Origin of the sequence: Streptomyces cinereoruber, assembly GCF_009299385.1 — a bacterium.
GTDB classification, from domain to species: Bacteria; Actinomycetota; Actinomycetes; order Streptomycetales; family Streptomycetaceae; genus Streptomyces; species Streptomyces bikiniensis.
Window position 1 is genome coordinate 1 of sequence record NZ_CP023693.1, and the last position, 56,580, is coordinate 56,580.

Genomic DNA, 56,580 nt, shown 5'->3' on the forward strand with positions numbered 1-56,580 from the left:
CCCCGCGGAGCGGGATATGCCCCGGCAAGCCGGGGCATAGAGCACGAATTGCGCAAGCGCAATTCTGATTCCCGCGCAAGCGCGGTAATGGAATTCCGCAAGCGGAATTCTGAAAGCGGGTCAATTCGCGCAAGCGCGAATTGTGGACACCCGCGCAAGCGCGGTTGCCTGGGCTGGCGACAAGAGTGGGTGCATCGCGCGCGGACCTGTGTAGCGACTCGGATCCCGGGTCACCATCGGGGCTGGGAGGGTGACGTCCTGTCGGCCCGGGTGGGTGCCGGCCTCGCTGTAGTGACGGGTTCCGCTGCGCTCCACCCGAGCCCCTCCCCTGCCTCTGGAACTGCCCAAACTGGCCCGTACGTCTATCCGTCGTCTCGTCATCCTAGCAGGAAAACGAGCCGCCATGAGACCCGATCCGGTCATGCATCGCTCGGGGGTGGGAACCTGCAGTAAGGGTGATGCATCATGGGTGATAGCTGTGTAGAGTCTCTGTTTTGACACCACAACCCCCGGCCCGTACGACTACGTCGGACTTCCATTTCTTATTGCGCGCCTCATTCCGCGAAAAGGAGAGCACGGAACATGGCCGTGAAGCTGCGTGACCATCAGATTGAGGCCGTGGCCGCCATTGTACGCGGCTTCGATATCCCGTCCGGTGGTATTCCTGTTGATGGTCTGCGTGGGCAGGTGCATGCCGCGTGCGGGACGGGAAAGACCATCATTGCGGCGGTGGCGGCGAAAAGGCTTGTGCCGAGGGGTCGCGTTCTCGTGTTGGTGCCGACGCTGGATCTGTTGGCGCAGACGGTGAAGGCGTGGCACGACGCGGGGCACAAGGGGCCGGCGGTGGCGGTCTGTTCGCTCCAGGACGACCCGCAGCTGTGGAGTCTGAAGGTGCGGGCGACGACGAATCCGGTGGAGCTCGCGTTGCGGCACGGGGCGGGGCCGGTGACGATCTACGCCACCTACGCGTCTCTGGGTGTGCTCGCGGAGGCGTTCAAGGGCGTCTACGGGCAGCAGCTTGCCCCTGTTGACCTGGCGGTGGTGGATGAGGCTCACCGGACTTCGGGGTCGATGGGCAAGGCGTGGGCGGACATTCACCGTCAGGAGGTGATCCCGGCCGCGCGGCGGCTGTACCTGACGGCGACGCCGCGGATCTGGCAGGAGCGGCCGGCGAACTGGGAGCTGGCCGAGGGTGCCTGGGATCCGCTGCCGGAGCAGATGGCGGCCTCGATGGACGATGAGGCGGTGTTCGGGCCTGTTCTGTTCAAGTTGTCGCTGGCGTCGGCGGTCTCGCGAGGTTTGCTCGCGCGCTATCAGATCATCGTGCTGGAGCTCCAGGACCCGGTTGTCACCCCTGAGCGGCTGATGGGTGAGGAGCGGCGCAGTGAGCAAGTGCGTGGTGAGCGTATCGGGGCGTTGCAGGCTGCTTTGCTGCACACGATGGCCGAGCACAACCTGTCGACGTGCATCACCTTCCACCACCGGACCATAGAGGCTCAGGCGTATGCGGAGGGCCTGGAGCGCGTGGCGGCGAAGTTGCACGCGGATCAGCCGGAACGGTTTTCGGCGCGGATCTGGTCGAACTGGCTGTGCGGTGAGCACGTCCCCGAGCGCCGGCGGGGCGTGTTGGAGGAGTTCGGGTCCACTGCACGGCGGGCCGTGCTCGCCAACTGCCGCGTCCTGGGCGAGGGCATGGACATCCGGGCCGTGGACAGCGTCGCCCTTCTCGACCCCAAGGGGGCGCCGCACGACATTGTGCAGGCCATCGGCCGGGCGCTGCGGCAAAAGCCCGGAGAGGGGAAACTGGCGTCGCTGATCGTGCCGGTATTCCTCAAGCCCGGCGAGGTAGCAGAGGACATGTTCACTTCGGGATCGTACCGGCCTTTGGTGAAGGTTCTTGAGGGTCTTCGGGCGCATGATGAAGAGGCGGTGGAATTGCTCGCGATTCCGCAGGAGCCTCAGAAGAATGTTGTGGAGCCGTCCCGGAATATCGGTACGGCGCCTGGTGACGGTGAGGAAGAAGCGCGGTTGCTGCTTCGTTTTGCCGCTCCTCGGGATCCGGTGATGGTCGCGGACTGGATCAGCTTCAACGTGATCGACACGGAGCGGCAGGACTGGGCGCGGGGGTGGGCGAAGCTGAAGCAGTTCGTCGAGCGCGAGGGGCACGCCCGCGTTCCCTTCGGTCACCGGGAGGGCGCGACACCGCTGGGGAGGTGGATCGCAGAACAGCGGCGCGCGTACGGGGCGGGGCAGATGTCCGGGCTGCGGGCGAAGCGGCTGGAACAGTTGGGCATGGTCTGGAGCGCGGTCGACGAGCGGTTCCAGGAGAACCTTCAGGCGGCAAAGGCGTACTTCGAGGAGCACTGGACGCTGTGCGCGCCCCGCTCCGCCACCGCGCTCGACAGGTCCGTGGGGCAGTGGTTGTCCAACCTGCGGCGCCCGGGAGCCTTGGACGGCAAGGAGGAGTGGAGGGCGGCGCTGGAGGCGGTGGATGCGGACTGGAACCCGGACTGGCCGCTGGAGTGGCAGCGGTACTACGCCGCGCTGCGGGAGATGTTCGTGGAGGAAAGCGCGCTCGTCTACGTCGAGCCCGGGGTGACCGTGCACGGCATGGACATCGGCCGGTGGCTCGCGAAGCAGCGTCAGCCGGCGGTATGGGCCGCACTGAGCGGCGGGCAGCGCGAGCGCCTGGAACAGCTCGGCGTCACCCCCCTCGCCCCCGAGCCGGAGCCGGGGGAGTCCGTGAAGCCGTCCATGGCGCCCGTGAGCGCCTTCGAGAGGGGCGTCGCGGCCCTGGCGCAGTACAAGGCCCGGACCGGCTCTGTGACCGTGCCCAGGGGTCACGTGGAGCAGTTGGAGGGCGGGGTGGAAGTTCGGCTCGGGGTGTGGGTCATGAACCAGAAGAGCAGGCGGACGAAACTGACCACCGACAAACTCACCACACTCGCCGACCTCGGCCTGGAATGGGCAGCCGCGGAAGGCGTGGCGTGATGACGACGGACGGCGAGGAGCGGTGCGTGCGGGAAGCCGTGCGCCAGCACGCCCGCAACAGCGCCTTCACGGAGGCGGAGAAGACCATCTCGGCCGTGCTGTCCGACCCCGGCGTGCAGGAGGCGAGGGCGCGGGTGGAGGCGGCAGAGAGGGAGCTCGGCACGGAGTTACTCGCTCGTCTCCAGCCGCTCCAGGACCGCTACGACCAGGCCGTGGCCGAGAGCGACGCGGGCCTGCTGGCCGGGGTGTGTCCGGGCAAGCACGGGCGCTGGGGACGGATCTGCGTCCTGGGCCACGGCCCCGAGGCCGCGTTGGAGGAACCGCACTGGGGCCGCAACGGCGAAGGCCGGCCGATCGTGTGGGTGGGCAGCGCGCCCGACGACTGGTGAGCCGGGCCGCTTCCGCCTCGGGAGCGGGAAGGGCCCCGGGCGTACGACGCGCCTGGGGTTCTTCGCCGTCTGGGGCCGGCGGCGTGACATCCCAGGGTCTACACGCACCTCCGTGCGATGCCGGGGTCCTTGAGCAGCGGCATCGCACTGATGTGCGTGTAGAGCCTGGGATCGCGGGCCGCTGCCCTCGCGTGCCTACGTAGTGGTCGGGAGGGGAGCGGTGAGGCGGTCCAGGCGGGTGTAGAGGGCGCGGATGAGGCGGGCGCGGTTCTGGACGCATCGGGCAGTGCCGGTGGCCGGGACGGACAGGCGTCGGGCGGCTTCACGGAGGATGACGTCGGCCAGAGCGCCGAGGCCGTTGTCCTTCGGTAGTGCGGTGGCGTGGCGGGCGACATCGGCGGCCGGGGTCGGGTCGGCCCACGTCGGGAGCGGGGCGGGTGGGCGGTCGGCGGCAGGCGCGAGGTGGGCGGGGCGGGGGCCGGGTATAGGGGGCAGCCACGCACCCGCTGGCGAGGAGCACGGCTAGGGCGACGAGGAGCGTACGGCGGGGGTGCATGGGGTCCACGCTGACGCAGCGGGAGCACGGGCGGGTGGTGGCGCGGCCCGGATCCACCGCGACGAGCAACCGCCCGGGCCGGCATCTCAGAGCCGCTGCGCCCCTCCTCAACCCCTCCCCCTCTATCGATGTCTCAGTCACCTTGAAGGCACGACTCAAACTCTGACGTCTCCCAGGTCACGACCACACAGCAGCTTGCAACCCAAGGGGGATCACCTTCTCAATCGGTGAAGCACCACAGGTCAGCAGCCTGAAACCCAAAACAGGTAGTTCAATCAGAGTGAGACGGCATAGTCCAGGGCGCTGACAGAGGCGAGGCGCGAACGGCAGGAAGACGCGGAACGCCGGTACGTCGTCAGGGTTGCAGCGCTCGATCAGCTCGGCCTGTCAGTCCCTGACCAGCTGTTGCAGAGACCTGTAAACGGTCGCAGCGTTGTGCCGACGCTCTCGGGCTGGCCCGCGTCGGAGTGTTCGCTGAGCGGAGCGGTCTCGGGTGCGACAGTGGTGGGGTGGAGGAGCTGTGTTCCGAAGATGGCCTTCAAGTGGGAGAGGTCGGTGTCTTTGCCCACCGGGAGCCATCCTTCGGGCAGGGAGGCCGTCGCACCGGACGGCATCTCCGTCCCGACGGGGGCAGTGAACATCTGAGCAGGCTCTTCCCACACCGTCGACTTCAGGGCGACCTGCGCCTCGAAGACCTCCGGCTGGAGGTACAGAACTCCGTCCTTACACAGGGCTTCGATGTAGTTGAGGAGCTCGATCGTCGCGACCATGGTCCAGGCGACCAGCGGCACGGCAGCCCGGAACCGGTCTCGCAATCCGAAGGGGTCACCTTCCTTCCGCCGATCAGTATCGTGATGCACCACGTCGCCGTAGATCCAGGACATGGCCAGACGGTGCGCGTCGAGGTCGTGTTCTTCGCCTGTCGTCGTATTGGCGACCAGGACCCGGTAGGCGGCGTCCAGGGGCGTGGCGGGGTCCACTCGCGTCTTCCACTCGGCACGCATTGCTCGGATCCGCTCCGCATCACGCGGCAGCTCCAGGCATGCGTAGCCCAGTGCCTTGAGGACCTTCATGTGGAAGCAGTCCTCGGTCGTCAAGAGAATCGGCCGGATCCGCGCCGCGGCGGACTCGACTACCTCCTCGGCCGGCAGCTCCTGCCGGATCCACACCTCGCCGTTCTCGAAACGGACCTCGATCTTCGGATCGATGAGCGCCACGAGCTTCTCCCAGTCATCAGCAAGGGAGTGCTCTGCCACACGGCGTGCTCGCACCACGAACGCCTCAAGGCACTGTCGGTTCCTCTGCTCGATCTCCGCCTGATCGCGTGCCACACGCCCCCCTCACCTTGAGAACAGCATGATGGGCGCTCGCCGCACAGACCACCTAGTTCACCGAGAACGGCCCCTGCCGCTGTACGGGTGACTTGTCTCGCGGGGCTTCTCACCCGCCTTTTCCCTCCACCTCGCGAACCGGTGGTCTTTAGCCTAAGAAGCATGCCGCAGCCCGGGTTCAGTGCCGATGACTACGTCAACCCCGAGGCCCCCGAGGAGGAACTTCGTCTCAAGCCGGACCACCCGCGTGTCCGTGACCGCTCCTACGACTGCTCGCGCCGCGCTCAAGAGCTGGACCTGTGGAAAAAGTCGCTCGTCGCCATCGTGATGGAACCCTGGGACGCCTACCCCGACCTGGCGGCGATCCCCGAGAACGCTAAGCCGGGCCCCTCGCTCATGCTGTTCGTCAAGGAGCGACGGCGTGGGCCCGGCTACGTCGCCGACTTCGTCTACAAGGCGGCCGATCTACCAGTGACCGTGCACGGCATCCTGGTGAACCAGGGAGCCGGCCTAGGCGTGATCGAACTCGAGCTCTGGCGCCCGGACTGGGGGTACTGGGACAGCTTCGGGGACTTCGTGTGGCCCTCCGAGAATGACGTGCCCTCGACCGTTTCCGTGCCGATCACGAGTGATGTCCTGCGCCGCATCCCACTGGGCCAGATCGTCGCCCGTGCTCAAGCCGAACTGGCCGACCAGTCCTGGAAAGACGAGGGCGTAACCACCCTGACGCTCGGACAGCCTCAAGACAGCTCCGGACCGGAACTCGCCCCGGAATCCGTACAGGCTCTGGAGAACGCCAACGCACTCTCGCAGCCCACGCAGCGAGGGCGACCACCACTCGAGGAAGAACTCCTTCGCCGTGTAGCCCACGCCTACCTCCGCGAAGCCATCAACGGTCCTGGCCTCCACCGGCGCCTAGCCCAACTCTTCGACCGCCCTGAACCAACCATTAAGGACTGGATCAAAGCAGCCCGTCAACGCGGCTACCTCTCCCCCGCTGTCCCCGGCCGCCGAGCAGCCGGACCCGGGCCGCTCCTCAGCCATGCCGAAGACGGACCCCGCACTCCATCGGCTTGAGCTTCTCCGCCGGCTCCGAAGCTGGTCGCGAAGGACCTCCTGGCAGCCGCGGAACGCTTGCCGTGAACCCTGCCACCACACCAGGAACACTGCACCGGCCGCAGGGGGAGTTCCTGGACGTCGCTTTGAGCGCGATGCCCCCTGAGGAACGCACGAAGTACATCGAGCGCCTGGAGGCGTTCGTGGAGCAGCACAGCCCGCTGCGATGTGCCGCCTACATGACAGCGGGCCGCTTGGGGATGTACCACGTCATGTCAGTCACCAGACCACTGAACACCACTTCGTGTCAGTGGCCAACCGTCACCGTAGGGTAAAGACCTGCGAGAACACGCCTCTCTTGACCACCCGCCACTGCCATGGCCTCACCGTCATGAAGACGGCACATCGCAACTGCGCCCCGCCTCCGAAGGGTACGCGGAGGCGGGGCGCAGGGGTGGAACGAGGCGATCGTACCGGCGCGGCACCCACCCGCGTGTAGATGGGCCGGCAGGCAGGCGTACAGGCCACGAGACGGCTGGCCCCGTACCGAGCAACCCCCGCCCGCCTCATCCAGCCCTCCCGCCTGAGAAAACGGCCTGAGAGCCACACAGGCGTCATCCGCCTTACCCGGGAAACGACACCACCCTTCACTGACCGCACAACACCGACCCCGAGGAACACCCAGCTCAGACGGCACTACACCAATGAAGACAGATGACGCCCGGCAGTGAGGAACGGGCGACGCCTATCAGCCGTTGCCACACCGCTCAGCCTGTCACCAGCCATCGATGAAGCAGCTGCGAGCCGATAGATGCACCGGCTTCCATCGGGCGCCTTCCAGTGCCCGCTGCGGTCCAGTCCACCGGATCACGTCGCCTTGACATCGCGATCTTCTCATCGAAAGGATCACCGGCATACAGTCCAGCACCGCTGTGAAGACACTGGGCTCTTCAATGCCTCGGGGGGATCTTGAGCAGGATACGTCGTATCGCCATCGGTCTGGCACTGACCAGCTGCGCTCTGCTGACAGCGTGCAGCGGCGATGCCGAGGTGGACAAGTCCATCAGTGACATAAGGACCTCTGTAGACCGCATCCGTGATGAGATGAAGCTGGAGTCTGCAGCCGTAGAAGCGGGCGACGCTCGGACCGAGGTCGAAAGCGTGCAGCTTGCCTCGCAGCTCGAACTGGAGAACCTCCGCAAGGCCGCCAACCGTGCCCCTGCCGAGACCCAGGAGTTCGCGGACGCTGCCGAGGCTTGGGCGGAAGCAGTAGTAACTTCACGGACAGCGATCCTCGAAGGAAGCCCGGAAAGCACCTCCACCCTGGCTCTTACAAATGTGCGTCTCAGCGAGAAGACGATGGATCAAGAGGCCGAAGAGCTCAAGATCAAACCCTGGCTGAAGCTGGACGAGTATTAACAGTCGACACCAGCCGGGCTGGGCCTGCTCGGTAGTCGACATCCCGGTCTGAGAACCGCGCTGTTCGGACCAGCAGGCGGCCGTCGGCGCCGACGTGCCCGCCGTGATAGCCCGAGATACCGCCAGGGCGCGGCCCAGGACACGCCGAAGACGCTCATGGCCTGCCTGACGGAAGAGTTCCTGGCCGGCCCCGCCCGACTGGGCCAGAGTCCTGGGGAACTTCATCAAGGAGCTGTGGGAGTAGCCGGCGGGGCCGGGCAGGATGTTCTCCTGCCCGGCCCCGTAGTCGTCGGGTCAGCCGAAGTCGAGCGTCTCCTGCGCGAAGCCGTCCGGCGCCGGAGTCGGTCGGGGCGGAGGCGGGGCATCGTCCTGGCGGGCAGCCTTCCAGCGCTCGGCGAGCTCGTCCTTCCAGCCCTTGGGCGGGGGCCAGGGGACGCCCCAGGCGGCGAGCTGGTTGCGCTTCCAGCCGCCGGCGGGCGTGCGGACGGCCTCGATCTCCTCCGGTGAAGGCAGGACCGTCATCTGCTCGCTCCTCCTCGTCGTCGTCGACACGGTGGCCCCCAGTGTTCCAGGACGAGCGTCGGCGGCAGGCCCAGCTTCGAGGAGGGCGCGGTTCAGGGGGCGGTGCGGTCGAGGATGTCCGTCAGGTCGTCGGCGGCCGCGGACAGCAGCTCCGACTGGCGCGGGTCGGTGTCCGCCTCGCGTCCGGCGGCGAAGGCGAGCAGAGGGACGGCCCACTGGAGCGCGGCGCGCAGGCCGGCAATCTGCTGGTCGCGGATATCAGCGGCAGGCGCGGGGGCGGGCGGGGTGTCCATGGACAGTTCTCCCTTGGTGGTCGGACAGGTGATGCGGGCGATCAGGGCGGTGGCGTTGCCGGCGTACGGGTCCCGCTGCGCGCGGGCGAGCCGGACGACATCGTCGACCAGGAGCTCGGCGGCCTCGCGCGGATCGCCGGACAGGTAGTCGCCCATGTCGTGGTCGACGCCCTCGTGGGGCTCGTAGGCGCCATCGCAACGGGTAGTGCCACAGTGCGCCCGGCCTGACCACCACGTTGAACAGCGGATTCGTTGGTGTACCCGCAGGATTCGGTACGCCAAGGACGCTGAGCTGGAGCGGAAGGAGGCGCTCTTTAACGGCATGGGTCGGAGGCGAGCGCAGTCCGTCTTCGTGGACCCGGACCGGTGAGCGGGGGCACGGTCACTGGCTGGTCATTTGTGCTGTGGGATCGCTTGTGTGGCGGCCCAGGTGGCGAGCAGGCGTAGGCCTTCGTCGGAGGAGGAGGCGGGTTCGGCGGTGTAGATGGTGAGGGTGAGGCCGGGTGCGGCGGCCATCTCGAGTCCTTCGTAGGCGAGGGTGAGGTCGCCGACGGCCAAGTGGTGGAAGCGTTTGGTGCCGGTGCCGTGGTGGCGGACGTTGTGGGCGCCCCAGCGGGTGCGGAAGGCGTCGCTGCGGGTGGACAGCTCACCGACGAGGTCGTGGAGGTCCTTGTCGTGGGGATCGCGTCCGGCTTCGGTGCGCAGGATGGCGACGGCGATGTCGGCGGCGAGGTCCCAGTCGGGGTAGAAGCGGCGGGAGGCGGGGTCGAGGAACTGGAAGCGGGCGAGGTTTTCCTGGTTGTGCGGGTCGGCGTAGACGTCGGTGTAGAAGGCGCGGGCGAGGTGGTTGGTGGCGAGCAGGTCCATGCGGCCGTTGCGGACGAAGGCGGGGCCGGTGGTGACGGCGTCGAGGACCCATTGCAGGCTGCGGTGCGGTGTCCAGGCCCGGGTGGCGCGGCGTCGGGGCCGGGTGAGGGTGTCGGTGCCGTCGGCGGCCTGGGCCAGGTGGAGCAGGTGGGCGCGTTCGGCGTCGTCGAGCCGGAGGGCGCGGGCGACGGCTTCGAGAACAGCCGGGGAGACGCCGGCGAGGTTGCCGCGCTCCAGTTTGGCGTAGTACTCGACGCTGACGTCAGCGAGAGCTGCGACCTCGCTGCGGCGCAGGCCCGGCACCCGGCGGCGGGGGCCGGCGGGCAGTCCCGCCTGTTCGGGGGCGATCTTGGCGCGCCGCGAGGTGAGGAACTCGCGGACCTCCTCACGGTTGTCCATGCCTTCGACGGTACGGCCTGGTCGGCGGCGGAGGGGTGTACTGCTGGTACACCCCTTGCTAGTGACTCGCTGCGCATGCGAAGGACGGGTTACCTGGAAGGCGTGGTGTTTTCTCTGCCGTCCCTGCGGCGGGAGGGAACGCCACGGTCCCACGGTGTTCCCGCCCCGGGAACACCGGTACGCGGGCTGCCCCGGGCGGCCCGGCCCCCTCGCAAGGCAAGGAAACTTCTGATGCGCGGAGCAATGATCCACGCCCCCGGTGACGTGCGTTTCGAGACCGTGGACGACGCGAAGATCCTCCACCCCACCGACGCGGTCATCCGGACGGCCGTCACCTGTGTGTGCGGCTCGGACCTGTGGCCCTACCGCGGTGCGGAGCCGATCGGGGAGCCGCACCCGATGGGCCACGAGTACGTCGGCTTCGTCGAGGAGGTCGGCTCCGAGGTCACCTCGCTGCGGCCCGGCCAGTTCGTCGTCGGCTCGTTCGCGACCTCGGACAACACCTGCGCGAACTGCCGTAATGGGTTCCAGTCGAACTGCCTGCGCCGCGAGTTCATGTCGACCTGCCAGGCCGAGTACGTACGCATCCCGAACGCCGCCGGCACCCTGGTCGCCACCGCCGAGGTGCCGGACGAGGAGTTCTGGCCCGGTCTGCTGGCCGTCTCCGACGTCATGGGCACCGGCTGGTGGGCCGCCGACGCCGCCGAGGTCAAGCCCGGCTCGACCGCCGTGGTCGTCGGCGACGGCGCAGTCGGCCTGTGCGGGGTGATCGCCGCGAAGGAGCTGGGTGCGGAGCGCATCATCGCCATGTCCCGCCACGAGTCCCGGCAGAAGCTCGCGCTCGCGTTCGGCGCCACCGATATCGTCACCGAGCGCGGCGAGGAGGGCGTCGAGAAGATCAAGGAGCTGACCGGCGGGATCGGCGCGGACTCCGTTCTGGAGTGCGTCGGCACCGCCCAGTCCATGAGCCAGGCCCTGCACTCCGCCCGCCCTGGCGGGAACGTCGGCTTCGTCGGCGTCCCCCACGACGTCGCCGTCGACGGCCAGGAGCTGTTCTTCTCCCACGTCGGCCTGCGCGGCGGCCCCGCCCCCGTACGCCGCTACCTGCCCGACCTCATCGACCGCGTCCTCACGGGCGTGATCGACCCCGGCAAGGTCTTCGATCTCACCCTGCCGCTGGAGCAGGTCGCCGAGGGCTACAAAGCGATGGACGAGCGCCGCGCCATCAAGACCCTCCTCACGCCCTGACACCAGCACATCAGCACACCAGACAGAAAGAAGAAGCGACGTGAGCGTCACCTATGACTTCCACGGCAAGGCCGCCTTCGTCACCGGCGCCGCCTCGGGTATCGGCCGGGAAACCGCCCTCGCCTTCGCCCGCGCGGGCGCGCGGGTCGCCCTGGCCGACCTGTCCGCCGACGGACTGCGCGAGACCGCCCGCCTCATCGAGGCCGACGGCGGCGAAGCCCTCACCCTCACCTGCGACGTCACCAGTGAGGAAGACGTCCGGACCGCAGTCGACCGGACCGTGGAGCGCTTCGGCAGTCTGGACGCGGCCTTCAACAACGCCGGCGTCGAACAGCCCGTCCAGTCGGCCGCCGACACCGCCAAGGACGACTGGGACCGCATCCTCGGCGTCAGCCTCACCGGAGCGTTCCTGTGCACCCGCGCCCAGATCCGCCAGATGCTCCGCCAGGACGGCGGCGGCGCGATCGTCAACGTTTCCTCCGGCGCCGGCGTCAAGGGCTTCAAGGGCCAGGCCGCCTACGCCGCCGCCAAGCACGGAATCATCGGCTTCACCCGCTCCGCCGCCCTCGACCACGCTGCCCAGGGCGTCCGGGTCAACGCGGTCTGCCCCGGCATCATCGACACCGAGATGATCCGCCGCTTCGGCGACACCCGCCCTGGTGGACGTGAAGGGCTCATCGCCGACGAACCCGTCGGCCGTCTCGGCAAGCCGGAGGAGATCGCCTCCGCCGTGCTCTGGCTGTGCTCCGACGACGCCGCCTTCACCACCGGTACCGCCCTCGTCGTCGACGGCGGCCAAACCACCTGACCCCATCAACGCTGTCCGGGCTGCGGGACTGGACCGGCAGGAAATCCGTGCTCACGGCTCCCGGACAGCCGTCCCGGAACTGGTCCCGACGTGACGCCGAGGTCTTACGGTCGTTGGACAACACGCACCCATGCCGGGCCCCGGGGATGTCATGGCCGACCCCCGGGGCCCGTGGCGTACCCGGCAGGTCAGCTCGCTTCGGCAGCCGTGACGGCGTTCGCGGCCTGGGGGGCGGCTTCGGTGTGGGTCAGGTAGAGCACCTGGAGCGGGCGGGCGTCGGTGCCCTGGACGGCGTGGGCGCGGCCCGGGTGCGGGCTGGTCTTCGGGATGTCGGTGATGTGCGGGGCGAGGTGGGTCCAGGTCTGGGTGGTGGGAGTCTGCGCCAGATTAACCTGACCTTTCGTCACTACTGTCAGTGCCAGTTCGCCACCACCCGACAGTAAGAACTAGCAGGTCACCTGGGCTACACCACTGACATCCAGGTGACGATTCTCTACTGACAGCCTCATGCAGACAATCAATAAGAGTGCTCTCTGCCGCTCGAGTGACCAGCTTGAAAAGGGGATGTTTAGATCTTCTCTTCAAGCGGTTTCTAAATCACACTTCCGATTCTGGTAAGATGGCGAATTCGATAATCTGCGCTTCTGGAGATGAATTTGTTGCACTGTCAGTAGGTGTGGGCTTTCAAGAGCCTTCCTCGGGCATGGAGGGTTTCCATCAGGAGGAGATGGATTAGCTCTTCGTGGTGTTCCCTATGAGTTGGAGCGACAGCGCTCCGGCCGATGAAGCCTGCGCTGAGCTGCTGGTTCATAAGCTGGAGTGCCTTGTGAGCTTTCTTCAGTTCAGCCAGGCGGGTGAGGGAGTCGCTCTCCGAGACCGGGGTTGCTTCTGTTGCAGAAAAGGCTGCGTCGGCGGCCTTGTCGGCTCGGTATTTTTCAACCTCGGAGAGTCTGACGGGCCATAGACCTTTAAATCGCGAGCTCTGGGATCCGGACTGCGTTTGCTGTGTGCTACATTCGGCCTGAACTGGGTGGCTGACGCTGATTTGTGTCGAAGTTTCAGAAGAGATGGCTTCCTTGGCCAGGTGCCCGGGCCGGCGCTGGCGGGTGACAGCTCTCTTGGCAAGAATTTCCCCTGCTTGACGGCGCCCCTCCCCCGTCAATGAACAAAGGATCCGAGGTGGACGGCCGGGATGAGGGCCTAGTTCGTTGCTGGTCACGATCCACATCAATGCAGAAAGCCTGGTGAGGATCTGCGAGATCGTGCTTTTGCCCAAGCCGGTCTGCTCGCTGATCCTCGCTGCCCATGGCGGGTCGTCGGCTGAAGCGTCCAGGAGCAGGCTCAGTACCTCAGCCGTGGGAAGAGTCGCGCGGATCGCGGGAGTTGTCACACACCTACCCGACCACACTAGAGGGCAATGGTCAAGAATGAACTATGGTCAGGCAGCTCTGTTCTGTGGGGTGCCTCTGCGGGGCGTGCCACGGCTTCATGCAGGCCGGGTACGCCAGCGCCGCCCAGTACCCCCTGTCGAAGACCGCCCGAGAACTGGCCGGCCTCGGCCGCCAGCTCACCTGAGGACCCGCCGGGGCCCCCGGCACACCGTTGCCCGGCCCAACCGACCCACGTCACTACGCTGGCCGCTGGGATGCCCGTACGAAGAGGGAGACCATGCCGTACCGCACCGAGCGCATCGAGAACCTGCAGAGCGAAGGCATCCGTGACAAGGTCTACCCGGGAGCGGTGTGGGCCGTCGGCGACTCCGGCGACTTACGGGCGACGGGAACCACCGGCGTCCTCGACTCCGACGAGCCGAACGTGAGGATGCGGCCGGACATCGTCTTCGACGCCGCCAGCCTCACCAAGATCCTCGCAGTCTGGGCGTCCATCGGAGTCCTGTGGGAGGACGGTGTCCTCAACCTCGACGCCCCGCTCGGCACCTTCTGGGACGAGGTCACCGGCCACCCTCTCGGCATCGTGACCGCGCGGCAGCTCCTGACCCACACCGCCGGCCTCCCTCTCCGGACCCAGCTGAAGAACCTCTACGGCACTGACCCCGCCGCCATCCGCCGCGGAGTCCTGCGCGAAGCCCTCAACCGGCCGCCCGGCGAAGCCGTCGAGTACACCGACCGGGCCGCCCTCATCCTCGGCTACCTCGCAGAACACCTCTCCGGCCAGCTCTGCGAGAAGAGGACCTGGCGCCCGCTCGGCATGGACTCCACCCGCTTCGGTCCGCTGCCCGCAGGCATCGCGACCCGATGCGCCCCCACCGAGCTCGACCAGGACACCGACACCCACCTCAAGGGCACCGCCCACGACTTCTCCGCCCGGCTCCTCGGCGGGGTGTGCGGCATCGCCGGCACCTTCACCGTCCTCGACGATCTGGCCGTCTTCCTGCGCTACATGCTCGCCCCCACCACGGCCCCCGCCCAGGCCGGCTTCGGAGCCGAGTGGAGCACCCACTCCCTCGCCGTGCAGACCGGCGGCCTCCAGCCGGAGCGCGGCCTGTTCTGGCACCCGGCCCCCGGCACCACCAACGAGCAGGACGTCTGGGTCCACTACGGCTTCACCGGCACCGGCATGTGGATCTCCTCCACCCAGAACCGGTGGGCCGTACTCCTCACCAACAAGCTCTACTGCACCCGCGACCGCCAACCACTGACCGACGTCCGCAGCACCCTTCGCCAGGAGGCATTCGCCTGACCTCTCGGTGCGGCCCAGACCCAAACACCGATGCTGAGGGGGTCGGGTGGTCAGCGCGATGCGGCTTCGTCAAGGGTCTGCGGGATCCGCGCTCCGGTGGCGACTGTTGCCTGTCGCGGTCCAGGGCGGGTACGGCCGCGGGCGCGGGCGGGGAGGTTGCTGGGGTGGTCGGGCCGGGTGGCGCTGGCGGTGAGTAGGGTGTTGATTTCCTGGGCGAATTTGTCTCCTGGCAAGGGGATTTCGCTGTCGGGTTCGCGGAGGTAGCCGACGGCGACGGCGGTGGGCATGTAGGCCATCAATTCGGCGACGACGGCGGAGCGGGGCCGGGAGGCGGTCCTGCCCAGGCGTCGCAGGAGCCGCAGGAGGGTGGCGGCGGAGGTCTCCTCCTCGTGGAAGAGGGCGACGGTTTTGTTGTCGCGGTGCACTGTGGTGCGAACAGTCTTCACCACGGGAATGTCGTCGTCGGTCTGCTTGTGCCACCAGCGGGCGGCGTGGGTCTCGCCGAGGGCGAGGTGGTGGAGGTAGAGGCAGTAGGCGGCCGCGGCGTGCCCGGCGCCGGCGGCGTACTGCCACCAGAACCGGGCGCCGTCGTCGGTGTCGGTGAGCTGCAGGACGCAGGCCAGGACCATGGCGCTGCGGGGCTCGGGAACCTGGTCGGTGAGGAAGTCGGCGACGGCATCGGCGGGGGTGTGGGTGACCAGGGCCTCGCACAAGGCGCGCAGGTCCTCGGCGGCCGATGCGGTGTTCGGGTCGGTGGAGTCGCGGGGGGAGTTCGGGTCCGGGTCGCGGGCGGGGACGGTGTCGCGTGGCACGGTTCGTTCGAAGACGAGAAGCGTTCGGGCGAGGAGGCTGTCGAGGTTGGTCTTCTTCATGAGGTGGTTCCCCCGGTGTGGGCCGGCGACTCGACGGTGTCGGCGAGGAACCGGTCGGCGTGGCGTTCGCTGGACCGTACGAGGGCCAGCGGAATGCCGAGGAGGTCGGAGACCTTCTCGGTGGTGAAGCCGCACAGGCGCCTAAGCACCATGACGTCGAGCTGGGTGAGGGGCAGCTTGCTGATGGCAGCAAACATCTCCAGGGACTCGGCCAGCTGGGCCGCCTGGTGGTCGAGGGAGTCCTGACCGTGCAGGGCGGCGGTGTCGAAGGCAGCGTCGGCGAGGACGGGCCGCTGGTCTCGGTGGTCGGCCTTGGCCTTGACGGTGGCGCTGAGGATGTTCCAGGCGTAGCGGCGGATGTCGGGGCTGGCCAGGGCGTCGTCGAAGGAGAGCCACAGGATGGCGAAGGTCTCCTCGACGGCGGCGTCCAGGACGGTGCCGGTCAGGAAGACACCGGCGTAGCGGCGGTAGCCGTCTTCGACCATGGAACGCAGGGCGCCGTGCTCCAGGGGCGGTCCGATCTGGGTGGTGACGGCAAGCCGGCCTGCGGTGGAGCGATCGACCCAGTCGCGGCTCTTGCCGGCGTCCATGGCTGCCTGCTTCCAGAGCCGGTGGAGGGGCCAGGTCGGGATGTTCAGTTCCTCGGCCAGGCGGTGGATGACTTCCCAGCGGGGGTAGTGGCCGACTCCGCGCAGCAGCTCGGAGAGCTTCGATTTTGCGAGTACGCGTGCGCTGAGGTCGGCGAGGGTACGGCCGCTGAGAAGGTAGTGCTCACGGGTGGGGGTGAGCCATGCGCGATGGGCACTGCCGACGGTGGAGGCGATGGGACCGAGCTTGCGGCCGGGGCGGAGCGGGGCCGACTCGGAAGCCGGCCCCGTCGCGTTGTGCATGGGGGTCACGGGGCGCTGTCCTCCTCGTCGCCCGCCGTCGTGGCGGTGCCGGGGACGGCCGCGGTCTTGCTGCGGAAGCCGGCCAGGACATGGGTGACGGTGAGACCGAGGACCGGGGCCAGCGTGGCGATGATGGCGGCGTGCCCCATCGCCGCCATCGCCACGCTCCAGCCGAGGACGCCCAGCGACAGCACCATGGCCGCCGCTATCAGCTTGCTGTTCATCGTGATTCCTTGCGTGTCGTCATGCTGTGCATCCGGAAGGCCACACAGAGGTAGCCCCTTCAACTCGCGGGTGCCGATCCGCTTCTGAAGGAGCATCAGCATGTACCGAGGGATGCCGCTAACGCCACGTGATCATGGAATTACGGAACATTGCGATGCATGGAAGGTGCGCCATGCGGTCGGAGATGACCGTTCCTGTGCGCGTCGAGCCTGCTGACGCTGTTGCGCGGGTGAAGTTCCCGATTTTCCTTGCAATCCCACCGGCCTGACCCCCAAATTGGAGTCAGGACACCTTGGTGTCGTCCTTCCATCCGGAAGGGGCCCGGCTCCCGTGCCGAGAACCACCAGGGAGCACGCGCCACTCGCTCCCGCCCGGCCTGAGATAGAGGCCGGGCGGGACGAAACACCCCCGATGACGGGGACCATGACCGTAGCGCAGCACTCTGACAACAGCCCCTACACCACCGGCTGTTGCTTCTGTGCGCCCCCGTATGCGCCACCGATCCAAACGCCGCCGGGCGCCCTCAGCCCACCCCTGGGCGGGCCAACAGAGAGCATCTTGCTCGGCATCGCCACCCTGCACTCGACGGCTTCGGCATGAGACCTGTCCTGAGTCCGGAGCTGGACGCTCATCACGACGGCGCATCGAACGTGACGGTCGCTACAGAAACAGGCCACTCCCAAGATCATCGGAAGATCTCCGGTTTGACCATCGATCACAAGACGTGACAGCGCATCGGCGCCTTCGATCTCGAGGGCTCGCGTCCACGCAGAGGACGATCGCGACCCGGTCAAGGCCGTCAGCCGAGGCAAATCTCCCGACGGGCTCCTCGCTGTCCCATCGGGTCGTCCGCTCGATGAGGTCTAGGTCGTGTCCGATGGGTCGTGTGACGCTCCCGCTGGGGAGTCGTTCCGTGGGACATGGGGCGGGGAGATCTTTCGGATGAGGAGTGGGCTCGGCTGGAGCCGCACTTGCCGGCGAATCGTGGGCGGGGAGGACGCTGGAAATGCCACCGCCGGGTGATCAACGGGATTCTGTTCCGGCAGCGGACCGGACTTCCCTGGTGGGACCTGCCTCCCTGCTTCGGTAGCTGGAAGACGGTCCACGACCGTCATCGCAGGTGGTCGGCGGACGGCACGAGGGAGAGAATCCTGCGGGCCGTCCAGGCCGACGCCGATACCAAGGGCCGGATCGACTGGAGCATGGTCGGCGTCGATTCCACGACATGCCGCGCTCATCAGCACGCGGCTGGCGCCTCCACCCGCGCCCCGAAGATCCCGGGTCGGCGCAGGAGCCCGACGCGTCACCGTTCCGATGAGGCCCTGGGACGCTCGCGAGGCGGGCTCACAAGCAAGATCCACCTCGCCGGAGAAGGCGGGTGCCGCCCGCTCGGGTTTGTCATCACGCCCGGTCAGTGGGGGGACGCACCGCAGATGATTCCCGCCCTGGAAGAGATCCGGGTGCCCCGGCAGGCTGGTGGACGACCGCGCACCCGGCCCGACCACGTCGGGAGAGGCAAGGCGTACTCGTCACGCCGCAACCGGCATCACCTGCGCAGACGCCACATCAAGCACACGATCCCCGAGCCGAGAGACCAACGGGCCAACCGCCGGCACCGCGGCAGCCAAGGAGGCAGGCCCGCCGGGTTCAACAAGGCGATCTACCGTCGGCGCAACGAAGTCGAGCGGACCATCAACCGGCCCAAGAACTTCCGCGCCATCACCACACGCTTCGACAAACGGGCGTACGTCTTCCACGGAACGGTCACCGTGGCCGCGATCCGCCTATGGCTCCGTCCGCAGTGAAACGCCCCGTTGAGAGGTCCTTGGCACCTGGGCAGTGGTGGCGCAGTTCGCTGAGTACGCGCTCGTCGACAGCCCTGACGTCCCAAGATGAGCTGCCGAACTCGGTCTACCAGGGTGAGCGGGTGTCGCGGCGTGCTTCTGGGGTCTGCTCAGGCAGAGCCGTGTTCTGGTCGGTGCGCAGCAGCATGCCCGGGTAGGGTTCGAAGTCCTCATTGGGCGGTGCCGGCTGGTAGAAACGCTCGGTGCGCGGAATGGTGACTTCCACCAGCCGGCCCTCCTGGAACATCCATAGCCCGAAGCAGTCGTCGTCCTGGTCGCGAAGCAGAACCTGCACCGTGTGCGGATGCGGCCACGGCAGCGACTCCAGGTGCTTGAGCAGGCCCTGGCGGCCACGCAATTTCTCGAACTCCAGGGCCCACCCGAACTTGTAGCCCCACTGCCCCGCTATCGGGACGAAGCGACCTCGCCACGTGCGTTCCGAGTCGTCCTGGGTCAGTGGTTCCATCACCTCGCCCGACCAGCGGGCGAGCACGATGACCTCGGCGTCTCTACTCATGCCGGAGTATGACCGCATCCGCCTGATCCACCGCAACCAAATTCCTCAACCGGCCGACGCAGGCAAGGACGGGCGGATTGGCGGCGAGCTCTCAGTGCCAGCGAGCCCGACGACGGCACCTCCAGAGAAGCTCATCTACGCCTATGCCACGGCCCTGATCAGCTCACACGACCCATCGGACAGCCCCTAACCTGCCCAGTCCTTCTCGGCCCCTGACGCAGCCGCGCTCTTCGAACTACCCTGCGAAGAACAGCGAGGAGGAGAAGTGACCGCTCTACTTACCCTGTTCGGAGTCATCTTCGGCATCGGGGCGCTGTCGTACGTCGTGGTGCGCCGTCGTGGCAGAAGCCGGACGGAGACGGCCGAGGGTCTCCTGCAGGAACAGCAGGCACGGCTTCAGGCCCACCAGGACCGGGTGTCCTACAACTCCTGGGCGGTGCACAACTACCTACCGACCGCCAGCGACAGCTACGGCCGCCGAAACGGACAGCATTAGACACTGCATAGCAAGCGATCTGTTAGGGGGCCGCAGGGCCGACGTCAGTGAGCCTGTTTCATCCTGAATAGTTGCAGGTCAGCAGCGTGTGGGCGGCCTGGACGATGGTGCCGATGCGACGGGTGGAGCATCTGGCCCGCTGGAGGATCCGCCAGGACTTCAGCTGTGCGAAGGCGCGCTCACCCGGGCCAACGACGAGGGGCCCTACCTCGTCACCACCCTCGCTGACCAGCCTCTTTCACCCTTTAACACAGGATGAAAGAGGCTGGTCAGCGAGGGTGGTGACGTGGCAAAGCCTTGGTCGTTGACGGTGTTGATTCCACTCGACACTGCCGACAGCCTGGGGGCTCTGTTGGTTCCTTATCCCTTCCTGCTCGACGTCCCGTACGAGCTGGTCGAGCATGTTTCCTGTGGACGCGGGACAGGGCGGTGAACTGGGCGCGCAGGGCGTGGCAGGTGACGTCGAGCGGGACGGGAACGGGGAGCTCGGCCAGGAGTTCGTCGCCGGTCAGCTCGTAGAGGGCGCTCTTGGGCGCCATCACCCGCAGCGCGCCCTCCAGAAGGGGCTGGGCGCCGCGGGTGACGGAGTACTCGCTGACGAGCGGGCCGCCGTAGAAGTCGTCCCACTCCCTCGTGTAGAGCGCGCAGCCCTCAAGGACGCTGGGCATCTCCGGGTCGGCCTGCCAGGCCGTGTGGATCTCCCGAGCCCGGTCCACGACGGCGGCGGGCTCGATGGCGGTGATGGTCACGGTGGTGCTCCTCTCGGTGATGGTGCGCGGGTGGTGACCGTGCCTCCGGGGGCTGCGGGGCGCCCCGGAGGCACGGTGTTCGGCGGGCCCCGGTGGGGCGGATGTTGCCCGGCGCGGTGGTCAGCGGGGTGTCCTGGCCTGGCGGGAGGAGGTAGGCGCGGCGGGTCCAGGCGGGGGTGCCGGTGTGGGTGGGCAGCTGCTCGCAGCGGATCGCGAGGAGTTCGCCCTCGACGCCGGAGGCGATGTCCCGCACGGTCTTGCCGACGAGGCCGAAGACGTCGCCGGATGTACCGGGAGCGCTCATCCGGCGGACTCCGGTTCTCCGTCGTGCTCCTGGTCGGCGTCGGCGGCGGTGTTGGCGTCGAGGAAGCGGGCGTACCCGGCTTGGGCCCGGGCGACCAGGTCCGGAGAGGGAACGCCGTACGCGGGCTCGGGCGGCAGGGGGTCGGGGTGCGTCATGCGGGCATCGCTCCCGGGCGTCAACACGGCGACAGAGACGGTCCTCAAGGGGGACTTGCGGAGTTGACCGTACGGGCGGGCGCGGTGGGGTAACACTGACCGTGAGTACGGGTTCGCGTACGAGCGCCGAGCCGGGAGGCGGCCCGCGATGGGCAGGCAACCACCACCGCCGAGAGCACCGTCCGTGGCGGGCTTCGTCCTGCGCCTGGCCCGCGAGAGCGCATCGCTGACGCAGGCGCGACTCGGCGAGGCGCTCATGGTCGACGTCGACACGGTGCAGGGATGGGAGTCGGGCCGACGGCCGCTGTCGAATGTGAAGGCCGGGGTACTGCTGGAGCTGCGGCGGCGTCTGCCCGCGCTCGGAGCCGAGCCGGGAATCGTCGCGGTGCTGGAGGCGGCGATGGACGCCGACCGGGTCCTGGCGGCCGGACTCGGCGCGGTCGAGGGGCAGGTTCATCCGCTGGCCGGGTGGGTGCACACCCGGGAGACCGCACACCTGCTGTCCTGGGCGCTGACCGGGACGACGCCGCCCGCGCTCGCCGGACGCCTGCCCCGGCTGCGGCGCGGGCCGGCCGCTACCGCGCCGGTCTTGTCGGCCGGGCAGCGCGAGGCGTTCTTCGTCCACCTGCGGGAGACCACCGAGCGGGCGGCCCGGCATGACGAGGAGGGGGCGCTGCTGCACCGCCAGGCGCTGTATCTGGCCTCCTACGACCACGGGCCGGACGCGGCCGCCTGGACCCGGGCCGCCCTGCACCGCGGCCGCGACGTCCTGGCCCGGCGCGGCTTCTCCCCGCACTGGGCCGGCGCCCGCTCGACCGCCACCGCGCTTGCCCGCCAGGGCGACCCCCAGCCCCTGCTCGACTTCATCGACCGCGCGCTCGCCGACGACGACACCGCCGAGGCGGCGAACCTGAACTACTGGGCGTACTGGGTCGGCGCCATGAGCACCCCGCAGCCGGACGACGCCTTCATGACCGACCGCGCGCTCGCCGGGTGGGACCCGGTCACCCTGCTGCGGGGCCTGGCCCGCGGGCTGCACGTGGCGCCCGGGTACGTCGACCTGTACGCGCACACCCTGTGGGCGCTCCTCGTGCGGTTCCCGTGGCTGCCGCAGGCCGCCGGGCAGATCGCCGGCCCGCTGCGGGTACGGACCGGACAGCTCCTCGATGGGGCGGAGTTGTCGGCACGATCCCGGCGTGAGCTGGGCAGGGTCCATTACGGTCTCGATCACAACCGCTGACGTACGGAGGACCATATGGCCGACGACAACACCGTCCGGGGCACGGCGAGCTTCATCTCCGAGCTCGGCGTGCTCAAGCGCGTCGCGCGGACCGGCTGGTGGTTCACCGGCAACAAGGCACCCGAGTCCGTTGCCGAGCACTCCTTCCGGGTCGCGGCGGTCGGCGCGATCCTCGCCATGATGGAAGGCGCCGACGCGGGGAAAGTGGCGCTGATGTGCACGTTCCACGACAGCCAGGAGACGCGGATCGGGGACATCCCGCACATCGGCCGACGCTACATCAAGGCCGCTGAGAACGGGGAGGTGACCGCCGACCAGGTCGTCAACGCCCACCCCGCCGTCCGCGCCGGCGTGCAGGCCGCCGTCGACGAGTACGAGGCGCGCGAGACGCTGGAGGCGAAGGTCGCGCGCGACGCCGACAAACTCGAATGCCTCTTCCAGGCGGTCGAGTACCGCGAGCAGGGCTACAGCCTCACCCAGAACTGGATCGACACCTCCCTCGCCTCGCTCACCACGACGTCGGCGAAGGCGCTGGCCGAGGCCGCCTTGAGCGGCTCCTCCCTGGACTGGCAGAAGAACGTACGCCCCTGACCCCTACCCAACGTGGAGAGGCCCCCAGCGCGAGCTGGGAGCCTCTCCACTGCTGTTCCAGGGTCGTCAGACCCGTTGGGTCCAACAGGTCTAGGTGCCGGACGGCTGCTTCGTGTCGGGAGCCGTCTGCAGCGGCTTGGTCGCCTCCGCCACGAACGCCTCACGGCGGGCAGAGGAGGTTTCCTGCGCCTGCCAGTACATACCGAGGCCGCGCCCGGAGCCCTCCTCCGGGGGGATGTACTGGGCACCGATGCCCGTGGCCAGGTCTTCGAGGGCGTCCATCATCGCGGTGGCGGCAAGTGCTACAGGTCGGGGGCCGAGCATGGTGACTCGCTCGGCTGCCCGGGCCACCGGGATCCGGTCCCGGTGCATCTGCTCCGCGACGGCCTCGTTCGCCGTGTCCCAGACGTCTTCCTGGTCGAGGATCTCGATCTCGTACTCGTTCAGAGTCCTTTCGTCGAGCTGTGTCACCGCCTCGTCCCAGAGCGCGAGGAAGTCGACGAACGCTTCCTGCCGCTGCCCGCGAAGCCATTGCTCGTGCTCGACCTTCGCCTGGTCGCGCACCTGCCGGCGCCCGACCCACACGCCGATGAAGCTGTCGGCCACAGTCACGGTCCCCGCCACTCCGGCCGCTACAACGGCCGCCACCCCCTGGTCCTTGGGGCTCATCCTGCCCGACTCCCACGAGAGCAAGGTCGTCTGCAGGGGCCCGGTACCGGCGCGGAGCGCCGATACCTTGGTCCCCAGTGCGTCCGACTCGCCGAACTTCGCGGTGGTGCTGCGCGACCTACGCACCCCGGGCCGACTCCTTCCCCCTGCCCGCAGCACGGCTCCCGGTGGTCGCCGGGAGCCGTTTTTGTGGCCGGTCGGGCTCTGTTGGCTTCGTTCACGTTCAGCGACAGCGTTTGTTGACGAGTTTCAGCAGCGTTTGGTGATCAACTCGGCTCTGGTCCACTTCTTGTGGTGCGGTCACATTCTGTACTGACTCGGCACGTCTGCTGAGATGATCGCCTCCTACTTCAAGTTGGCGGGAGCTGGGTCTGTCATGAGCGAATGGTCGCCGGAGGTGCTCGAGGTCCTGGAGGCTTCGGGATGGACGGCTGGCAGGCGGGTCGATACGGCTGGCTGGCGGTCCATGTTCGAAGGGGCCGGCATCGTCATGCACGATGCCGCGGAGAAGTTCCTTCAGGAGTTCGGGGGGCTGACCGTGAGCATCGGTGGTCCGGGAATCAGCTGCGCCCGCGAGCCATTCGAACTGGACCCGGAACTGGCGTGGGGGGAGGAGGACCGGTTCTCCGGGTGGAGCGACACCTTGGGGAGAGAGCTCTTCCCACTCGGTGAGCTCGATCACGGCCGGTTCTTTCTCGGCATCGATGAGCACAGTGAGATCTACCTGGTCGAGGGCTGGGCCGCCAGCTTCGGGGCAATGCCGCACGCCCTTGAGAATCTAATCCTCGGCGTGATGCCCCGAAGGATCGACGAGGGGCAAAGGCAGCCGGACCAGGCTTGGTGACAGGGTCACTTGGCGAGCAGGACGCGCTTGCGGAGGAGCTCGAATCCCGCGCGGCCGAACATCTGTCGCTTCAGCATCTTGATCCGGTTCACGTGCCCTTCAACGACGCCTGAGTTCCACGGATGGGAGAGGCCGGCGGTGACAGCATCCAGGTCGCGTTCGAGGTGCCGAGCAAATCTCTGAAAGCTCGGCAGATCTGTGGCGACCGCGGATGCGATCCATTTCGGCAGCTGTTCGCCTCGCAGCTGGGTCAGCATGTCCGCGAAGGCGCGGACATGGCTGGCAAGGCTTTCGAGGCTGGAGCAGCCGGCGAGTACGGCCTTGAGCTGCAGCTGGTCGCCTTCGGGGAGCGCGTCCGGGTGTGTGAGGATCCAGCGGGCGACCGCGCGGGCTGATGGCGGCCGGGGCCCGACTGGCTGGGGCCTTCCGCGTAGATTCCGGCTGACGTAGGCGCGAACGTTGCCGTAGCCGTCCGGATAGCCGAGCTCCTTGATCTCCTCCCACAGCTTCCAGGCGTTGGTGCAGCCCTCCTGCCATCGCTGGTCGAGGTGGGACTTGTAGGCGTCCAGCTTCGTGGGACGGCTTTGCCACTGGCCGGTGAACAGCTGTTCTGGCTCGGTGGCGCGGGAGAAGCGGAGGACGGTGGTGAGGCCCATGCCGAGTTGCCGGGCGATGGACCGCTTGCTGTGGCCGGCGGCCAGTAGTGCGTGGACGGTCGCGTGTTTGGCTCGGGTGCGTTCGGCGAACCGATGGCCGGTCGGCCACGGCGACAACTCGGTCGCCTCCGGCGCCAGCTGTGGCTCTTCCAGCGGCGCTGGTGTGGGGCGGAGGCAGCCACGATGCCGGTAGACGCACTTCTCGGCGGCTTCGCCGAGGTTGTGCCAGAGGTGCCGTCTGTCTGCGACCTGGAGGGCTTGCGGGGCGCCTCGGGTGGCACCTTCGGCGTAGAAGAGTGCACGGTCCCGGCAGATGATCTCGACTTCGGGCCGTTCGGCCAGCCAGGCCGCGAGGGTGTCCGCCTCCCGGTCCGGAAGGAGGTCCACGGGGCGGCGTGTCTCGACGTCGACGAGCACGGTTCCGTAGATCCGGCCCTTGTGCTGGGCGTATTCGTCGACGCCGACCACACGTGGCGTGGCCGCGGGTGGATCCGGCAGCGACGTGATCAGCCTCAGGAGGGTGTTCCGGCTGACCCGAACGCCGAAGGCGTCAGCCATCCGGGCGCCGGCGCGTCCCGCGAGCGCGAGAGCGACCGAGACCAGCGTTGATCGCAGCCGCTCTGTCCGTCGACCGAACCGACGAGTGAGCCCGGGCACCTGCTCGGCAAACGTCTTGCGCGGGCAGGAGCCCTCCAGGCAGACGAACCGACGCACCCGTAACGACACCACGACCAACTTGCCCGCTGTCGGCAGATCACGGGGAAATCGCAGGTAGGAGCCGTGTACTCGCCCAGACCAGCACCCGCAGCCCGGACAGGCCGCCTGCCTAAGGGCTGTCCCGTAACTGCCAGGAGGGGTAAGCGTCGGGCTCAGACTCCCTTGTGGTCTGCTGCTGCGGCCCAGCGACGGACGTGCGGGTCGGGATGGACCCGGGCGGGTGCGAGTGTGCTTTCAAGTAGTTCGTGCAGGGACGGCGGATAGGCCGCGCGGGAGGTAGGCAGGTCCAGCAGGACGCGGTGGCGCATCTGCAGGTCGGTGGCTTCGGCGAACACCCGCAGGGATGCCTCCAGCCAGGCGGCCTTGATGTCCCGTGCCTCGTCCAGGGCGGGATCACGTACCCCGCCGGGTCCGTACGCCGGAGACCGATCTGCACGCAAGGGCACGTGGGCGCTGTACCAGGCCCGCACGGCACCAGCTCGCTCGGCATCCGTGCCGGTCCGCAGGTAGTCGATCAATGCCGCCATCACGCGGCGGCGTCCGAATGCGTAGACCGCCGGCTCGACGAACCAGCGGCAGAAGCTGGGATCCGGGTCGTATACGGCTGCCGCCATCAACGGGGCGAACCACTCCTCGGACAGACTCGCACGTTCGAGCAGGGGCTTACGCACCGCATGGGCGAGGTGGCGGGCATGCCGGTCCTTCGGCTCCATGCTGACGTCTCCGACGCCCAGCAGCTGGGCCACCTCTGTCACGCATGTCAGGAATGAACGCGGTTCTATGCCGCTCTGCTCGTCTTCGGCCACGGCAGCATTCTGGACTGTCCGGATCGGCAGGCCCAGGCCCGATGGCCGCTGGTACTTGGACGGAAGAGCGCTTGCTCGGCCTCGCCCGGGTGGAACGATCACGGCGTGGCTGGTGTGATCACGGCGTCGGAGCCGTCCTGAATAGCCCCATTCTCCGGGCTGAGCCCTCGCGCCTTCGGGAAGCTGGTGACCGTGCTGCGACGTGAAGGTGCGGACGCGGCCCGCAAAGGCCGGCCATGGAGCCTCCCGCTGGAGGACCGGGCCCTGCTAGTGGCCGCGTACTGGCGCACGAACCTGACCATGCGCCAGCTCGCCCCGCTGTTCGGGGTGTCCAAGTCTGCGGCGGATCGGATCATCGACCACCTCGGACCGATGCTCGCGCTCCAGCCCCGCAAACGTTTTGCGAAGGACACCGTGCTCATCGTGGACGGCACGCTGGTTCCCACCCGGGACCACACCATCGCCGAGCGGTCGAAGAACTACCGGTACTCCACCAACCACCAGGTCGTCATCGACGCCGATACCCGGCGCGTCGTCGTGGTCGGCCGACCGCTCGCCGGGAACCGAAATGACTGCAAGGCGTGGGAGGAATCCGGCGCCAAGTCCGCCGTCGGCAAGACCCTCGTGATCGCCGACGGCGGCTACCCAGGCACCGGCCTCGTCATCCCACACCGTCGTGAGCGCGGCCAGACCGAACTGCCGGTCTGGAAGGAAGAGCACAACCGATCCCACAAGCAGGTTCGGGCCCGGGTCGAGCACGTCTTCGCCCGGATGAAGACCTGGAAGATCCTCCGCGACTGCCGCCTCAAGGGCGACGGTGTCCACCAGGCCATGCTCGGCATCGCCCGGATGCACAACCCCGCTCTCGCCGGATAGACCAAAGGGCTCCAGGGTGATCAACCATGCCCGAGGCGACCCGAAGATCATTTACGGGACAGCCCTTAGCAGACCGCTGCCGCTCCTGGCCGTTGCGATCCTCCCCGAAGACCATCTGGCCCTGTTCCTACGGTGCTCCTTCGCCGCTGTCGCCGGCGTAGCCCCGACCGGAGTCCGAGTGTTCTGCGTTCCGGTTAGGGGGGAGGTAGGTACGGGTTCCGGAGACGATCTCGTTGTCCCCGCGGCTGACGATGACGGCATTGACCGTCTGCGCGTCGAACTCGCAGTTCACGAGCTTCCTTGTCCCGACTGGTTCGGGTACGCGTCCGAGCCGGAGCGTGTCCAGCGTGACCCATTCCTCGGGGATTCCCAGGTGGGCGGCGTAGTCGGAAGGAGTGGGCACGTCCCCGCCATCCGAGAGTTCGGGGGATACGTCGATCATGGCGTGGAGTACCTGGGTGGCGCGTGCGAGCTTCGGGCTCGCCTTCTGGAACTCGAAGTACAAGTAGCCGACGCCGAGCGAGACCGCTGCCACCCCGATAGCGAGGCCGGGGGATGCAGGGGAGATTTCGTCGATCCAGCGCCCGGAGGCGGCGTCGTTCCAGCGGAGCCGGGTGGTGATCTGTGGTGCCCAGCCGACGAAGGCCGCGATGACGGCGACGAATGCCGCGGCGAGGGCAACCTTGGCACGTCGGATGTGGGTGGCGACGGTTCCTCGGTGGATGCCGGTGATCTGGGCGATCTCGGCGTGGGTGTAGTCCCAGCCCTCGTTGAGCAGGATGAGCCGGCGCTGCTGCGGGGAGAGCTTCCCGAGGGCTCGTCCGGTGTCGAGGACGGTGTCGGTGTCTTCTTCGAGGTCGGAGACCCACAGAGCCTTGTGGCCTTCAGACATCGAGGCCGTGGTGTCGAGAGGCTCGGCCGCCTTGCGGCGACCGACGTCCCTGACCCGGTTGCGGATGACGGCGCACAGATAGCCGTAGAGGTTGCCGATCTCCGTCTTCTCGCTGTTGGTGAGGATGGTGACGAGGGCGTCCTGGACGATGTCCTCGGCGTCGGCGCGGGAGGCGGGCAGGCCCTCGTCCCGGAGTTCGCGCCGGGCCAGGCGCAGTAGCGCCTGGCCCTTGTCGTGGTGGACGGCGAGGAGTTGTTCGTTGAATGGGGTGTAGGTGTCAGGCACGGCCGACGCCCTTGTTCGGGGCTGTGCGGGCGGTGGGGAGGGCGGCCTGGGCGCGGATGATTTCGGCTTCGCCGTGGGCGCGGGCGAGGTCGGCCAGGGCGTGTGCGTGGATCACCTCGGCCTCCCCCCGGGTGTGGTTGCGGTCCTGCATGATCTTGATCAGTTTGTCTGTCATGGGGACGAGGACGACCAGGACCGCGGCGATGAGGAGCTCCATTGTGTTCCTTCCGGTGGGGCTCGCGCGGCGGTTCCGCGCGAGCCGTTCACCAGGGAAGGGGCGCTGGAGCGACGTCTGCATGACACGTCGCGTGCACTTTCGGTGTGGAGCCCCGCTCCTGGGGCCCTGCGGCCGGAGGTGAGAAAGAATCTTGGATGGGGTGTCATGCAAACGCGGCGCTCAGCCCCCCAACCTGGTAGGGGGCCTACGTCCGCAACCGCGAGGCCGGACTTTTCACCCGAAACGGCAGCGCCTGAACTGCCGCGATGGCCGGTGAGAAGCAGGTTCTGGCACAGATGGTGCTCCACCAGCCGTCCATGGCCCACTCGATGTCGTGGGGTTCCGGCAAGCTACGGCGCTCGAATTTCGCGTGGGTACGTGTGATCAGTCGGCCCAAGTCCCGTTGGGCTCAGGGAGGAAGGTGCAGCATCACCCGCTCCAGGTCGTCACGACCGTCTTCCACCTCTATCCCAGACGAACAGGCCCCGGAGACGTTCAGGTAGCGGCCCGATTGTTTGAAGGCCCGATAGAAACGAGAGAGCGCTTAGCGACCGCGCTGGGCCACATCTTCTGGTCTTCGACCGGCGGAACGCCGCACAAGTCCGCTCCACTGTGCCGTCGGAGCGTCCACGAGCAGTCCCGCCCGCGGCAACAACGGCGTGATCACCGCCCATGCGGCGTCAGGAATCTCCCTATCCCCCACCACCGGACCAACCATCCGATGATCGGGCAGCACTTCCTAAAGAGGTCGTTTTCACCTGTGATGCTTACCTATAGGCCGATTTTTGAGGCAGCGGATGGTGGTGCGGGTGAGGCTGTGGAAATCGTCGATGCCCGCGGGGCGTGTGAGGTTGCGGGTGGAACGGAAAACGACGTAATCCTGTCTCATCCCAAGGTGTCTGGTCTTCGCAGTCCTGTGCTTCAACTGCGGCTGCCGTGCGCCTGGGCTCATGTGGTCCGCAGCGGTACGCCGGAAGTATGGCGAAGCGACGTCCGTATCCGAGTGATCTGTCCGATGCCCGCTGGGAGTTGATCGAGCCGGTCCTGACCGCATGGCGGTTCGAGCGCCGAAGCAGAGCCTTGCACTTCGGCCGGCCGCCCGAGCACGACCTGCGCGACATCATGGACGCGATCTTGTATGTCGACCGCATCGGGGTCCAGTGGCGCTACCTCCCGCACGACTTCCCACCCTGGAACACCGTCTACGGCTACTTCGCCAAATGGGCCGACGAGGGCGTGTTCGCCCAGCTCAACGGTCTGCTCAGGCAGTTGCTACGCGAGAGGGAAGGGCGAGATGGCGAGCCTTCCGCGTGCGTGATCGATGCCCAGAGCGTCAAGACCTCTACCAGCGTTCACGCCTCCAGTCAGGGCATCGACGCCGGGAAGAAGATCGTGGGACGCAAGCGGAGCATCGTGACCGACACGCTCGGCCTTCTCCTCGCGGTGCTGGTCACCGCGGCAAGCGTGCAGGACTCCACCGCCGGCACCCGGCTCCTGGACCAGGTCGCCGCGATTCACCCCGGCATCCGGAAAGTATGGGTCGACGGCGGCTACCGACAGCACCTCGTCGAGCATGCCGCCACCCTCGGCATCGATATGGAGATCACCGCCCGTAAGCCCGGGACCAGGGGTTTCACTCCGATTCCGAAGCGGTGGGCGGTGGAACGGACCTACGGATGGCTCATGCTCCACCGGCGCCTGGCCCGCGACTACGAAACCCTGCCCGCCCACTCCGAAGCCATGATCCACCTCGCCATGACCGGCCTCATGGCCCGCCGCCTCACCAGCGAGAACACCATCTCCTGGCGCGACCCAAAGAGCACCACAGAACACCCCATCACGGGATGAAATATCGGGCGAAAACGACCTCTAAGAATCAGGCCTCGGCCAAGGATCGAGACCCGGATCGGAGTACAGGCAGATGAGTGGACGATTCGCACACACTGCCAACCCTAGGGATTCTTCAAAGGTGGAACCAATCTCCCAGATCCAACCCATTCCAGCAGCAACTACCCTCCCCCTGGCTTCGACGAACACGCTTGAATAACTGAGCCATTCACCGATGGGGAAATAGTCCCCATCGAGAACGCTCTCTACCTCTATTGCCAGATCACGTTGCCCTGTTCCAGCAGCAAGGGGATCGAAATTGTAAGGCTCGTCGTTCATGAAGTTCGGGCCAACTCGATTGACCGGCTCGATTGAGAGCCCTCCCACCGTCGCTAGTACTTCCTCTGCCAATGGGTGGGACCGGTACCCTTCACCCTCCAGTGGCTCCACCCACTGACCTGTGTCGACCTTCCTTCCTGCGCTCCATCCGGACGCGATAAGCGCCTCAAGCAGATCCTCGCTGAGCGAGTCGAAGCGAATTAGAGGCATCAGTTGATCTCCAGATCTTCCAGCAGCCTGCCGCAACGTCCACAGGGGCGAGCGGGTTCGCCATGCCCATCTGTCTTCGATGTCGGCATAGAATTGTTCCGCGTCATTACCGTTTCCATGGTTCCCCCCCTGATGGCCTCGGGGCCCTCCTTTGCCTGAGCCTGAATCAGACAGTGCACCTCCGCGCACCCTCCATGGTGACCTGTCCGTTCGAGTGCATCCGCTAGCGGCCCTTCTGCCTGCTGGCCATGCTTATTGCGGCCGTGGTACTTCTCACCTGAAGGGGATGTGTACTCAGAGGCAAACTTCGTCCCAGGCTCATTGCGAACGCTGTCGGCATAGTCACCCAGGTTGCAGTTGTGCACCAGGAGCGACCTGGCCCCTGCCAGTACATAGTACGTGTGCAGATCATCGACCGTGAGGTTGTAGACCCGCTTCTGTTGGGTCCACGCACGCGCGGCGCTCACCTGGATGTAGGAGCCATTTCCGGTCTGCAACAGCATTCCGGGGATGATCTCCTTGGCGTAGATCCACTTGCCGAGTTCGGGCGCCCAGAAAGGGTGATTGTCCGTCGCTACAACCTTTCCCGGATGTCCACCGGGGTTCGTGACGGTGACCTCGACCAGGTTCTTCTCACCTTCACCGGTGATGAGTGCTGTGACCGTGCGCGGGCCGGTTTCTCCGGTCACCGGGTCGGTAGCGGTAACCTCGTCGCCGACGCGCACCTCTTCTATGGCCTTGTCGTTGCCGTCGGCCATCACGACCTTGGTGTCCGGGGTGAAGCTGTTGCCTGTGCCGCAGCTGCCTGCCCCGCTGTCAGCCGGTTTGGGTGCGGGCGGGCTGTCTGCCGCCTTCGGTACGGGTGCGGTCTCGGCAGCCTTGGCCGTCGTCGCCGCGTCGCCGGCGTTGTTGGCGGTCTTGGCGGCCTGTGTGGCGTCGAGTGCCTTGTTGCCGTACTTGGCGGCGTTCGCCGCGTAGCCCGCGCCCGGGATGGCCGAAGCGGCGGAGAGGCCGGCGTTGACGTAGTCGCCTTCCGCGGCGTACCAGCCGGCGTTGGCCAGGTCGGCGGCCTCGCCGACAACCGGGACCATGCCTACGACGTCGAGCGAGGTGTGGCCGATCGTCTTCCAGGACGGCATCTTCGGCCACTTGCCGGTCGGGTCGGTGAGCTTGACCGGGTTGTTATGGGTGTAGGTGTAGGCGGCGAGGTTGCGCGGCTCGGTGATGCCGCCCGCCATGCCCCCGTCGAGGTAGTCGGGCAGCGCCGGGTCGGTGCTCGCCCAGAGCTGGGTCCGTGGGTTGTAGTAGCGGGCTCCGTAGTAGTAGAGCCCGGTCTCCGCGTCGAGTTCCTTGCCGGTGAACTGGTAGGGCGTGTCCGCCTGTCCGGTCCGTTCCTCCACCCAGGTCTCCCCGTACGGGAAGTACTCCAGGTGCTCGGTGACCTTGCCCTGCTTGTCAGTGACGTAACCGGAGGAGCCGATGTGGTCGGCGTGGAAGAACTGCTGGGCGTCCTCGGGACCGGTGGTGGCGACGGTCTTGGTCGTCACGCGGCTGTCGCCGACGAAGACGTGCTTGTAGCCGGTGGCGTCGCGTTCGCTGTAGTACCGGTTCGGGTACAGCGAGAGTCCGTCCTCGCTCCGCTTGACGAGGCGGTCGCCCTTGTCGTCGTAGACGTAGGAGACGGTGGCGCCGGCGCAGCCGCTCGGGTCCTGCGCGAGGGTGCCGGTCGCCGTGTCCTGGTTGCAGGCGAGGCGGTTCTCCTCGTCCCACACGTACTGCCGCCGCTTGTCGGCGCCGCCGCTGGCGGCGGTGTTGACCGTGTCGGTCAGGTTGCCGTTGGCGTCGTAGGCGTGGGTGACCGGCCCGACCCGGCTCGGGGCGTGCGGCCTGCCGCCGTCGTAGGCGTACGTGTAGGCGTAGGTGGTCCGGTCCTGGACGTCGATCGGGTTGGACGGGTCGTCGACCGGTTCGATCGGCCCGGCGCTGCCGTTTTCGACCGGGAAGGCCGGGGTGCCGCCGGTGACCTTGTGGGTCTGCGACTTGCTCGTGGTGTTGTGGATCGAGTCGTAGGTCAGGCTCAGCGTGTACGTGTTGACCGCGTTGTTCTTGTCGGTGTACCGGCCGGACGCGGAGGTGAGCCGGTACTGGTCGTCGTATCCGTAGGTCTGACTGCTTGGACCGCCGATGTCCCCGCCCTGCGGCACGTTGTTCGCCAGCGAGGTGATGTTGCCGATCTTGTCGTACGTGTAGCCCAGGTCCTGGAAGGCGGTTCCGCTCGGTGCTGCGGACTTCAGTGCTGCGAGTCGGCGGTCCTCGGCGTCGTAGGTGTAGGTGGTGCGCACCCCGTTGCCGGTCTGCTGCAGGATCTTCTGCCCGAATTTGTCGTAGTCGACCCGGTCCAGGTATGTGTAGCTGGTGCCGTTCTTCGATCCGGTGGCCCGGCCGACCTGGCCGCCCGAGTCGTAGTCGTAGGTCAGGACCTCGCCGTCGGGATAGGTCATCTGCAGCACACGGTTGAAGGCGTCGTAGCGCCAGGCGGTGGTGTAGGTGCGCGGGGCGTCGTGGACCGCGGTGATCGTGCGGGTCTCCTTGGTCACCTCGCCCAGCGCCCCGTAGGCGCGCTTCACGGTTCCCGCCGCGTCGTGGACCTCGGTGACGCGCGAGGCCGCGTTGTCCGGTGCGCCGGGAGCTCCGTACTCGTAGGAGACGTTGTTCTCCGGGAACGTCGGGTAGCGGATGGCCTTCAGCCGGGAGTACTCGTAGTCGTATTCGACGGCCTTGGCCGCTGCCCGCAGGTTCGCGGTGACCTTCGAGGTGACGTTTCCGGCGAGGTCGTAGCGGGTCTCGGAGCGCCCGGCGTCTGGGCTGTCGAATGAAATGCGGCGGCCCAGTGCGTCGTAGCCGGCGCGCGTGACGTTGTTCTTGTCGTCGGTGATCGTCGTGATCTGGCCCATGGGGTCGTAGGCGTAGCTGGTCCAGATCTCCGAGGAGCTGTTGAACTCCTTCACCGAGGTGGTGGCGCCCCGGATGTCGGTGTAGGTGCGGCGCTCCTTGCCGTTGCCGTCGGTCACTGTCCGCTCGAAGCGGATCGTGCCCGCCCGGTCCCCGCCGAAGCCGTATCCGGTGCTGGTGGTGACGCCGTCCGGTTGCACGGTCCTGACCGACCGGTCCAGGACGTCGAAGGTTTCCTTCGTGGGGGTCACGGAGTCGAAGGAGGCGTTGAACGCGGTGTTCGAGGCGCCCTTGTCCTCGGTCACCGGGTAGTACTTCTCCACGGCTCGGCCGAGGTGGTCGAACTTCAGCCGGCCGGAGACCGTCATGGCCTCGGTGGGCGCGGCCCCGGGCGAGGCGGACACCGAGGCGTCTTTCTTGGTCTGCAGGACGCGCTTGAGGCCGTCGGTGAAGGTGACGGTGTCGATGGTGTCCTTGCGTACGCCCGAGGCGGCACGGTCGAGGTGCTTGGTCGTGGCGTACGGGACGGCCGCCTCGGGGTGGTAGTCGAAGGTGATCGTGGCCTGGTCGCCGTCCTTCTCATAGGGACCGGTCACCTTGTCGAGCCGGCCGACGCTGTCGTAGGACATTCGGAGCGGCTGGCCGTTGTGGTCGGTGTTCAGCTCGGGCAGGCCGTACTTGAGGTTGTATGCCGTGGACGAGCGGTAGCCGAAGCTGTCCTCGACGGACTCGACGTGCACGCCGACGGTGGTGTCGTAGCCGTATTCCAGCTTGTAGCGCTGTCCTTGTGCGTTCGCCGGACCGGTCACCGATTTCAGGTTCCCGTCGGGGTGGTACGTCAGGTCGGAGACGGCCGCGGTGTCGTCGTCGAGGTACTCGCGTGTCTGGCTCACGGTGCCGGTCGCGCAGTCGACGGTGGCTTCGCGGTGGCGCAGGAGAGTGCCGGTGACTGCGGCCTTCTGTCGTATCGCGTTGGCGATGCCGACGAGGTGCTGGTCGCGGCACTGCGTGTCGGAGCCGCTGTACGCGTAGACGGTCTCCAGGTCGTCCGCGGTGCCCTCGTCGCCCGCGTCGAAGGTGCGGACGACGTTGCCGTACTCGTCGTAGGAGAGGTCGGTGAACGTGGACTTCCTCGCGACGGCCGCGCCTTCGTAGTACTTGTCCTCGATGCGGGTGAGCTGCGGGAAGACGGTGGCGGTCCGGCTCTTCGGGTCGGTTTCCTCGCTCGTGGTGGTGTCGGTCAGCCGGTAGGTGTGGAGTGTCTCGCGGTACGGGCGGCCGGCTTCGTCCTCGGTCAGCGTGCGGGCGAGCAGGCCGCGGCTCACGTATCCGTCGGTGCGGTACTCGTCGGTGACCGTGCGGCGGACGGTGTCGTCCGCGCCGGTGTCGCGGTCTTCGGTCACCACGCGGCCGAAGCCGAGGAACTCGCGCTCCAGCCGGTCGTAGCGCCCCTGGTCGTAGCGGTAGGTCGTGAGCCGGGTGTCGGCACCGTCGCCCGTGAGCCCGTCGAACACCGAGGTGCGGGACAGCACCCAGCGGCTCTCCGGCATGGCGGCGGTGTTGCCCGATCGGGTGTAGTCCAGGTCGATCCGGGCGCCCATCGGGCGCGACACCGAGCGCAGCAGGTTGGTGCGTCCGGCCTTGTTGACCGCGACCAGGAGTTCGTTGTCCCGGGTGGACTTGACGTGGTCGGCCAGGCCGTCGCCGTTGACGTCCCGTAGGCTGGTTTCGGCCCGGCTGATGCCGGTGGATGCGTTGGCGCCGGGGTTGAAGACGAAGACGCCGACGGGAGTGGGTAGGCCGACGGTGAAGTAGACGCCCGCGCCGAGACTGGCGTTCTTGTCGACGGCGATCTGGGAGAAGCTGCCTCGGAAGGGGGCGGGCGCGGTGAAGCCGGTGCCGGTGTTGAGTGCGACCTTGATCGGGTTGGTCCCGTCGGTGAACACCCGGTCGGTGAGGCCGTCGCCGTTGACGTCCGTCATGCTCGCGCTGGTGTACGAGGTGCCCAGCTCGGCGGAGAGCCCGCCGGCGAAGCCGTAGCGGTCGACGTTGAACCCGAGGTTGACGCCGACGTTGCGGGTGGACGCGTCGTTGATCGCTCCGGCCGGCCAGGGTTCGCGGGCGGCGAAGGAGTAGCCGAGGTTCAACTGGACGTCGCCGTTGGAGAACACCTTGTCCGGAAGGCCGTCCCCGTTGATGTCGAGCAGGTCGACGCGGACGTCGGACTCGCCGCCGCCGAGGCTGCCGCCGATGCCGAGCGACGGCTGGACCGAGCCGGTGGTGGCGGTGTTGGCGCTGGTGCCTGCGTCGGGTGCGGCCATGCCCAGGGCGCTGGCGATGGTGGCGGTCTCGCTGCCCGCGGAGAGCGACACGTTGCCGGAGATGTTGTTCGCCTCGCGGACGTTGCCGCCGAGGGTGCCGCGCGTGGCACCGAGCGCGCCGGTCATATCGGAGAACTGGATCTCCTTGGCGCCCACGACGTCGGGGTAGCCGTCGCCGTTGAGGTCGAGGTAGTCGACCGAACCCGCGGTGATCCCGCCGACCACGGTACCGCCGAACGGGCCAGCTGCGAGGGTGGCCGACACCTGGCCGGTGACACCGCGGCGCATCACCGCTCGGTCGCCCGCCACGTCGGCGTCGGTGACGACGTCGATGGTGTCCGCGCCGAGGCGGGAACTCGTCGCCATCACGGCGGTGACCCAGGAGGACTCGTCCTGGGCGGCCCAGCCGCCCTTGGCGGGAACAGGGGCGAATACCGCCAGCCTCGGCATGGCGAGCCGGGGGTTCGCGGTGAAAGGCGCGACGTCGGCTTCCTTGGGCTCCTTGGGGAGGGCGTCCTTGAAGCTCTGGTCCAGCGTGAGTTCGGTCTGCTTGATCGGCTGGGTGGCACGGGCGCGGTTGGCTTGGTAGCCGATCACGCCCCAGCCGCGGTAGGGCTGGGCGAAGGCACCCTGTCCGACGGAACCGTGCATGGCGCTGGGCGCTGGGGTGAAGGTCGGCCAGCTGGAGGTCACGTCGTAGGTGACCGAAGCGGACTGGCCGACGAGCGAGCCGAGCAGTCCGGTCTCCGTCGTGGAGTAGTCGATGTAGAGCTCGTCGCCGGCGGTGACCGGCACGGTCAGGTCCAGGTTCGTGCTGCCGAAGTAGGTGTCCTTGGCTTTGAAGATCCGCTTGCCGAGCAGCTGCCCGCCGCGCTTCTTCACCGTGAACGCGATCGGGGCGTCACCGAGGAGTCCGAAGTTGAGGGATATCTTCGGCCGCACCTTCAACTGGCCGGTCTTGGTTGCCTTGTAGGTCTGCTGCGGCGCGGTGAGGGTGTCCGCCGGGAACATGGTCATGTCGTACGGCGGGGTGATCACCAGCGTGGGATCACCCTTGGCGTCGACGACCGACTCGACTCCCTGCGCGGCCGTGTAGTGCGCCTTCGGAGCCCAGCTCACCGCCGAGGGGTCGATCGGGGAGTCGGTCTTCAGCTTCCACGACATCTTCTCGAACGTCTTGACCGGAATGCTCAGATCGATCGTGGTGGTGCCGGTCGACGCGGCGGGCAGGACCTTGCGGTACACCTCCGAGGGGGCGTGGACGCCGTTGCCCTTCTCGATCACGACGGTCACGTCGTCCGAAGTCGCCTTGGACTTGACCACGTCACCGGTCAGTCGCAGCGTGCCGTTCACCGGGACGGTCACCAGGGACGGCCTGCCGCCGAAGGTGAAGTCCGTCGACGCGCGGAACACGGTGCTCGCCAGCCCGTTCGCGTCCGTACCGGTTGTCAGGTCGGTGTAGGTGATCTCCGGGTCCCACGCCACGGTGTCGTACTTGCCGTCCAGGATGGACTGGGTACGGAAGTACAGCGCGTCGCCTTTCTTCACCGGAATTGACGCCACGTTGCTTGGGGTGAACTCGGTGTGGTCGTCGGGTCCGATCCGCTGCGCCCAGAGTTCGGTGTCCTTGTGCTGGATGGTGACCCGCACGCCGTCGGCCTTGGTGTAGGCCGCCCGTGCCGGCGAAGGGTCCTGGGCCAGCTGCACGTTGCCGTCCACGCGGACGTTGCCGTCGAACGGCGCGACCCAGCGGCGCACCGTGTCCAGGAGCGGCGAGTTGTCCACCTGCTGGTTGAACTGGGCGGTCTGATCACCGACGATCTCTCCGGTCACCGCGCCGCCCCCGATCGGCACCGGGGTGCGGGTGGAGTCCGCGCTGTAGGCGGGTTGCCCCTGGGCGTCCAGGTAGCCGAAGAGCACTCCGCCGTTGTTCACCAGGTCGGTGATGCCGTCGCCGTTGACGTCGCTGAAGAACCGGTCCGAGGTGGTCGTGGTGCCCACGAAGTCCAGCTGGGCCGAGGTGGTGAGGACGTACGACTCGACGCCGATGGTGCCGGACAGCGTGCGCTCGGTCGAGATCCCCGGAAGGCCGGTGAGCTTGATCGGCGTGTCGCCGAACTTCGGCTCACCCCCTGGCCTGGCCAGGTTGGGCCGGTAGAACACATCCTTGTTCTTGCGGAACACCTTGTCCGGCAGGTTGTCGCCGTTCACATCGGCCAGCGTCGACAGGCCGTCGGACTGGCCCGCGCTGAATCCGACCTTCAGCCCGACGGAGCCCTCCTTGGTCGTCAGCCCCTGCACGTTGTAGCCCGCGAACAGGTGCGCGCCGAAGTTCGCCGACGTGTTCGCCGAGATCGTGCTGGCCTCGCCTTCGCGGATGTTCACCCCGAGGTCGTCGTCCGGCACCGACCAACCCGCTGCGTCGGCGAACGCGTTGTAGTTTCCCGACGGGTCGCGCACGTCGTCGAAATAGTCGAACGAGTGGGTGTTGAACAGCTGGTTGCTCTCGCTGAACTGCGACACCGAGGTGAGCAGCGTCTTGGCGAACGCGCCGGTCCGGTAGTTCAGCTCGTAGGCTCGGATCAGCTGGTCGTCCAGCTTGACTTCGACGCGCCGCAGCAGGTCGGCGGTGACCTTTTTGAACCCGTACCTGGCGTCGATCCGCACGTCCGTCCGGCGGGGCTCGCCGCGCTCGCGGTCCCGGATGAACGTCACCGAGTACCTGCCGTCGGTGTCGCCGCGGCCGGTGTAGGTGATCTTCTGAGGGTACAGCTCGCTGCCCGGCACCGTGGAGCCCGTCGTGCCGCCGTCGGCCACCTTGGCGTACCGGTAGCGCAGGACGTTGTCGCTGCCGTCGCGAACCTCCCGCGCCGCCCAAACGGCGACACGGCCCTCGCCGTCGGCCAGCGTGCTGTCAGCCGTGCCGCCGAAGACCGTGCGGACACCCTGCTTGTCGGTGACCTCCCACCAGTAGCTCGCGGGGCTGTCGCCGTGGCGCACTATCCGGTCGAACCGTCCTTCCACCCGGGAGTAGAACACCTTCTCCGCGGTGCGCGCCCGCAACGCGCCCCGGTGCGCCACCGGGGTCAGCTGCTCGCCGTCGAGCAGATAGGTCTCGGTCTCGAGGCCGGCGTCGTAGCGCGGCACGCCCCACCGCGTGTCGACCGTGATCATCGGGGTGGCGAGGTCCCACCCGACGCCGAGCCACCCGTTCGTCCCCGCCGAGTTGTAGGTGAGAGCCGGATTCGGCTCCAGGCCCGCGCGGCCCTTCGGCACCTCCAGCGGGTACGACAACCGCGCGTCACCACTGTTGTTCGCCGAGGGCGCCTCGATCAGGTTCACCCCGGAGCCGGGGTCGGCCGCCTTGATGTCCTTGATCTGGTTCGGGTTGAACGAGGTGCCCTCCGGCCCCTCCGGGCCGGTGACCGCCGACCCGGCGTCCGGCACCGCCGCGGCAACGCTGCGCAGCAGTTCGGGTGAGGTCATCCCGGACGTGGTGAGCACCATGGCCAGGATGATGGTTACGGCCGTCCGGCCGCGGAGCATGTGCTGGACAGTCATCAAAGAGCCCCCGTACCGCCGGACGTCCCCCTGGAGCACGAGTCGTCCGACGACCCCCGCCCCCTGCGCTACCGAACAGTAGTTTGCGGATCGGGCCGTTCGTACAAGCTTTCTGGACAAGACCCGGCCTGTACGGTCACGATCCGGCAACGGGAATTTCTGCCGATGCGAGGGAGCAACTACCCAGGCTGTTCTCACCCCTTAGAGGTCGTTTTCGCCCGATGTTTCATCCCGTGATGGGGTGTTCTGTGGTGCTCTTCGGGTCGCGCCAGGAGATGGTGTTCTCGCTGGTGAGGCGGCGGGCCATGAGGCCGGTCATCGCGAGGTGGATCATGGCTTCGGAGCGGGTGGGCAGGGTTTCGTAGTCGCGGGCCAGGCGCCGGTGGAGCATGAGCCATCCGTAGGTCCGTTCCACCGCCCACCGCTTCGGAATCGGAGTGAAACCCCTGGTCCCGGGCTTGCGGGCGGCGATCTCCATGTCGATGCCGAGGGTGGCGGCATGCTCGACGAGGTGCTGACGGTAGCCGCCGTCGACCCACACCTTGCGGACCCGGGGTGGTCGGCGGCGACCTGGTCGAGCAGCGTGGTACCGGCCACCGAGTCCTGCACGCCGGCCGCGGTGACCAGTACGGCGAGGAGGAGTCCGAGCGTGTCCGTGACGATGCTCCGCTTCCTCCCGACGATCTTCTTGCCGGCGTCGATGCCCTGGCTCGATGCCGGAACGCTGGTGGAGGTCTTGACGCTCTGCGCGTCGATCACACACGCCGAAGGCTCGCCGTTCCGGCCCTCCTTCTCCCGCAGCAGTTGCCGCAGTAGGCCGTTGAGCTGCGCGAACACGCCCTCGTCGGCCCATTTGGCGAAGTAGCCGCAAGACGGTGTTCCAGGGCGGGAAGTCGTGCGGAAGATAGCGCCACTGCACGCCGGTACGGTCGACATACAAGATCGCGTCCATGATGTCGCGCAGGTCGTGCTCGGGCGGCCGGCCGAACTGCAGGGCTCTGCTTCGGCGCTCGAGCCGCCACGCGGACAGGACCGGCTCGATCAACTCCCAGCGGGCATCGGACAGATCACTCGGATACGCACGTCGCTTCGCCATGCTTCCGGCCTACCGCCGCGAACCGCATGCGCCCAGGCGCACGGCAGCCGCAGTTGAAGCACACGACCGCGAAGACCAGGCATCCTGGGATGAGACAGGATCACGTCGAACCCCGCCCCATCCGCAACCTCACCTGCCCGGCGAAGAGCAGCAATACCGGCAGCCTCACCAGCATCACCACCCAGCACCCCAAGTAACGCCTTATAGATAGCATTTCAGGCGAAAACGACCCCTTGCTGATCGTTTCAGAATGAGTCGAGCCACGGGTCTTGCACCAGAAGATCTTGGTGGGCCGGGCATCCGGAATGCCCGCTGATCTTTCTCCTGACGTCCCGTGAGCGCGGGTGTCCCCACTGTTGACGCCGGTACCTGAGCGACGCGGCCGCTGTCCCGGGCGGCTGCGCACTCCCCGACCGAGTGGTTCTCGCCGGGAACGCCGACGGTGGAGCGAAGACGTCGGACACGTCGCCCTGTACGACGAACGTTCCCTGCTCGGTCCGGTGGACATTCAGGCAGCCGCTTCGCCTCACTCGCAGGTCCGTGGCCGGTGAGCGGGTTCAGCTCTTCATGTACCGTGCGAAACCCTCTTGTCTGTCGGTCCCGTCAGGCGGTCTTACGGACCGTACGAGCGTCGTGTCGGGCCGTCCACGCGTGTTCGTGGGTATGCACGTCGTCGCGCGGAGTGCCCGGCAGGGCGCCATCTCACGGAAGCAGGGGGCGCCCCTCCTGCGCGGCCCTGATGTGCTCAGGTCTCAGAGCGTCCTCGCCGTGCCGGGCGGTGAACGCACGTACCCGACCGAGGGGAGAGTCCGGCGGCGGCGGTTCCTCGTTCAACGTGCCGCCGAGAATCATCGCGCCGAACGCCGCACCTACGTCTTGCGGATTGTTCATGTCCATACGAGGACGATAGACCGAAGGTCCGACATCGATACTCGTAGCGGGTTCCGGTGGTCGTGTCCCAGGGTCTGACCGACGTCCTGCCGGGCTGTCCTGCGACTCTCCTGTCCGGTCGTCGGGACCCGTTCTCCATGGCTTCGGTCAGGTGGGACACGACCTGACAGGAACGTGGCAGAAGTCCCCTTGATGTCCTGTCCGTCCCGCCCGGCCGGTGTCACCTCCGGCCAGGGAGGAAGCCGGCAGGACGACAGGGACGATCACGCCGACACCGCGCTGGACGCGGTGTCCGGTGGAGTGGACTCCCATGCGGACACGATCCACGTTCCCTCATCATCGACCGGGGCGGCCACGTCGCCGACGCCGAGTTCCCACCGCGCCGGCCGGATGCGCCGCGGCGTTCGCGTTCCTGGAAAACCGCGGCACGGTGACGGCCGCTCGGGGGCGAGGGGACTTTTGAGGTTGATCCCGGGGAGTGGACACCGGGTTTCATGCGGCGAGTGACAGCGTACGTGACGTGATCAGTTGTTGTTCGAACTCGGCTGGTGTGAGGTATCCGAGAGCGGAATGCCGACGGCGCCTGTTGTAGTACGACAGCCAGCGGAACACCTCAAGCCGTGTCTGCGCCTTCAAGGTCCAGCGTCTTCCGTGAAGCAGTTCTCGTTTGAGGCTCTGGAAGAACGACTTGGCCAGGGCATTGTCGTAACTCGAGCCGATCCGGCCCATGCTGCGGCGGATGCCGTGCCGGCGGCAGACGTCGGTGAAGGTGGCCGCGTTGTACTGGGCACCTCTGTCGGTGCGGAAGACGACGCCGTCCACCCGGCCGCAGCGGACGGCCACGGCCATCTCGATCGCGTCGGTGACCAGCGAGGTCCGCATGTGACCGGCGATTGACCAGCCCACCACGCGCCTCGAGCAGATGTCGATCACCGTGGCGAGATAGAGCCAGGTCGTACCGACGGCTGTGTAGGTGATGTCACCGCACCACCTGGTGTTGAGGGTGTCGGCTGTGAAGTCGCGCATCACCAGGTCCGGCACGGGCGGCGCGGCCTTGTCCGCGATCGTCGTCCGCTTCTTCTTCCGCAGGTGCCGGCCGACGATGTGGTTGACCCGCATCAGCCGGGTCACGCGTTTGCGGTTGATCCGCCGTCCTCTCACCCGCAGCTCGGCATGGACGCGCGGGGCACCATAGGCGCCATCGTGCTCGGCGTGGATGGCGCGGATCTCGGCCACGGTCCGCTTCTCCTCTGCCTGGCACTCGGCGCGAGCCTGCCCGGTGGCCAGATGGCGGTAGAAGCCGGCGCGGGACACCCCGAGCACCGGGCAGATCCGCTTGACGCCGAAGTCGGCGCGGTTGTCGGAGATAAAGTCCCAGCGGCGAGGGATCACTTCACCTCCCGAGCGAAATACGCGGCCGCCCGGCGAAGGATCTCGCGCTCGAGGTGCCATTCTTTCTCGGCCTTCAGCAGCCGGGCGTTCTCCGCCCGCAGCCAGGCCAGCTCCTCCGCCTCGCCACCCGTGTCACGGCGTCCGGGCCACGGCCTGGGCCTCGTCCTTGCGTATCCACGTCCGCAGCGACTCCGTGGTGATGCCGAGATCCGCAGCCACCGCCGCGTAGGTCCTCTTCCCGGCGGCGGCACGGTAGAGCGCGACCGCGTCCTTCCTGAACTCTTCCGGATACGGAGACCTGCGTCCCACCTGGACATCCCTCCCTGGACCATCAAGATCCATTGTCAGGGTGTCCACTCCAAAGGATCAGCCTCAATCCCGATGCGCCCCGGACCCCGCGACACGCAGACCGCCCCGGTGCTTCGCGCCAGGGACGCTTGGGCAGCGACCGCTGCCCTCCCTCCTGTCCGCTGAGGCATTCCTGCGGCCGGGTTAAAGCGGTGTCGTGGAGTGAAACCCGACTGTCCCAGGGAAAGGCGCCCTCTCCATGGCTCGCGAAGCCGACCGGTCTCAGGACTCCGAACACCGACACCAGCACACGGCGACGCGAGCCCCTCTCCCCGCGTCCGAAGCACTTCACATCCAACGCACCGCCGGGAACAGCGCGCTGGTCCAGCTCCTGCGCCAGGCGGGCCACCCCTGGGCCCAGGAACAGCACCAGCACTCAGCCGGCTGCGGACACCAGCAGAACACACAGGCCGAGCAACCCTCGGTACAGCGCTCCGCCGTCCACGATGTGCTGCGCACCTCCGGACATCCCCTCGACGACGCCACCCGCACCGACATGGAAGCGCGCCTCGGTGCCGACTTCTCCGACGTCCGCGTCCACGACGACTCCGCCGCCCGGGCCTCCGCCGCTGAGGTCGGCGCCCGTGCCTACACCTCCGGCAGCCACGTCGTCATTGGTGAGGGCGGCGCCGACAAGCACACGCTCGCGCACGAGCTCACCCACGTCATCCAGCAACGCAAGGGTCCCGTCGCCGGTACCGATACCGGAGATGGCCTCAAGGTCTCCGACCCCTCTGACCGGTACGAACGCGAAGCCGAAGTCAATGCAACCCGCGTCATGTCGTCTGCTGCGCCCACCCATACCCGGGTGACACGCGATTCCCCTACGCTCCATGCGGCGGGGGCCGTGGGGGAACCTGCCGCGATTCAGCGCCTGTTCGCCGCGGACCCCGGGCGGGGCAATGTCGGTGAAGACCTCGCCACTGCCGAGCCGCTCGTGCTCGCTGACACGGCATCGGCTCAGGGCGAGCACGTATTCAACGCCTTCAATGCCTTGGCTGTGGAACTTGCCAACAGGTTGGAACAGGAAGCGCCCCCATCGAGCGCTCTCAATACCGCAATTGCCACATTGCGTCAGCGGGCCGCCCGACTCGGGGAACTGCGCGATAACGCCCAGTTCCGTGCCGCGCCAGCAGGTCAAGGGAACTCGGCGAACGCCACTAGCTATTCACAGTACATCCAACAAATACGTGCTGCTATGACGGACGCACTTGCAGGTGACCCGACCGGAGGGTGGAGCCGCCTGGTGGGGCTGTCACACACCATTCTGGACCGCGCGATGGACCAGGATGCCTGGAACTATCAAAACAGTCATCAGCCGAGAAGGGCGTTCGAGAGATGGTCGAAGGAAACGAAGGATGCGATGACGGACACCTTCTCAGCCCTGCTCAGTGCCGTGTCAGCAGCCCGCGCACCGCAGTGACCGGACGCCGGAGAGCAGGGTCTCCGCGACGGAGAGGTAAAGGCGCCCGCCTGTAACCCGGTTATGGATCCCTCGCTACTGATCTTTTCGGAATGAGGTTCGGAGGCGTCGCAAGCAGATGATGCTGCAGGCGAGTTGGAGCAGGCCGAGGTGGAGGTCGGCGCGTATCTCGTAGCGGATGCGGAGGCGTTTGAACTGGTGGAGCCAGGCGAAGGTCCGCTCCACGACCCGGCAGGTCTTGCCCAGGCCGGAGCCGTGCGGGACGCCGCGTCGGGCGATCATCGGTGTGATGCCGCGGGCCCGGAGGGCGCGGCGGTATTTGTCGTAGCCGTGGCCGCGGCCGGCGAACAGTCGGCCCGGCCGGTGCCGCGGCCGTCCGCGCACTCCGCGGATGTGGGAATCAGGTCCAGCAGGGGCGTCATTTGGGTGACGTCGTGCCGGTTTCCGCCAGTCAGCGAGACGGCGAGAGGGATGCCGTGGCGGTCGACGATCAGGTGGTGCTTGCTGCGCGGTCGACCGGCGGAGGTCCGGTGTGAGCCCCCTAGACGCTGTCCCGTAAATGATCTATGGCGTGCTGGTTGACCAGCGTTGTTTCCTGGTCAGCCGGCGAGGGTGAGGTTGTGGAGGCGTGCGATGCCGAGCATGGCGTGGTGGACGCCGTCGCCTTTGAGTCGGCAGTCGCGGAGGATCTTCCAGCTCTTCATGTGGGCGAAGGTGTGCTCGACGCGGGCCCGGACCTTGCGGTGGGAGGCGTTGTGGTCATCCTTCCAGGCGGGCAGTTCGTCGTTCTTGTGCCTGCGGTAGTGCGGGATGGTGAGGCCGGTGCCCCGGTAGCCGCCGTCGGCGATCACCGTGGGAGTGGTGCCGACGGCGGCCTTCGCACCGGAGTCCTCCCAGGCTCTGCAGTCGTTGCGGTTGCCGGGCAGCGGCCGTACGCCCCTGGCCAGCACAGATGTGAGGTTGGAAAAAGCTCACGGTCCGGTCGCGGGTCGGAACCAGGGTGCCGTCCACGATGAGCACGGTGGTTTTGCGGAACCGTCGCCGGGACTGAAGGGCGAGAGCCGGTCCGAGATGGTCGACGATCCGGTCGGCTGCCGACTTGGATATGCCGAACAGCGGAGCGAGCTGGCGCAGGGTGAGGTTGGTGCGCCAGTACGCGGCCACCAGCAGCACCCGGTCCTCCAAGGGCAGCGACCACGGCCGGCCCTTGCGGACCGGATCGGTTCCCTCGCGCCGCAGCGCGGTGATCAACTTGCTGAACTGCCGAGGGCTCAGCCCGGTGAACGGGCCTATCCATGAGGGCTCCGACGCCATGATCACACCAGCCACAGCAAGATCATCTCACCCCTGACCGGCAGTTACGGGACAACCTCTAGCGGACTTCCTTCAGCGGGTCTCGAACGGTCTCCTGTATCAGGGAACAAAGCACTCGACCCTACTGAGCTTTTTCCAACCTCACATCTGTGCTGGTCAGGGGCATATGGGTGGTTGGACATGCCCGTCGACGACAGGCCTCTGGCCAGCACGTTCACAGCCGACCACACGCCCGAGACACTCCACCTGGCAGTGCCGGCCATGCTGACCGTCAGGTTGGAAAAGGCTGACTGATCTTTTCGTTAGTTCCGTGGGTGTGACGGTTTCGTTGGTGGGACCATGGTGCGGTGTCTTTCAAGCCTTCGTCTGTTGTTCCTCCTTTGACGCGGCCGCAGTTGGCCGAGGCCCGGCGTGTGCGGGCGGCCGAGTTGTTCGATCAGGGGCGTTCTGGTGTTGAGATCGCGCGGATGCTGGGGGTCAGCGAGGAGAGCGTGCGGCGGTGGAGGCGGGTCTGGGAGGAAGGCGGCGCCGACGGGTTGCGCCGGCGTCCGGCCAGTGGTCGTCCGCCCAAGCTGGACGACGCCCAGGTCGAGCGGGTGCGGACCGCGCTGGAACAGGGCGCCCAGGCTCATGGTTTCGAGGCCGATCTGTGGACCCTGGAGCGGGTCGGCCTGGTGGTCGAGCGTGTGGCCGACGTCGCCCTGTCGAGGGCTTCGGTATGGCGGCTGCTGACCGGCCGGCTCGGATGGAGTCTGCAGCGTCCCGAGCGTCGGGCGGTCGAGCGCGACGAGTCGGAGATCGCCCGCTGGATCGCGCACAAGTGGCCGCGGATCAAAAAGGGGCCGTGAACACACGTGCCTGGATCGTCTTCCTCGACGAATCAGGCGTGTCACTGCTGCCGCAGGTCCGCCGCACCTACGCACCCCGCGGCCGCACCCCGCTCCTGCGGCACCGGCTGAACCGGAAACGCGCCTCGATGGCCGGCGCCCTCGGCTATCACGCCGCCGACCCGGACCGAGGCCCTCGGTTGTGCTTCCACCTCAAGCCCGGCAGCTACGACACCACCGCACTTATCGAGGTCCTGGAGCAGCTCAAGTTGTTCTATCGCGGTGAGCGGGTGGTGCTGCTCTGGGACGGGCTCTCGGCTCACTGGAGCCGGGCCATGCGGGCCTGGGTCGCCGGACAGGACTGGCTCACCCTCGAGCGATTACCCGCTTACGCACCCGAACTGAACCCGGTGGAACTGCTGTGGTCCTCGCTGAAGAAGCGCGAGCTCGCCAACCTCGCCGGCGACCACCTCGCCGATGTCGCCGACGCCACCGAACAAGGCATCCACCGCATCAACACCAACCCCCAACTGCCCTGGTCCTTCCTCACCCACACCGGACTCACCCTCCACCCACCAACCCCACCCAACTAACGAAAAGATCAGTAAGACGTCGTTTCCTTTGGTGTCGCTGCGATGCAGAGGCGTTCTTGTCTGGGTGTGATCCCTGCATGAGGATCGGTCCCATGAGGCGTGTCTATGACGATGAGCGGCTGGCTGGCGCCTATGAGCGTGGCAACGAGATGCCCGAGGGGTCGCTGCAGGCCTGGGTCGCACTGATCGCTTCCTATGTGCAGCAGTTGTCGCCGTCCATCGTCGAGATCGGATCGGGAACAGGCATCTTCTCGGCCGCGATGGCTCGCTGGATCGAGGGAAGTGAGGTGGTGGCCGTCGATGCGTCCGAGGCGATGCTCGCCGAGGCCCGACAGCATCATTCGCATCCCGCGGTGCGGTATCTGTCGGGGGAGGCGGAGGCCGTACCAGCGGCTGCGGGAGCTTTCGACCTGGCCCTGATGTCCCGCGTGATCCATCACATCCCCGACCGCGCCCGAGCGGCCCGCGAACTGGCCCGTGTGCTGCGTGTCGGTGGGACAGCGATCATCCGCACCACGTTCCGTGAACGGCTGGACGCGGTGGTCTACGACTATTGGCCGCAGCTTCGGGTAATCGACGAGCGGCGTTTCCCAGGCGAAGAGGAAGTTGTCGCCGACCTCGTCTCTGTCGGGTTCACCTTGGAGGAAGTCACCTCCTTCGCTCAGCCGGTCGCAGCGAGCCTGGCGGAGTACCACGCACGGCTGATCAGCCGGCCGCAGTCGAAGTTCACCCATCTCACTGATGTTGAGTTCCATCGGGGCCTTGTCCGCCTGGAGACCGCAGCCCGGAGCGCGGCACTGGACGAGCCCCTGCCAGTCCTCGAACGCTACGACGTAGCCGTGTTCTCCCGCTCGTAACAGTCACTTCGTTGCCTCAAGCGGCGATAGCCGATGAGGACTGCAGCTATGCCGACGAAGGCCAGGAAGTGGTCGGCCTTGCGTTCGTAGCGGCGGTGTAGACGTCGGCAACCGGCCAGCCAGGACACGGTTCTCTCCACCACCCATCGATGCCGGCCCAGCCGTTGTGAGGACTCGACGTTTTTGCGGGGGGACTGCTGCATGATCGGGTGACAGCGGGGTTTATGCAGCCAGGGCTGCGGCTGGGGTCATGCCGGCCTCGCGGTGCGGTCGGCCACGCGGCACAGGTCGCCGACGGTCCGGGTGTCGAACCAGTTCGTCGTCGTCGAGTTCCACCCCCAGGGTCTCCTCCAGACGGGCCACCGCGCGGGCGAGTTTGACGGAGTCGACCTCGGGCAGTTCGTCGAGCCGGTCGTCCGGGGTGATCCGGTCGGGCGGGAGGCCGAGTTCTTGGGCCAGGATCATGCGCACGGCGCGGGCGGGGGCGGTTTCAGGGTTCGGCGGGATGTCGGGCACTGGTCTGCTCCTCGGTATGCGGGGGGGGGAAGCTCAGGGCGTGTCCTCGGGGTGCGGGGCGAAGCTCAGGGCGCGCAGGCCCAAGCGGGCGGCGACCTCGGCGCGCAGCCGCCGGGTGCCATGGCCGGCACCGTGGACGATGAACCGTTCCTGGGAGTGGTCGGCGTGGACGGTGACCACTCTCGCGCAGCGTTCCCGGGCAATGACCTCAACGTCCTGGGCCCAACCTGGGTCAGCCGAAGCGGGGTTCGAACGCCTGTCGCCCGAGCAGGAGGAACAGCGCGGCAGCGTGGTGTGATAGCCATATTCGAGCCCGCTTCCACCATTGAACGGAGCCAAGTCCGCCGCCCCAGACCGGGAGGGTCCAGCGGTGGAAAATTTCCCCCAACCGCGCGACCTGTTCCTGGAGTTGACGATGGCTGATTCCGCGACGTCCGAAACCCACGCCCATGCCCCACCCCTTGGCACCGCCTCCGGCGGGGACTTGGCACTGCGTCCGCCCAGTCACGCACCGGACCGGCGCTCGATCGGTTGGTGGACCGTCCAGGCACTGGTCACCGTGCTCCCGCCGACGCTGATCCTGGTGCTGCTAGGGGTGCTGATCACACCGGCCCGCTACTGGCTGATGCTGGCGGCGGCCGTGATCGGCGCGCCCGGCCTGCTGTACACGGCCGTGATGCCAGCCTGGCGGTACCGGGTGCACCGCTGGGAGACCACCGAGGACGCCGTGTTCACCCGGGCCGGGTGGGTGCGCCAGCAGTGGCGGATCGCGCCGCTCTCGCGGATCCAGACCGTCGACACTGTACGGGGCCCGATCCAGCAGATGTTCGCGCTGTCCACCCTTGTCGTCACCACCGCGTCGGCCGCGGGGGCGGTGCGGATCGATGGCCTGGCACAGGACAAGGCCCGTGATCTCGCGGAGGAACTGACCCGGATCACGCAGGCCACTCCCGGAGACGCGACATGAGCGCCCGGGGCCGGAACGGCACCGCAGACTCGCCGCAGGCGGGCGCCGTGCCCGGCGATCCCATGAACGCGGCGCAGTCCGGTGCGGGACAGGCGGACGCGGAGGCCGCGGAGACCGCGTGGCGTCGACTCGACCCGCGGATCATCGCCGTGACCAGCACCGGGAGCGGGCTGCTGATCATCACCGCCGCCGTCATCATGTGGTGGCGGGACGCACCGTGGTGGCTGCACGCGGCGGTTCCGCCGCCGCTGCTCTGCTTCCCCGTGTACGAATGGTGGCGCTGGCTGAAGACCACCTACCGGCTCACCCCGGAACGCATCGAGCTGCGAACGGGCGTCCTGGTGCGCAGCCACCGTTCCATCCCCCGGCACCGGGTGCGCAGCGTCGACGTGTCCGCGAACCCGCTACGCCGGATCTTCGGCCTCTCCACCGTGAAGGTGGGCACGGGGCACCGGGTCGGCTCCGCGGACAACGCCGTACTGACGCTGGACGCGCTGTCCCACCGGGACGCCGAGACACTGCGCCAGGACCTGGTGCGCCGTACGGCCGTGGAGGAGGACCAGGACACCATCGGGCGGATCGACTGGAAGTGGCTGCGGTACGCACCCCTGTCGAGCTGGGCCGCCTTCCTGGGGCTGAGTGCAGTCGGCGGAACGTACGAGGTGCTGGACACGGTGGGCGCCGACCCGGACACGGTCCTGATCCCGCAGCTGTTCTCCTGGCTGAGCCGGGCCGACCTCCTGCCGGTGATCGTGCTGGGGCTGCTGGGCCTCGTGGTCGTCGGAGCCTGCGGTGCGACGGGCCTGTACGTGGAGATGTGGTGGGACTTCCGCCTGCTGCGGGAACCGAACGGCGCACTGCGGGCGACCCGCGGTCTGTTCGTGACCCGGTCGGTCACGCTGGAGGAGGAGCGGCTGCGCGGGATGGAGATCGCGGAGCCGCTGCTGCTGCGCTGGGGCGGAGGGGCGTACACCTACGCGGTGGCGAGCGGCACCGGCTCGGCCGAGGAGGAGATCAGCAGTTACGTCACGAGCGTGATGCTGCCGCCCGCCCCGCTCGCGGAGGCACACCGGGTGGCCGCGGCCGTACTGCGCGAAGAGGAGGACCCGACCGCTTCCGTACGGCTCGTTCCGCACACCCGCCACGCGCTGCTGCGCAGGCTGCGCTGGGCGTTCTTCACGGGCACGGTGCTGGGTGGCCTGCTGGTCCTGCTCGGGGTGCTGCTGACGGACGTACTGATCCACATCGGCTGGACCACGGCGTTGGTGGCGTACGCCGCGGGGACCCTGTTCGCGCGGGACGCGGCCCGCAGTCTCGGGCACGGCGTCACCGGGCGCTACCTGGTGACCCGGCACGGTTCCGTGAAGCGCCGTACGATCGCGCTGCGCCGGGACGGGGTGATCGGATGGAACGTCACCCAGTGGGCCTGGCACCGCCGTTCGGGCCTGTGCACCCTGACGGCCACCACGGCCGGCGGGCGCGGGGCCTACGACGTGAAGGACGTGCTGATGCCGGAGGGGCTGCGCTTCGCCGACGAGTCGGTGCCCACCCTGCTGGACCACTTCGTGACCCGCGGACAGGGCCGGACCGGGACCGCCCCGTGAGGGCGACCGAGGACGGCGACGGCCGGATGCTCCCGGGCATCCGGCCGTCGCCGTGCTCGGACGTGCCCGGCTCAGTACGCCCGCAGCCCCATCCCGGTCTTCCGGCCGAGGTGCCCGAGGTCGACGAGCTGCTCCAGCAGCGTCGCGGGCGTGAGCGAGGGCTCGTCGAACTCCTCGTGCAGCCGCTGCTGGATGGCCGGTGACACATCGAGGCCGATGGTGTCCAGCAGGGCGAAGGGGCCCATCGGGTAGCCGAAGCCGCGTTCCACGGCGGCGTCGACCTCCGCGAGGCTCAGGTCGCGGGACTCCAGCATGCGCATCGCGCTGTTGAGGTAGGGCAGCAGCAGGTGGTTGACGACGTACCCGGCGCGGTCGCCCAGGTCGACGGGCGTCTTGCCGAGCCGCTCGCACAGCATGTGCGCGGTGGCGTGTCGTGGGGGCAGGGTGCGGTGAGCGCGTCGTAGGTGGTGTTCCAGGCGTGCTGTGTCTGCACCAGGTCGTCGGGGAAGGCGGTCGCGCCCATATCTGCATTAGATCGCTTGTTCGATTTGCGTGTCACTTCGGGCACGCCGATGCGCTGGGTCGTGCGTCAGGCGATGGCGTGGTCCACCAGGGCCCACACGCGGAACAGCTCGCCCGTGGTGATGGCGGTACCCGGGTCTTCCGCGAGGAGCCGGGCCGCCCCGGTGACCAGCGAGGCCACCGCCACGACCCGGGTCTGCTAGTCCGGGGTGAGCCACAAGGCGTCCTGGACCGCGCACGGCACGAACACCAGCTTGCTGCGGGTCTCCGCATCGAGGCCGCCCGCGCCATCGACCATCACTCCGCCCGGGTCCATGCGGTCACAGTCCTGCGGATCCAGGCAGGACGTCGCCCTCTCGATCGCTTCGGACAGGTCCTCACGGAGCCAGGAGCCGACCGGGCTGGGAGCCGGTCCCGTGGGCAGGGAGCGGATCCACGCTGCCGCGCGGCGGCCGGCTGCCGCGGCCGCCGCGAGCGCTTCTTCCTCCCCCTCCCACGGCTCGTACGGAACATCATCGGCAGGCCCCGCGGGCAGGTACGAGATCGTCACGCCCGACCAACCGGCGCACCTCCCCTCAGGTCACGTCCTGGAGACCGTGGCTGCCGCCATGATGTCGCCGGGTGCCGGGCAAGGAGCCTCGCGCAGGAGGGGCCTGCCCGGTGCCTTCGTCAGGTCCGCCAGCAGAACCAGCCGCGGCCCCTCTCCGGCTCGGGACTGTCCTCGGGCTCCGGCGGCGTAGCAGCCTGGAGGCGGACGGTTTCGGCGTCGGCCTCCTGGTGGGCGACGTCGTCGGCCCGGCACGGGCCGCACACCGATCTGTCCCCGGCCCGTACGGCGGTCCGGTGCACGGTGATCTCCTCCCAGCGCTCGTCACTGAACTTCCGCCCGCACCGCGAGCACACCGGGCGCTGCGCTTCTCGCTGCGCGGCGCGGCGCTGCTTGTCCTCTGCTTCGGCGCGGGCCTCCTGGGCGCGGTAGAGGGCGTGGCCGTCGGGGTTGTCGAGCGCGGCCATCAGCGTCCGCTCGCCGTCGCGTCCGATCCGCCGCCATACCGCCGCCCCGGCGCCGTGCTCCTGGAGCTGCTCCAGGGTGGTGATGACGACAGGGACCGCCTGGCGGTAGTCGAGCGCGGTGATGGCCTTCGGGTAGAGGGTGCCGTAGCGGCGCGGCGCCCAGTAGCAGCGACCGTCCTGCTCCAGCGCGGCAACCGTGTTGGCGACCTTCGCGGTGGTGGTGTCCGCGAAGACGAACGCGAGGGGCACCAGGCCCTCGCGGCCGGTCGGCGGGTAGAACCTGCGCCACAACCGCTTGTCGTGGTCGACGTGCTCGATCGCGTCCGGCCGGGAGCGCACCAGATCCACGGTGCGCTTGTGCGCGTCCTTCGGGAGCAGGCGGCCCCACTCCCAGTACCGGCGCAGCTTGGCAACCAGATCATGCGCGTCCTCGGTACGGCAGTCGACCTCCACCAGGAGCACCGGCACCCCAGCCTCGGACGCCCGCACCACCAGGTCCGCCCGCTGCACGAATCTGCTGCCGGGCCGGTGCGCGATCTCGGTCTGCAAGCCGAGCCGGTGCCCGATCCCGGCGCGGTGGAGTTCGGCGGCCGTCAAGGTGACCGCCGCAGCGTGGTCGTCGTAGCCGGCACCCCGTTTGTGGCTCCGGCCGTGATCACTCGGCAGGAACCCGCCCTCGCCAGGGTGAGCGTGATGAAGTCCGACCATTGCTCCACGCCATAGTTCAGTTCACCTCGGTGGGTCCTCGCCCGTGAGCCCGTCGACGGATTCACGGATGAGGTCGGCGTGACCGGCGTGGCGGGCGTACTCCTCGATGAGGTCGAGGAGGATACGGCGGAGGTTGGGGCGTTCGCCGCTGCGGGTGGTGTAGGCGCCGAGTTGGTCCAGCCCGCCCGTGCTGAGCGCCTCCTCGACGATGGCGCGTGAGCGGGCGACCGATTCCTGCCAGAGAACGTGCAGTTGCTCGGGGGTGTCTTCGGCAGCGGAGCGGTAGTCCCAGTCGGGAGTGCTGTCCCAGTCGACGGTGTCCCAGGGAGCGCCGACGGGGGAGCCGAGCCACAACCGGGCGAAGTGGCTGTCTTCTGTGTGCGCCAGGTGCTTGAGGAGGCCGCCCAAAGTGATGGCGGACGTGCCGAGCGTGGCGCGAAGACCGGAGGCGTCCAGGCCGGAGCACTTCCAGGCAAGGGTGGCCCGCTGACGTTCGAGGGCGCCGAGGATCGCCGCGGCCTCGATGCCGGCAAGGGGAGGTTCCGGCCAAGCTTCGGTCTCGCTCTTGATCATGGCTGCAGACCTTAGCGAACGGAGCTGACAGCGCAGCTGACGGGTGGACCGCAACGAATCGCTCACTCAAGATCCGCCGGACAGGCCGTAGTCTCAGCAGCGACGCTGGCCCCTGCGACCGCAGGGCACGCGGCCCCTCCTCTGCCGCGCCTGCAGCCACCGCCGCACCAACCGGACGCTGACGCGCAGGTCCTTGGCGATCACAGGAATCGCCTCGCACCTGGCGAACCGCTCGGCCGCCTGGAGCCGTACCCCTCGCGAAATTACTGCCGTTCGACGATCACGAGGCCACCGTCAGCACGATCTTTCCTTGGATGTGGCCCTGCGCAGCTCGTGTGTGCGCGCTGACCGCTTCGGACAGCGGGTAGGTACTGTCTACCCCGACCCGGAGCTTGCCCTCTTCGAGCAGGCGCCCGATCTGAGTGAGCTGGGAGCCGTTGGAACGTACTTGAATGTTCGAGACGGTGATGCCCAGACGCGCTGTCTCCTCCGGATCGTACTGGGCGAAGAACACCGGAAGCATGGTGCCGCCCCGCTTGAGCACGGTCAGAAAGCGTGAGCTGTCCGGGCCACCGACGGTGTCGATCACCAGGTCGACGCCGCTGACTACGTCCGCGGCCTGTGTGATGGTGTAATCAATGAACTCATCGGCACCGAGCATACGCAGGAACTGCTCGTGCCGACTCGAAGCCACCGCAATGACCTGTGCACCCTTCCATTTCGCCAGCTGCACCGCGAAGTGGCCCACTCCGCCGGCGGCCCCATTCACCAGCACGGTCATCCCCGGCGTGATCGGCACCGGCTGGTGCACCCGGCCGGTGAAGGGGGACGGCACGTCGTGGCCGAGATCAACCAGATACTGCCAGGCCGTCAGCACAGCCATCGGCGCACCGGCCGCCTGCACGTGGTCGATATCGGCCGGCTTGTGAGCCAGGTTCGAAGCCGGCGCGGCCACGTACTCGGCGTACGTCCGGCCGTCGAATCCTGGGAACCGCAGCATGCCGAAGACCTCGTCACCGACGGCAAACCCGGACACGTCCGGAGCGACCGCCTTAACCACACCCGACATGTCCGTTCCGGGGATCAGGGGGAACTCCAGCGTCGGCCTCATCTCGGCCGGCATGACCTTCATCCCCTCGCGCAGGTACCAGTCCGGTGGGTTAATACCCGCCGCGTGCACATGGACGAGCACCTCGCCCGCGCCGATCTCGGGAACCGGCACCTCGTCGTACTGCAGGACTTCTGGCCCGCCCGCCTCATGGAACTGAATCGCCTTCACCGCATCCATCGCTTTCTCGGGGAAACGTTGTTCCTTCAGTCAAGGCCCGGGAGGGCATGGCCGTCCAAGACCGCTTCGGCAACCGGTCATTCCGAAACGGCATGACGCGTACCCTGCAACTGTGAACGATTTCGGACAGGATCTGGAACTGCGGCTGGTGCGCTACTTCACCGTGGTGGCGGCACACCAGCACTTCGGCCGGGCCGCCGCCGACCTGCACGTGGCCCAGCCGGCGCTGAGCCGCCAGGTCCAGCGGCTCGAGAAATACCTCGGCGCACGACTGCTGGACCGCACACCCCAGGGCACCCGGCTCACTCCTGCCGGCCAGACGTTCCTCCCCCGGGCCCAAGCCCTGCTGCAGGCCGCCCGCCAGGCCGAACTGGCCGTGCGTGAACAAGCCCGGACCGAACGAATCATCATTGGGTACGTCGAAGACCTGGTGATCACTCCCGTCGTACGGGAGTTGCGCCGCCGTCATCCGGACGCGGAGATCACCACCCGATACCTGAGCTGCCGCGATGTCGGCGCCCTGCCGGAGAAGCACGTGGACGCCCTGATCGCGCGCGCCCCGTTGCCGTTCGCCACCGAGGACGTAGTCACCACCCCGCTGTACGAGGAACCCAGGATGCTCGTTGTCCCGCGCGATCACCCCTTGGCCGATCGCGCGTCGGTGACCGCGGAGGAGTTGTCCGGCGAGGAGGCGGCGCCGTGTGCGTTCGAGACTGCGGACTGGGCTTCCTACCGGATCCTCGGGACGGGCGTTCCGCTGATCGAGAGCTACGAGGACAAGCTCGAACTCGTCGCGAGCGGCAGGGTGGTCGCCGTGCTACCTATTGGCGATCGGCGCAGTTCACTGCGTCCCGGCCTCGTCACCGTCCCGATCAAGGGCGCACCCCCCAGCCAGGTCGTCCTGGTCAGCCGCAGAGGTGACTCGAATCCGATGGTCTGGGATCTCCGCCCGGCCGCCGAAGCCGTGCTGACTGCCCCACCGGCGTGCCCCGGGCAGGGCCGGGCGACGACGG

Annotated in this window: 48 protein-coding genes and 9 pseudogenes (1 of these 57 only partly in view); 23 read left to right on the plus strand and 34 right to left on the minus strand. The window is 67.8% G+C overall.

All coding sequences use genetic code 11. From position 1 onward, the window contains the following. Nucleotides 1-582 precede the first annotated feature (582 nt). Together CP977_RS00005 and CP977_RS00010 are read left to right on the plus strand one after the other, a co-directional pair. Nucleotides 583-2,991, plus strand: coding sequence for a DEAD/DEAH box helicase (locus tag CP977_RS00005; protein WP_152369290.1), 2,409 nt, complete (start codon nucleotides 583-585; stop codon nucleotides 2,989-2,991). Then, on the plus strand, nucleotides 2,991-3,380 hold the full coding sequence (locus CP977_RS00010) for a hypothetical protein (protein WP_152369291.1): 390 nt from the start codon (nucleotides 2,991-2,993) through the stop codon (nucleotides 3,378-3,380). The genes CP977_RS00005 and CP977_RS00010 overlap by 1 nt, the downstream gene beginning before the upstream one ends. A gap of 195 nt (nucleotides 3,381-3,575) precedes the next feature. Here the strand turns inward: CP977_RS00010 and CP977_RS34550 are convergent. Further along, a pseudogene (locus CP977_RS34550) lies at nucleotides 3,576-3,782 on the minus strand (restriction endonuclease); the annotation flags it as partial. Between the two features lie 528 nt (nucleotides 3,783-4,310). Then, nucleotides 4,311-5,267 carry a hypothetical protein gene (locus CP977_RS00020; RefSeq protein WP_183953382.1) on the minus strand — a complete coding sequence of 319 codons (957 nt, stop codon included), beginning with the start codon at nucleotides 5,265-5,267 and terminating at the stop codon, nucleotides 4,311-4,313. 162 nt (nucleotides 5,268-5,429) lie between these two features. Here CP977_RS00020 and CP977_RS34365 point away from each other — a divergent pair, with 162 nt between their 5' ends. Further along, a complete protein-coding gene (locus CP977_RS34365) occupies nucleotides 5,430-6,344 on the plus strand; it encodes a hypothetical protein (RefSeq protein WP_208421876.1) in 915 nt (304 codons plus the stop codon). Nucleotides 6,345-7,292: 948 nt separating this feature from the next. Then, nucleotides 7,293-7,742 (plus strand): hypothetical protein, encoded by a 450-nt coding sequence (locus CP977_RS00030; RefSeq protein WP_152369292.1) that lies wholly within the window; start codon nucleotides 7,293-7,295, stop codon nucleotides 7,740-7,742. A gap of 294 nt (nucleotides 7,743-8,036) precedes the next feature. Here CP977_RS00030 and CP977_RS00035 read toward each other — a convergent pair whose 3' ends face one another. The 3 genes from CP977_RS00035 to CP977_RS00050 all read right to left on the minus strand — a co-directional run bounded on the left by CP977_RS00035 (nucleotide 8,037) and on the right by CP977_RS00050 (nucleotide 9,823). Continuing rightward, on the minus strand, nucleotides 8,037-8,264 hold the full coding sequence (locus CP977_RS00035; RefSeq protein WP_152369293.1) for a hypothetical protein: 228 nt from the start codon (nucleotides 8,262-8,264) through the stop codon (nucleotides 8,037-8,039). Between the two features lie 92 nt (nucleotides 8,265-8,356). Beyond that, a complete protein-coding gene (locus CP977_RS00040) occupies nucleotides 8,357-8,713 on the minus strand; it encodes a hypothetical protein (protein ID WP_152369294.1) in 357 nt (118 codons plus the stop codon). Nucleotides 8,714-8,950: 237 nt separating this feature from the next. After that, a complete protein-coding gene (locus CP977_RS00050; RefSeq protein WP_152369295.1) occupies nucleotides 8,951-9,823 on the minus strand; it encodes a helix-turn-helix transcriptional regulator in 873 nt (290 codons plus the stop codon). A 231-nt stretch (nucleotides 9,824-10,054) separates the two neighbouring features. Here CP977_RS00050 and CP977_RS00055 point away from each other — a divergent pair, with 231 nt between their 5' ends. Continuing rightward, a complete protein-coding gene (locus CP977_RS00055; protein WP_152369296.1) occupies nucleotides 10,055-11,071 on the plus strand; it encodes a zinc-dependent alcohol dehydrogenase family protein in 1,017 nt (338 codons plus the stop codon). A 40-nt stretch (nucleotides 11,072-11,111) separates the two neighbouring features. Then, nucleotides 11,112-11,879, plus strand: a complete 768-nt coding sequence (locus tag CP977_RS00060; protein ID WP_152369297.1) for a glucose 1-dehydrogenase — start codon at nucleotides 11,112-11,114, stop codon at nucleotides 11,877-11,879. Between the two features lie 188 nt (nucleotides 11,880-12,067). Here the strand turns inward: CP977_RS00060 and CP977_RS00065 are convergent, their stop codons facing one another. Continuing rightward, complete coding sequence (locus tag CP977_RS00065) at nucleotides 12,068-12,286, minus strand: hypothetical protein (RefSeq protein WP_152369298.1); 219 nt, start codon at nucleotides 12,284-12,286, stop codon at nucleotides 12,068-12,070. 260 nt (nucleotides 12,287-12,546) lie between these two features. Continuing rightward, nucleotides 12,547-13,269 (minus strand): hypothetical protein, encoded by a 723-nt coding sequence (locus tag CP977_RS00070; RefSeq protein ID WP_152369299.1) that lies wholly within the window; start codon nucleotides 13,267-13,269, stop codon nucleotides 12,547-12,549. 44 nt (nucleotides 13,270-13,313) lie between these two features. Here CP977_RS00070 and CP977_RS33880 point away from each other — a divergent pair, with 44 nt between their 5' ends. Continuing rightward, the gene (locus CP977_RS33880) at nucleotides 13,314-13,454 is read left to right on the plus strand and encodes a hypothetical protein (RefSeq protein WP_167309058.1); all 141 of its coding nucleotides are present in this window, start codon (nucleotides 13,314-13,316) and stop codon (nucleotides 13,452-13,454) included. 93 nt (nucleotides 13,455-13,547) lie between these two features. Beyond that, on the plus strand, nucleotides 13,548-14,579 hold the full coding sequence (locus tag CP977_RS00075; RefSeq protein ID WP_152369300.1) for a serine hydrolase domain-containing protein: 1,032 nt from the start codon (nucleotides 13,548-13,550) through the stop codon (nucleotides 14,577-14,579). A gap of 50 nt (nucleotides 14,580-14,629) precedes the next feature. Here CP977_RS00075 and CP977_RS00080 read toward each other — a convergent pair whose 3' ends face one another. The 3 genes from CP977_RS00080 to CP977_RS00090 are packed head-to-tail and all read right to left on the minus strand — an operon-like array spanning nucleotide 14,630 to nucleotide 16,565. Beyond that, nucleotides 14,630-15,451 (minus strand): hypothetical protein, encoded by an 822-nt coding sequence (locus CP977_RS00080; RefSeq protein ID WP_152369301.1) that lies wholly within the window; start codon nucleotides 15,449-15,451, stop codon nucleotides 14,630-14,632. Further along, the gene (locus CP977_RS00085; protein WP_152371453.1) at nucleotides 15,448-16,341 is read right to left on the minus strand and encodes a sigma-70 family RNA polymerase sigma factor; all 894 of its coding nucleotides are present in this window, start codon (nucleotides 16,339-16,341) and stop codon (nucleotides 15,448-15,450) included. Before CP977_RS00085 ends, CP977_RS00080 begins: the two co-directional genes overlap by 4 nt. A 5-nt stretch (nucleotides 16,342-16,346) precedes the next feature. Beyond that, on the minus strand, nucleotides 16,347-16,565 hold the full coding sequence (locus CP977_RS00090) for a hypothetical protein (RefSeq protein ID WP_152369302.1): 219 nt from the start codon (nucleotides 16,563-16,565) through the stop codon (nucleotides 16,347-16,349). Nucleotides 16,566-17,486: 921 nt separating this feature from the next. Between CP977_RS00090 and CP977_RS00095 the strand changes: the two genes are divergently transcribed. Continuing rightward, a complete protein-coding gene (locus tag CP977_RS00095; protein WP_152369303.1) occupies nucleotides 17,487-18,371 on the plus strand; it encodes an IS5 family transposase in 885 nt (294 codons plus the stop codon). A 106-nt stretch (nucleotides 18,372-18,477) separates the two neighbouring features. Here CP977_RS00095 and CP977_RS00100 read toward each other — a convergent pair whose 3' ends face one another. Continuing rightward, nucleotides 18,478-18,927 (minus strand): hypothetical protein, encoded by a 450-nt coding sequence (locus CP977_RS00100; protein WP_152369304.1) that lies wholly within the window; start codon nucleotides 18,925-18,927, stop codon nucleotides 18,478-18,480. Nucleotides 18,928-19,192: 265 nt separating this feature from the next. On the opposite strand from CP977_RS00100, the gene CP977_RS00105 reads away from it, so the two are divergent. After that, nucleotides 19,193-19,423 (plus strand): hypothetical protein, encoded by a 231-nt coding sequence (locus CP977_RS00105; RefSeq protein ID WP_152369305.1) that lies wholly within the window; start codon nucleotides 19,193-19,195, stop codon nucleotides 19,421-19,423. Between the two features lie 58 nt (nucleotides 19,424-19,481). On the opposite strand, the pseudogene CP977_RS00110 reads toward CP977_RS00105, so the two are convergent. Then, a pseudogene (locus CP977_RS00110) lies at nucleotides 19,482-19,610 on the minus strand (IS5/IS1182 family transposase); the annotation flags it as partial. A 123-nt stretch (nucleotides 19,611-19,733) separates the two neighbouring features. Here CP977_RS00110 and CP977_RS34560 point away from each other — a divergent pair. Next, a pseudogene (locus tag CP977_RS34560) lies at nucleotides 19,734-19,832 on the plus strand (IS5/IS1182 family transposase); the annotation flags it as partial. A gap of 640 nt (nucleotides 19,833-20,472) precedes the next feature. On the opposite strand, the gene CP977_RS33890 reads toward CP977_RS34560, so the two are convergent. Next, the gene (locus CP977_RS33890) at nucleotides 20,473-20,631 is read right to left on the minus strand and encodes a hypothetical protein (protein WP_167309068.1); all 159 of its coding nucleotides are present in this window, start codon (nucleotides 20,629-20,631) and stop codon (nucleotides 20,473-20,475) included. Between the two features lie 184 nt (nucleotides 20,632-20,815). Here CP977_RS33890 and CP977_RS00120 point away from each other — a divergent pair, with 184 nt between their 5' ends. Then, a complete protein-coding gene (locus CP977_RS00120) occupies nucleotides 20,816-21,871 on the plus strand; it encodes a helix-turn-helix domain-containing protein (protein ID WP_229991722.1) in 1,056 nt (351 codons plus the stop codon). 15 nt (nucleotides 21,872-21,886) lie between these two features. Continuing rightward, entirely contained in the window at nucleotides 21,887-22,462 is a 576-nt protein-coding gene (locus tag CP977_RS00125) for an HD domain-containing protein (protein WP_152369307.1), read from the plus strand. Between the two features lie 90 nt (nucleotides 22,463-22,552). Here CP977_RS00125 and CP977_RS00130 read toward each other — a convergent pair whose 3' ends face one another. Beyond that, on the minus strand, nucleotides 22,553-23,131 hold the full coding sequence (locus tag CP977_RS00130; protein WP_152369308.1) for a hypothetical protein: 579 nt from the start codon (nucleotides 23,129-23,131) through the stop codon (nucleotides 22,553-22,555). Between the two features lie 376 nt (nucleotides 23,132-23,507). Between CP977_RS00130 and CP977_RS00135 the strand changes: the two genes are divergently transcribed. Beyond that, a complete protein-coding gene (locus CP977_RS00135; protein ID WP_152369309.1) occupies nucleotides 23,508-23,975 on the plus strand; it encodes an SUKH-3 domain-containing protein in 468 nt (155 codons plus the stop codon). 5 nt (nucleotides 23,976-23,980) lie between these two features. On the opposite strand, the gene CP977_RS00140 is transcribed toward CP977_RS00135, so the two are convergent. After that, on the minus strand, nucleotides 23,981-25,534 hold the full coding sequence (locus tag CP977_RS00140) for an ISL3 family transposase (protein WP_152369310.1): 1,554 nt from the start codon (nucleotides 25,532-25,534) through the stop codon (nucleotides 23,981-23,983). Next, nucleotides 25,501-26,154 (minus strand): hypothetical protein, encoded by a 654-nt coding sequence (locus tag CP977_RS00145; RefSeq protein ID WP_229991723.1) that lies wholly within the window; start codon nucleotides 26,152-26,154, stop codon nucleotides 25,501-25,503. Before CP977_RS00145 ends, CP977_RS00140 begins: the two co-directional genes overlap by 34 nt. A gap of 141 nt (nucleotides 26,155-26,295) precedes the next feature. Here CP977_RS00145 and CP977_RS00150 point away from each other — a divergent pair, with 141 nt between their 5' ends. Then, a complete protein-coding gene (locus CP977_RS00150; RefSeq protein ID WP_229991747.1) occupies nucleotides 26,296-27,030 on the plus strand; it encodes a transposase in 735 nt (244 codons plus the stop codon). A 127-nt stretch (nucleotides 27,031-27,157) separates the two neighbouring features. On the opposite strand, the gene CP977_RS00155 is transcribed toward CP977_RS00150, so the two are convergent. Then, nucleotides 27,158-28,207, minus strand: a complete 1,050-nt coding sequence (locus CP977_RS00155; RefSeq protein WP_152369311.1) for an RNA polymerase sigma factor — start codon at nucleotides 28,205-28,207, stop codon at nucleotides 27,158-27,160. Continuing rightward, nucleotides 28,200-28,424 carry a hypothetical protein gene (locus CP977_RS00160; RefSeq protein WP_152369312.1) on the minus strand — a complete coding sequence of 75 codons (225 nt, stop codon included), beginning with the start codon at nucleotides 28,422-28,424 and terminating at the stop codon, nucleotides 28,200-28,202. Before CP977_RS00160 ends, CP977_RS00155 begins: the two co-directional genes overlap by 8 nt. Nucleotides 28,425-29,402: 978 nt before the next feature. On the opposite strand from CP977_RS00160, the gene CP977_RS00170 reads away from it, so the two are divergent. Beyond that, nucleotides 29,403-30,272 (plus strand): IS5 family transposase, encoded by an 870-nt coding sequence (locus CP977_RS00170; RefSeq protein ID WP_152369313.1) that lies wholly within the window; start codon nucleotides 29,403-29,405, stop codon nucleotides 30,270-30,272. A gap of 21 nt (nucleotides 30,273-30,293) precedes the next feature. Here CP977_RS00170 and CP977_RS00175 read toward each other — a convergent pair whose 3' ends face one another. From CP977_RS00175 to CP977_RS00200, 5 genes and pseudogenes are all read right to left on the minus strand, one after another. Next, nucleotides 30,294-30,800, minus strand: coding sequence for an SUKH-3 domain-containing protein (locus CP977_RS00175; protein ID WP_152369314.1), 507 nt, complete (start codon nucleotides 30,798-30,800; stop codon nucleotides 30,294-30,296). After that, complete coding sequence (locus CP977_RS00180; protein ID WP_229991724.1) at nucleotides 30,800-39,634, minus strand: SpvB/TcaC N-terminal domain-containing protein; 8,835 nt, start codon at nucleotides 39,632-39,634, stop codon at nucleotides 30,800-30,802. Before CP977_RS00180 ends, CP977_RS00175 begins: the two co-directional genes overlap by 1 nt. Nucleotides 39,635-39,860: 226 nt before the next feature. Beyond that, nucleotides 39,861-40,730: pseudogene (locus tag CP977_RS00185) on the minus strand (IS5 family transposase). A 702-nt stretch (nucleotides 40,731-41,432) separates the two neighbouring features. After that, on the minus strand, nucleotides 41,433-41,627 hold the full coding sequence (locus tag CP977_RS00195) for a hypothetical protein (protein ID WP_152369316.1): 195 nt from the start codon (nucleotides 41,625-41,627) through the stop codon (nucleotides 41,433-41,435). Between the two features lie 486 nt (nucleotides 41,628-42,113). Further along, nucleotides 42,114-43,322: pseudogene (locus tag CP977_RS00200) on the minus strand (IS3 family transposase). 238 nt (nucleotides 43,323-43,560) lie between these two features. Between CP977_RS00200 and CP977_RS00205 the strand changes: the two are divergent. Further along, complete coding sequence (locus CP977_RS00205; RefSeq protein ID WP_152369317.1) at nucleotides 43,561-44,784, plus strand: eCIS core domain-containing protein; 1,224 nt, start codon at nucleotides 43,561-43,563, stop codon at nucleotides 44,782-44,784. Nucleotides 44,785-44,859: 75 nt separating this feature from the next. Here the strand turns inward: CP977_RS00205 and CP977_RS00210 are convergent. Together CP977_RS00210 and CP977_RS00215 are read right to left on the minus strand one after the other, a co-directional pair. After that, nucleotides 44,860-45,305 (minus strand): annotated as a pseudogene (locus CP977_RS00210) (transposase); the annotation flags it as partial. A 78-nt stretch (nucleotides 45,306-45,383) separates the two neighbouring features. Next, nucleotides 45,384-46,113: pseudogene (locus CP977_RS00215) on the minus strand (transposase family protein). Nucleotides 46,114-46,445: 332 nt separating this feature from the next. Here CP977_RS00215 and CP977_RS00220 point away from each other — a divergent pair. The 3 genes from CP977_RS00220 to CP977_RS00230 all read left to right on the plus strand — a co-directional run bounded on the left by CP977_RS00220 (nucleotide 46,446) and on the right by CP977_RS00230 (nucleotide 48,375). Continuing rightward, nucleotides 46,446-46,946 carry an IS630 family transposase gene (locus CP977_RS00220; RefSeq protein WP_152369318.1) on the plus strand — a complete coding sequence of 167 codons (501 nt, stop codon included), beginning with the start codon at nucleotides 46,446-46,448 and terminating at the stop codon, nucleotides 46,944-46,946. Beyond that, complete coding sequence (locus CP977_RS00225) at nucleotides 46,943-47,518, plus strand: transposase (RefSeq protein WP_152369319.1); 576 nt, start codon at nucleotides 46,943-46,945, stop codon at nucleotides 47,516-47,518. The genes CP977_RS00220 and CP977_RS00225 overlap by 4 nt, the downstream gene beginning before the upstream one ends. Before the next feature lie 92 nt (nucleotides 47,519-47,610). After that, entirely contained in the window at nucleotides 47,611-48,375 is a 765-nt protein-coding gene (locus CP977_RS00230) for a class I SAM-dependent methyltransferase (RefSeq protein ID WP_152369320.1), read from the plus strand. Here CP977_RS00230 and CP977_RS00235 read toward each other — a convergent pair. The 3 genes and pseudogenes from CP977_RS00235 to CP977_RS33895 form a co-directional block, all read right to left on the minus strand. Further along, nucleotides 48,345-48,563, minus strand: a pseudogene (locus CP977_RS00235) (transposase); the annotation flags it as partial. The gene CP977_RS00230 and the pseudogene CP977_RS00235 overlap by 31 nt on opposite strands. 34 nt (nucleotides 48,564-48,597) lie before the next feature. Beyond that, entirely contained in the window at nucleotides 48,598-48,891 is a 294-nt protein-coding gene (locus tag CP977_RS00240; protein ID WP_229991725.1) for an acyl carrier protein, read from the minus strand. A gap of 33 nt (nucleotides 48,892-48,924) precedes the next feature. After that, nucleotides 48,925-49,071 carry a hypothetical protein gene (locus CP977_RS33895; protein WP_167309067.1) on the minus strand — a complete coding sequence of 49 codons (147 nt, stop codon included), beginning with the start codon at nucleotides 49,069-49,071 and terminating at the stop codon, nucleotides 48,925-48,927. Nucleotides 49,072-49,306: 235 nt separating this feature from the next. On the opposite strand from CP977_RS33895, the gene CP977_RS00245 reads away from it, so the two are divergent. Continuing rightward, the gene (locus CP977_RS00245; protein ID WP_152371457.1) at nucleotides 49,307-49,858 is read left to right on the plus strand and encodes a PH domain-containing protein; all 552 of its coding nucleotides are present in this window, start codon (nucleotides 49,307-49,309) and stop codon (nucleotides 49,856-49,858) included. After that, entirely contained in the window at nucleotides 49,855-51,462 is a 1,608-nt protein-coding gene (locus CP977_RS00250; protein WP_152369321.1) for a PH domain-containing protein, read from the plus strand. The genes CP977_RS00245 and CP977_RS00250 overlap by 4 nt, the downstream gene beginning before the upstream one ends. Nucleotides 51,463-51,533: 71 nt before the next feature. On the opposite strand, the gene CP977_RS00255 is transcribed toward CP977_RS00250, so the two are convergent. From CP977_RS00255 to CP977_RS00275, 6 genes and pseudogenes are all read right to left on the minus strand, one after another. Further along, nucleotides 51,534-51,878, minus strand: a complete 345-nt coding sequence (locus tag CP977_RS00255) for a 3-hydroxyacyl-CoA dehydrogenase family protein (RefSeq protein WP_152369322.1) — start codon at nucleotides 51,876-51,878, stop codon at nucleotides 51,534-51,536. Between the two features lie 305 nt (nucleotides 51,879-52,183). Then, entirely contained in the window at nucleotides 52,184-52,534 is a 351-nt protein-coding gene (locus tag CP977_RS33900) for a hypothetical protein (protein ID WP_167309057.1), read from the minus strand. 119 nt (nucleotides 52,535-52,653) lie between these two features. Beyond that, the gene (locus tag CP977_RS34370; protein ID WP_229991727.1) at nucleotides 52,654-53,595 is read right to left on the minus strand and encodes a hypothetical protein; all 942 of its coding nucleotides are present in this window, start codon (nucleotides 53,593-53,595) and stop codon (nucleotides 52,654-52,656) included. A 132-nt stretch (nucleotides 53,596-53,727) separates the two neighbouring features. Then, a complete protein-coding gene (locus CP977_RS00270; protein WP_152369323.1) occupies nucleotides 53,728-54,279 on the minus strand; it encodes a DinB family protein in 552 nt (183 codons plus the stop codon). Between the two features lie 34 nt (nucleotides 54,280-54,313). After that, a pseudogene (locus CP977_RS35410) lies at nucleotides 54,314-54,543 on the minus strand (IS630 family transposase); the annotation flags it as partial. Between the two features lie 16 nt (nucleotides 54,544-54,559). Further along, the gene (locus tag CP977_RS00275) at nucleotides 54,560-55,558 is read right to left on the minus strand and encodes an NADP-dependent oxidoreductase (protein ID WP_152371459.1); all 999 of its coding nucleotides are present in this window, start codon (nucleotides 55,556-55,558) and stop codon (nucleotides 54,560-54,562) included. A 121-nt stretch (nucleotides 55,559-55,679) separates the two neighbouring features. Here CP977_RS00275 and CP977_RS00280 point away from each other — a divergent pair, with 121 nt between their 5' ends. Further along, nucleotides 55,680-56,580, plus strand: partial view of a LysR family transcriptional regulator gene (locus CP977_RS00280; RefSeq protein WP_152369324.1) — the 5' portion only. 56 nt of this gene lie beyond the right edge of the window; 901 of the gene's 957 nt are visible here — the first part of the coding sequence; the start codon lies at nucleotides 55,680-55,682; its stop codon lies off the right edge, out of view.

What these genes read in the sequence shown, in the direction of transcription:
- CP977_RS00250 (WP_152369321.1), top strand. Translation starts at nt 49,855, where the DNA reads ATGAGCGCCCGGGGCCGGAACGGCACCGCAGACTCGCCGCAGGCGGGC.
- CP977_RS33890 (WP_167309068.1), bottom strand. Translation starts at nt 20,631, where the DNA reads ATGACGCACCCCGACCCCCTGCCGCCCGAGCCCGCGTACGGCGTTCCC.
- CP977_RS00195 (WP_152369316.1), bottom strand. Translation starts at nt 41,627, where the DNA reads ATGGACATGAACAATCCGCAAGACGTAGGTGCGGCGTTCGGCGCGATG.
- CP977_RS00160 (WP_152369312.1), bottom strand. Translation starts at nt 28,424, where the DNA reads ATGGAGCTCCTCATCGCCGCGGTCCTGGTCGTCCTCGTCCCCATGACA.
- CP977_RS00125 (WP_152369307.1), top strand. Translation starts at nt 21,887, where the DNA reads ATGGCCGACGACAACACCGTCCGGGGCACGGCGAGCTTCATCTCCGAG.
- CP977_RS00135 (WP_152369309.1), top strand. Translation starts at nt 23,508, where the DNA reads ATGAGCGAATGGTCGCCGGAGGTGCTCGAGGTCCTGGAGGCTTCGGGA.
- CP977_RS00205 (WP_152369317.1), top strand. Translation starts at nt 43,561, where the DNA reads ATGGCTCGCGAAGCCGACCGGTCTCAGGACTCCGAACACCGACACCAG.
- CP977_RS00255 (WP_152369322.1), bottom strand. Translation starts at nt 51,878, where the DNA reads ATGCTGTGCGAGCGGCTCGGCAAGACGCCCGTCGACCTGGGCGACCGC.
- CP977_RS00010 (WP_152369291.1), top strand. Translation starts at nt 2,991, where the DNA reads ATGACGACGGACGGCGAGGAGCGGTGCGTGCGGGAAGCCGTGCGCCAG.
- CP977_RS00245 (WP_152371457.1), top strand. Translation starts at nt 49,307, where the DNA reads ATGGCTGATTCCGCGACGTCCGAAACCCACGCCCATGCCCCACCCCTT.
- CP977_RS00090 (WP_152369302.1), bottom strand. Translation starts at nt 16,565, where the DNA reads ATGAACAGCAAGCTGATAGCGGCGGCCATGGTGCTGTCGCTGGGCGTC.
- CP977_RS00100 (WP_152369304.1), bottom strand. Translation starts at nt 18,927, where the DNA reads ATGAGTAGAGACGCCGAGGTCATCGTGCTCGCCCGCTGGTCGGGCGAG.
- CP977_RS00095 (WP_152369303.1), top strand. Translation starts at nt 17,487, where the DNA reads ATGGGGCGGGGAGATCTTTCGGATGAGGAGTGGGCTCGGCTGGAGCCG.
- CP977_RS00270 (WP_152369323.1), bottom strand. Translation starts at nt 54,279, where the DNA reads ATGATCAAGAGCGAGACCGAAGCTTGGCCGGAACCTCCCCTTGCCGGC.
- CP977_RS00050 (WP_152369295.1), bottom strand. Translation starts at nt 9,823, where the DNA reads ATGGACAACCGTGAGGAGGTCCGCGAGTTCCTCACCTCGCGGCGCGCC.
- CP977_RS00055 (WP_152369296.1), top strand. Translation starts at nt 10,055, where the DNA reads ATGCGCGGAGCAATGATCCACGCCCCCGGTGACGTGCGTTTCGAGACC.
- CP977_RS33880 (WP_167309058.1), top strand. Translation starts at nt 13,314, where the DNA reads ATGGTCAGGCAGCTCTGTTCTGTGGGGTGCCTCTGCGGGGCGTGCCAC.
- CP977_RS00035 (WP_152369293.1), bottom strand. Translation starts at nt 8,264, where the DNA reads ATGACGGTCCTGCCTTCACCGGAGGAGATCGAGGCCGTCCGCACGCCC.
- CP977_RS00130 (WP_152369308.1), bottom strand. Translation starts at nt 23,131, where the DNA reads ATGAGCCCCAAGGACCAGGGGGTGGCGGCCGTTGTAGCGGCCGGAGTG.
- CP977_RS00180 (WP_229991724.1), bottom strand. Translation starts at nt 39,634, where the DNA reads ATGACTGTCCAGCACATGCTCCGCGGCCGGACGGCCGTAACCATCATC.
- CP977_RS00080 (WP_152369301.1), bottom strand. Translation starts at nt 15,451, where the DNA reads ATGAAGAAGACCAACCTCGACAGCCTCCTCGCCCGAACGCTTCTCGTC.
- CP977_RS00075 (WP_152369300.1), top strand. Translation starts at nt 13,548, where the DNA reads ATGCCGTACCGCACCGAGCGCATCGAGAACCTGCAGAGCGAAGGCATC.
- CP977_RS00085 (WP_152371453.1), bottom strand. Translation starts at nt 16,341, where the DNA reads ATGCACAACGCGACGGGGCCGGCTTCCGAGTCGGCCCCGCTCCGCCCC.
- CP977_RS34365 (WP_208421876.1), top strand. Translation starts at nt 5,430, where the DNA reads ATGCCGCAGCCCGGGTTCAGTGCCGATGACTACGTCAACCCCGAGGCC.
- CP977_RS00175 (WP_152369314.1), bottom strand. Translation starts at nt 30,800, where the DNA reads ATGCCTCTAATTCGCTTCGACTCGCTCAGCGAGGATCTGCTTGAGGCG.
- CP977_RS00230 (WP_152369320.1), top strand. Translation starts at nt 47,611, where the DNA reads ATGAGGCGTGTCTATGACGATGAGCGGCTGGCTGGCGCCTATGAGCGT.
- CP977_RS00170 (WP_152369313.1), top strand. Translation starts at nt 29,403, where the DNA reads ATGGCGAAGCGACGTCCGTATCCGAGTGATCTGTCCGATGCCCGCTGG.
- CP977_RS00040 (WP_152369294.1), bottom strand. Translation starts at nt 8,713, where the DNA reads ATGGGCGACTACCTGTCCGGCGATCCGCGCGAGGCCGCCGAGCTCCTG.
- CP977_RS00005 (WP_152369290.1), top strand. Translation starts at nt 583, where the DNA reads ATGGCCGTGAAGCTGCGTGACCATCAGATTGAGGCCGTGGCCGCCATT.